The organism is Sphingobium chlorophenolicum (assembly GCF_000722875.1).
GTDB classification, from domain to species: domain Bacteria; phylum Pseudomonadota; class Alphaproteobacteria; order Sphingomonadales; family Sphingomonadaceae; genus Sphingobium; species Sphingobium chlorophenolicum.
In genome coordinates this window covers 1-49717 of the sequence record NZ_JFHR01000040.1, presented here as the reverse complement: position 1 = coordinate 49717, position 49717 = coordinate 1, and the positions used below count along the sequence as shown (strand labels likewise).

Below are 49717 nucleotides of genomic sequence, written 5' to 3'. Positions count from 1 at the left end.
CCCATCAAATCTTTGACGGCCGCTATCGATGGTCTATTCTCATTCCTGGTCATGGTGGGGCTCCATTGGGGTTGGCGACTTTGAACATCACCAGCCTGCCATGGCCGCTCAAATCCTCAATGGATTTTGCAGAACATCCCGCACACTACCCTCGGCCAAGCCGGGCAGGCTCCACATATCCCATCCCCTGGCCAGCCGGAACGGGTTGCGGCGGCCATAGGCCCAGATCTCCACCCTGGTGGCCGGGACGCTGGCCGGACTGCGGGCATGAAAGCCGAACGTGTCGGCGATCAGCAAGGTGTTGGCGGGCACCGAAAAGACGCTGGGCTGGGGCAGGTCCATCGCCTCCAGTTCGCTCACATCGATCCGCAGCGATCCACGCGCCGAAAGGCGGCAATCGCCGTCCCGCGCAGCCAGGCTGCGCTGTTTTTCCCATGCCAGCCGCTGCGGCGTCAGCCGGTGGGAACCCTTCACATAGGCGAAGGGGCCGGTTTCGACCGGCACATCCTCCAGAAACAGCCATGCCTTCATCGCCGGATAAAAAGTGTCGGCATGGAAGGCGAGCTGGGGATCGGGCGGAGCGTCATGCCGCTGCGGCAGGATCGACTGGAGGTAGAGCAGCGGCTCTATGTCGAAACCGGCGACATAGCGGGCCAGCGCCTGCCAGCGCGGATCGCGGCGGAAAGTCTCGAACGCCGGGATGGCGCGACGGGCGGCAGGGTCCAACGCCAGCCGCCGGGTGATCGTATCGCCCTGGACCATTTCCCGCGCCGGACCGCGATAGGCGAAAATCTGCTCCTGCAAATCCCGAAAGGCGGCAGCGGGCAGGAAGTCGCGAATCTCGACCACGCCGTCGCGGTCGAAGGTGGCGCGGTGGACCGGATCGACGGCGGCGGCCAGCCCCTTGCGCCGCCGCGCCGTCATCGCCTGCGCCATCCGCACGCGTCCGGCATGCAGGCCCAGCGCATTCAGCCGGGGCGAACCGATCAGTGGATTGTCGACGAAGGATTTGGCCCCGGTGAAAAGCTGGGCGAACCAGAAGGGAGCGAGCAAGGGCGCCAGGACATGCATCAGTCGCGCCTTGCCACCGCCCGCCGGGGCGGTCGAGCATTATGTGCGACATATAAATAAAAATAACCTGTTTCCAGCGTTCTGGAATGTTTCGCGGCTCGCGCCGGAGAACGCTGTCAGGGTATCAGCAGCGTGCTGCCCGTGGTCTGCCGCGCTTCCAGCGCCCAATGCGCCTCGGCCGCGTCGGACAAGGCGAAGCGCTGTCCGACCACAGCCTTCACCACGCCCCGCGCCATGCGGTCGAACAGCCTTTCGGCGGTCCAGGCCAGTTCCTCCGGCGTGGCGACATAATCGAACAGGGTAGGGCGGGTCACGTAAAGCGATCCGCCCCGGCTAAGGTCGAGCAGGCTGACCGGCGGCACGGGACCCGATGCGTTGCCATAGCTGACCATCAACCCGCGCCGCTTGAGCGAGGCCAGAGACGCGCTCCAGCTATCCTTGCCGACCCCGTCATAAACGACATCCACGCCACGGCCCCCGGTAATCCCGCGCACTGTCGCGGCCAGGCTGTCGAACGGGCCATGCAGGCGATGGTCCGCATCCACCTGCGCCGCCTTTTCCGCCGAGCCGCAATGGGCGATCACGACCACGCCCTTGTCCCGCAGCCACGGCACCAGCGCCGACCCGACGCCGCCCGCCGCCGAGTGAACCAGCGCGAACTGCCCGGCCTGCAGGCTGACGATATCCTCCGCCAGATAGCAGGCGGTCATGCCCTTCAGCATCATGGCGGCGGCATCCTGTGTGCTGACGCTGTCGGGAATTCTCACCACCTGCTCCGCCCGGACGATGCGATGCGTGGCATAGGCGCCCAGCCCGGCGGCGCACCCCACCTTGTCGCCGACGGCAAAGCCGCTCACGCCGGGACCGACGGCGGCCACATGTCCCGCGCCTTCCGCCCCAAGCGGGGTCGGCAGCGGCGCGGGATAAAGGCCGGTACGGTAATAGGTGTCGATGAAGTTGAGGCCGACGGCATCCTGCGCGATCAGCAATTCGCCTTCGCCCGGCAGGCCCGGATCGAAATCCTCCCGCGCGATCACCTCAGGCCCGCCATAGGCCCGCGCCACCATCCGCCATGCCTGCGCCATTGCCGCCGTCCCCCTTGATCAGAGATGCGCGGCGAAGAAATCGGCGGTGCGGCCGTCCGCCAACTGCGCTGCCGCTTCGTTGCGCCGCGCCCCCATCTCGGCGGCAAAGCCGTGATCCAGCCCCTCATAGTCATGCAGCACGACATGGCGGTTGTCCTTCAACCCCTCATGCATCTTCTGCTGAACCTCAGCCGGAACGAAGCCGTCAGCGGTCGGAATATGCAGCAGCACCGGCTTGCCGATGGCATGCTGTTCGTTCAGCAGCCCGTCGATGCCGACTCCATAATAAGCGACGAACGCGTCCCCATCGGTGCGGCAGGCCGACATGAAGGCCAACCGCCCGCCCAGGCAGTAACCGACCAGACCGACCTTCCCGCCGTCGCCCAACTCGGCGCGGGCCATCTTGATCGTGGCTTCGATATCGCGAATGCCCTGGTCCTGGTTGAACTTCTGCATATGGCCGAAGGCGGCCTGTAACTCTTCAGGGACGTCCGCGTCCAGTTCGACATGCGGCTTTTCCCGCCAGAACAGGTCGGGCGCCACCGCCAGATAGCCCTTGGCCGCCCAATCGTCGCATTTGCGGCGAATGCCCTCATTCACGCCGAAGATTTCCTGGATCACCACGATGGCGGCCTTCGGCGTTCCCTCCGGCCGGGCGACATAGACGTCGAACTGGGCGTCGCCCTCCAGCGTGGAGATGGATGTGAATGCTGCCATGGAATATCCTTTCCGTCCTTATGGGAATATGGTTCGTCGACGGCATAATGACGCTTGCCGGGCCAAGCGCAACCGTCCTTGCCGTCAAAAAATTTGCGTTGACCGCACTTGTTGCGGCATGAGGCGTTGTAAAGGGAGCCCACGGCAAAAGGTAGCGAGATATGAAGGTAAGCGTGGACGTCGACTGCACTCCTGCGGAGGCGCGGGCTTTCCTTGGCCTGCCGGATGTCACCCCCATTCACGACAAATATGTGAAGACGATGCTCGACAGTTTCGACGGCGTCGCCAATGTCGAGCAGATGGAGACGCTGTTCAAAAGCTTCTCTCCGATGGGCGATGCGGGCATGCGGTTGTTCAAGCAGATGATGGACATCGGCCTTGCCGGAATGCCGGGCAAGAATGGCGACAAGACTTCCGGCTGACCCTTTCGCAAAGCCAGCCCCGTGACGGATAGCATCTTCGCGCTGTCGAGCGGCGCGCCGCCCGCCGGGATCGGCGTGATCCGCATCAGCGGTCCATCGGCGGGTTCAGCCCTTATCGCGCTCGCGGGCGCTTTGCCGCAGCCCCGCCACGCCCGCCTGTCCTCCCTGACCGATCCGCGAGACGGCGCATTGCTGGATCGTGCCCTGATCCTGTGGTTTCCCGGCCCCTCCACAGTGACCGGCGAGGATCTGGCCGAATTGCACTGCCATGGCGGGCGGGCAGTGATCGCCGCCATAGAAGAGGCCTTGTCCACGCTCCCCGGCCTACGCCGCGCCGAAGCAGGGGAATTCACCCGCCGCGCCTTCGCCAATGGCCGCATGGATCTGAACGCGGTGGAGGGATTGTCCGACCTCCTCGCCGCCGAAACCCAGCAACAGCGCCGCGCCGCGCTGCTGATGGCGGAGGGCCATTTCTCCCGCCGGGTGGAGGACTGGCGCCAAACCTTGCTCGACCTGTCCGCCATGACCGAGGCCGCGCTGGATTTCTCCGACGAGGATGACGTACCCGACGAAGGAATAGAGGCGCGCATCGGCCAAAGCATCCGGACCCTGGCCCATGATGTCGAAGCCATCCTGGCGGCCCCATCGGCGGAGCGGCTGCGCGACGGCGTCCGGGTGGTGCTGGCCGGCCCGCCCAATGCGGGCAAATCCACTTTGCTCAACCGGCTGGTCGGGCGGGAAGCCGCCATCGTCTCCGACATCGCGGGGACGACCAGGGACCGGATAGAGGCGCCCGCAGCGCTCGGCGGCGTGGCGTTCCTGTTCACCGACACGGCGGGCCTGCGCGACGAGACCGGCGACGCCATCGAGGCGATCGGCATGGAGCGGGCGAGGGGGGCGCTGGATGCCGCCGACATCATCCTCTGGCTGGGCCCGGCGGACGAAACGCCCCGCGCCGACGCCATCCTGCTTGCCCCGCAATGCGACCGAAGGACGGACAGCCGCCCCGGCCTGCGCCTTTCCGCCATCACGGGGGAGGGGATGCCGGAACTCATCGCCCTCCTGCTCGACCGGGCGGCCCACCTTCTTCCCGGCGAAGGCGACTATGCCCTGCACCGGCGGCAACGCGATGCGGCAAGCCTTTTGCACGCGCATCTGGCATCGGCTTCTGCGAGCGACGACCTGCTGATCGTGGCGGAATTATTGCGCCAGGCCCGCAACGCCATCGATCAACTCACGGGCCGGGCAAGCACGGAAGACATGCTCGACCATCTTTTCTCCGGTTTTTGCATCGGCAAATAGGGCTGTTCCACGTGGAACGCTTTTGACCGGAGCGTCCCACTTCTGTTAAGGGGCGCCCATGCGAACAAGCTATGATGTGATCGTGGTCGGCGGCGGCCATGCGGGCTGCGAGGCGGCAGTCGCTGCGGCGCGCAAGGGCGCGTCGGTCGCGCTGCTGACCTTCGAAAAGGCCACCGTCGGCGCCATGTCCTGCAACCCCGCCATCGGCGGCTTGGGCAAGGGCCATCTGGTGCGGGAAGTCGACGCGCTGGACGGATTGATCGGCCGCGCCGCCGATGCCGCCGCGATCCACTACCGCATGCTCAACAGCAGCAAGGGCGCGGCGGTGCAGGGGCCACGCATACAGGCCGACCGCAAACGCTACCGCGCAGAAATTCACCGCCTGCTGGACGCCCAGACCGGGCTGGACATCATAGAGGGCGAGGCCGCGCAACTGCTGCTCTCGCAAGACAAAATCGCCGGACTGGCCCTGGCCGACGGAAGGACGCTCAGCGCCCCGACCGTGGTGCTGGCGACCGGTACTTTCTTGGGGGGCAAGCTCTTCCGGGGCGAGGAAACCACCATCGGTGGCCGCACCGGCGAACGGGCGGCCACCACGCTGGGTGTCCAGCTTCGCGCCCTCGACCTGCCGATTGGGCGGCTCAAGACCGGCACCCCGCCGCGCATCGACGGCCGCACCATCGATTGGGCACGGCTGGAGGAGCAGCCCTCCGACGGGGGAAGCTGGACCATGTCCGCTCTCTCCCCCGCCCGCATCCTGCCCCAGCTAAGCTGCGCGATCACCCGCACCAATGACTGGACCCATGCTATCATCCGCGAGGGGCTGGGCCGCTCACCCCTGTTCAGCGGCGCGATAGAGGGACGCGGCCCGCGCTATTGCCCGTCCATCGAGGATAAGGTGATCCGCTTCGGCGACCGCGACGGGCACCAGATTTTCCTGGAGCCGGAGGGGCTGGAAACCAACCTCGTCTATCCCAACGGCATCAGCACATCGCTGCCCGCCGACGTTCAACGGGAGATGATCCGGTCGATGGCAGGACTGGAGGCGGCCGAGATCGTCGTCCCCGGCTATGCAGTGGAATATGACCATATCGACCCGCGAGCGCTCGACGCGACATTGGAGGTGCGGGCCATCCCCGGCCTCTTCTGCGCCGGCCAGATCAACGGCACCACCGGTTATGAGGAGGCGGCGGCCCAGGGCCTGGTCGCGGGCGTCAATGCCGCAGCCCATGCGCGGGGCGAAGAGCCGCTCATCCTTGATCGCGCCAGCAGCTATATCGGCGTGATGATCGACGATCTGGTCCTGCAAGGCGTGACCGAGCCCTATCGCATGCTCACCGCCCGCGCCGAATATCGGCTGCGGCTCCGTGCCGACAATGCGGGAACCAGACTGGCCCCGGTCGGCCATCGCCACGGAATCCTGAGCGCCGAACGCGCCGCCCATTATGCGGCGCGGGATGCCGAGCGGGAGAGGGCGGAAGAGGAACTGAACCGCTCCCTATCCGCCACGGAAATGGCCAGAGCGGGTGCAGCGGTACGACAGGATGGCGCGCGCCGTTCGCTGTTCGAATGGGCACGCTTCCCCGAAGTCGGCCGCGAGCTTCTTTTCACCCTTGCGCCAGCCCTGTCGCAAATCTCTCAAGATGTCCGCGACGAAATTCTGGAGGACGCGCATTACGCCCCCTATCTGGATCGACAGGATGCGGAGATCGCAGAAATGCGGCGCAACGAACGGGTCGTCATTCCCCCCGATTTCGATTTCGCTTCGGTCGGCGGCTTGTCCACCGAAATGATCGAACGGTTGAACATGGCTCGTCCCGACACGCTGGCGGCGGCGGGACGCATCAGGGGCATCACCCCGGCCGCACTGGCGGCGGTGCTGGTTCATATCAGGCGGCGCGCCGCGTGACCGAAGATGAAGCGCGGCAATGGCTGGAGCAGCAATTCGATGTTCCACGTGAAACATGGAACAGGCTGGAGCGCTATGTCGCCATCCTTCTGGCGGAAATGGACCGGCAAAATCTGATCGCGGAATCGACCCGGCCCCATGTCTGGGCGCGGCACATAGTCGATTCCGCGCAACTCATTCCCCTGGCCGCGAACGCAGGGGAGGGGCAGTGGATCGACTTGGGGTCGGGCGCAGGCCTGCCCGGCATCGTGGTCGCGATCCTGACGGACCGCCCGGTGCAGATGGTCGAATCGCGCCGCAAGCGGATCGACTTCCTGAACGCGGTTGTCGCCGAACTCCATCTCTCCGGCGCGAGCGTCTTCGGCGGTCGCGTAGAGACCGTTCCCCCCGCCCGTGCCGCGATCATCAGCGCCCGCGCCTATGCGCCTTTGCCCAAGTTGCTGGAATCGGCAGTGCATCTGTCCGACGAAAAGACGATTTGGGTGCTGCCAAAAGGACGAAATGCGCAGAATGAACTGGAGGAGGCGAGTCGATCATGGCAAGGTGCGTTCCACGTGGAACGCAGTGCGACTGACGCGGACAGCGCCATCATCGTCGCACAGGCGGTCCGGTCCGTCAGGAGGAAGGCCTAGGATGATCCGCATTGCCATCGCCAATCAGAAGGGCGGCGTCGGAAAAACCACCACCGCCATCAATCTGGCCACGGGTCTGGCGGCCACGGGACTGCGCGTCCTGCTGGTCGATCTCGATCCGCAGGGCAACGCCTCGACCGGCCTCGGCGTCAACCAGTCCGACCGCGAACAGTCCAGCTATGACCTGCTCATGGGCAATTGCGCGCTGGAAGACGCGATCATCACCACCCGCGTCCCGAAGCTCGATATCGTCCCCGCCACCCAGGATCTGTCGGGCGCGGAAATCGAACTGATCGAATATGAGGAACGCACCCACCGCCTCGAACGCGTGCTGTCCGAAGCACAACCGGGCCGCTGGGACATCTGCCTGATCGATTGCCCGCCCTCGCTTGGCCTGCTGACCATCAACGCCATGGTCGCCGCGCAATCGCTGCTGGTGCCGCTGCAATGCGAATTTTTCGCGCTGGAGGGGCTGTCGCAATTGCTCCAGACGGTCGAGCGCATTCGGGGCCGCTTCAATCCCGGCCTTTCGATCATGGGCGTTGCGCTCACCATGTATGACCGGCGCAACCGCCTGACCGATCAGGTGGCCGACGATGTGCGCGCCTGCCTGGGCGATCTGGTCTTCTCCACCGTCATTCCCCGCAATGTGCGCCTGTCGGAAGCGCCCAGCCATGGCGTCCCGGCGTTGATCTACGATTTCCGCTGTCCGGGGTCGGAAGCCTATATGCGTCTGGCCCGCGAACTGATCGCGCGCCTGCCCCGTCAGGAGGTCGCTGCTTGAGTAACGAAAATATGATGAAGTCGGCCAAGCGCCCCCACGGGCTTGGTCGGGGCCTGTCGGCGCTGCTGGGCGATGTGGCGCGGGAAGAGCCGGTTACGCCGACCGCCGCCACTCCGCCGTCGACTAAGACGATCCAGAGCATCGAAGTCGCTCTGATCCAGCCTCATCCGGAACAACCCCGCCGCCATTTCGACGATGGCGCGTTGCAGGAACTGGCCGACAGCATCGCCAAGCGCGGCGTGATCCAGCCGATCATCGTCCGTCCCCATGGCGGCGGGTTCCAGATCGTCGCGGGCGAACGCCGCTGGCGCGCCGCCCAGCGCGCCCAGCTTCACCGCATTCCCGCCATCGTGCGGGATTTCGACGAAGCGGAAACGCTGGAAATCGCGCTGATCGAAAATATCCAGCGCGAAGACCTGAACCCCATCGAAGAGGCGGAGGCCTATCGCAAGCTGATCGCCGAATTCCACCACAGCCAGGAAGCGCTCGGCCGCCTTGTCGGCAAGTCACGCAGCCATGTCGCCAACCTCATGCGCCTGCTCGACCTTCCCGGGCCGGTGCAGCAGCAGGTGATCGAACGGAAGCTCAGCATGGGCCACGCCCGCGCCCTGATCGGCGCGCCCGACTGCGAGAATCTGGCCCGCACGGTCGAAGCCAGGGGCCTGTCCGTCCGCGACACCGAACAACTGGTCCGCCGCACCCGGAAAGGGGACGACGCCCCCAGCCGAAGGCAAGCCGCTCCCAGGGAAAACGACCCGGACATCGCCGCTCTCGAACAGCATCTCGCAGACATATTGGGCGTAAAGGTCGCCATCGATTATGGCCAGGGTGGGGGTGGCGCCCTGACGCTGCATTATTCGACGCTGGATCAACTCGACATGCTCTGCCAACGCCTGTCGGGCGAACGAATCTAACGGCTTAAAAGACGAAAAAGGCCAGCGGCCGCCCTCATTTCCGGAGGGTGGCCACTGGCCTTTTCCGCCCCGACGGCCTAGCCTGCCCGCATGGCAGATCATCCCTCCTTCCCCGCCGCGCCCCACATCGTCCGCCGCGAAGACTATCGCGCGCCCGACTGGCTCGTCCCCGATATCGCCCTCGATTTCGACTTGGACGCCGCCGTCACGCGAGTGCACGCGACATTGTCCGTCACCCGCAACGGCGACCATGACCGCCCGCTCAAGCTCGACGGTGACGGCCTGCTCCCGCTGGAAATCCACGTCGACGGCCAGCTCCTCACCCCCGACCAATGGTCGCTCGACGGCGGCACGCTAACCATCCCGCTTTCCGGGGCCTCTCACCTCGTCAAGTCATTCGTGGAGATCTCCCCCCAGAGCAACAGCAAGCTGATGGGCCTCTACGCCAGCGGCGGCCTGCTCTGCACCCAATGCGAGGCGGAGGGTTTCCGCCGCATCACCTTCTTCCCCGACCGCCCGGATGTCCTGTCGCGCTATTCGGTGCGGCTGGCCGCTGACAAGGCGCTCTATCCCGTGCTGCTGGCGAACGGCGATCCGGTCGAGCAGGGCGATTTGCCCGACGGCCGCCATTGGGCGCGCTGGAACGATCCCTTTCCCAAGCCCTGCTACCTCTTCGCCCTGGTCGCGGGCGACCTCGCCTGCAACGCCGACCGCTTCGTCACGGCCAGCGGGCGCGAAGTGCAACTCGGCATCTGGGTCAAGGAAGCCGATCTCCCCCGCACCGCCCACGCCATGCAGGCGCTCAAGAACAGCATGGCCTGGGACGAGCGGGTCTATGGCCGCGAATATGATCTGGACGTGTTCAACATCGTGGCAGTTGCTGATTTCAACTTCGGCGCGATGGAGAATAAGGGTCTCAACATCTTCAATTCCCGCTACATATTGGCCGATCCGGAAACCGCGACCGACATCGACTATGACGGCGTCGAAGGCGTAGTTGCGCATGAATATTTCCATAACTGGTCGGGCAACCGCGTCACCTGCCGCGACTGGTTCCAACTCAGCCTGAAGGAAGGCTTCACCGTCTTCCGCGACCAGAATTTCTCCGCCGACATGGGATCGCACGCCGTCAAGCGGATCGAGGATGTCCGCATCCTGCGCGCCGCCCAGTTCCAGGAGGATAGCGGCCCGCTCGCCCATCCCGTGCGGCCCGAATCCTATATGGAAATCAGCAACTTCTACACCGCCACCATCTACAATAAGGGCGCAGAACTGATCCGCATGATGGCGTTGATGCTCGGCCCGGAGCGCTTTCGCGCCGGAACCGACCTCTATTTCGACCGGCATGACGGCGAAGCGGCAACCTGCGAGGATTTCGTCCGGGCCATGGAAGAGGGCGGAGAGATCGACCTCGCCCAGTTCCGCCGCTGGTACGAACAGGCCGGCACCCCCCATGTCCGGGCGCTGCTGAGCCACGATCCCGCCACCCAGAGCGTGACCCTGCTGCTGGAGCAGTCCGTCCCGCCGACGCCCGGCCAGCCTGAAAAGCGGCCCATGGCCATCCCGCTGCGCACCGCCCTGTTCGACCCGGAAAGCGGCCAGCATCGCGGCGACGAACTGCTGATGCTGACGGAAGCGCGCCAAAGCTTCACCTTCGCGGGCTGGCCGGCCGCGCCGATCCTGTCGATCAACCGCGGCTTTTCCGCGCCTGTGATCGTCGAAACCAACCGCAGCCAGGCCGATCTAGCCTTCCTGTCCGCCCATGACGACGATCCCTTCGCCCGTTATGAGGCGATGCAGCAACTCATGGTCAATGTCCTCGTCGGCCGCATCGGCGGGCAGGCAGTGGATGAAGATGCGGTCGTCACCGCGATCCGCGACACGGCCACCAATCCGCTGCTCGACCCCGCCTTCATCGCCGAAGCGATCCGCCTGCCGAGCGAAGCCTATCTGGGCGACCAGATGGCGGTGGTCGATCCCGACGCGATCCACGCCGTCCGAGACGCGCTGCAACGGCGGATCGGCGCGGAACTGGAACCGCTGTGGCGCGACATTCACGGCAAGACGAAGGCCAACGCCTTCGCCCTGTCGCCCGCCGCCAAGGGCGCGCGCAAGCTGCGCAACACCGCCTTGCTCTATCTCGCCGCGTCAGGCGCCGCCGATGGCGCGACCGTCGCCTTCGGCCAGTTCAGCGAGGCGGACAATATGACCGAACGTCAGGCGGCGCTCGCGACCCTGGCCAACGGCACCAGCGCGGAGCGGGAGGCTGCACTCGACATCTTCTACAACCGCTATCGCGACGACGCGCTGACGCTGGACAAATGGTTCCAGACCCAGGCCTTCGCCTTCCATCCCGATACGGTCGATCTGGTCGAGGAACTGGCCAGGCACAAGGATTTCACCTTGGCCAATCCCAACCGGGTGCGGTCGCTCTACGGGGCGTTCGCGGGCAACCAATGGGCGTTCCACCACAAGTCGGGCAAGGGCTATCGCCTCGTGGCCGACTGCATCATCGCCCTCGACAAGCTCAATCCCCAGACCGCCGCCCGGCTGGTCCCACCATTGGGACGCTGGAAACGCTTCGATGAAGCGCGAGCAGCCCTGATGCGGGCGGAGTTGCAGCGCATCCTCGCGGTGCCGGGACTGTCGAAGGACGTAACGGAACAGGCGAGCAAGAGTTTGGAATGACTGACTCCGTGCTCCTGCCTTCGCAGGAGCACGGGGGGCAAGATTTCTACCGCCCCGAAGCCGCCACCCAGGCCGCTACATCCGCCGCAACCTTGTTCGCCGCGGCATTCAGCGGCGCGCCCACGCTGTCCGCCGCGATCTTCCCGCCAACCGGCACGCTGGCGGTGAAGCGCTGCTTGGCAATGGCCGTGCCGCCCGGCCCGGCGAGCATCGCATCATAGGTCACGACCGCGCTGTTGCTCGCTTCATCCAGCCCGAAATCGACCAGTTCGCCCATCAACCGCTGCCCGGCGTCCGCCGAATATTGCCCCGGATCGAGCACGATGCGATTGCTGGTGGCGGCGATGGTCTCAGCCAGCAGCTTCTGGAACAGATGACGCGGCGTATCGGCCCACTGCACCTTCGTCACATAGGCGACCGAAGTGGGCGATGTGATCACCGGCACCCGCACCGTGTCCAGCATCTTGGGCGCCTCCGGATCGGCCACCGTGATGGCCGTGCCCGATGAGGCGCTGCGCAACGTCCCCGGCGCGACCTTCTGCGCGGCGTTCAGCGACAAGAGCCGCTCCGGCGGCTTGCCGCCGAAGGACACGCAGCCCGCCAGCATCAATGCTCCGACGGCCGCCAGACCCAGTTTCCCGTGAAACATCATCATGTCCCTCTTATCGCTTGTAATCGGGCAGCTTGGGCGATCCGACGATCGACCCCGCGCCCTGCTGGTCGAGTTTTTCCGCCACGCCCCGGAAGGATCGCGACATTTCGCGCAGGTCGCGGACCAACTGGTTGACCTCCGGCATGGTCTGGTTGCTGAAGGCGCGAACGCCCGGTTGCGCTTCCCCGATGGTCTTGTCGAGCGTGTCGATGCTGCGCGTCGCCGACTGGATGCTCTTGCGCAGGTCGGCCAGCAGCGGGCGGCCCTCATCATTCACCATGGCGTCGGTGGAGGCGGCCAGCTTGCCGATCTGCTCGGCGGCGATGCCGGTGCGCTGCACGGCGATGCGCGCTTCGGCCAAAGTCGCCGCGATTTCCGGGCTGCGGTCGGCCAGCGAACCGGAAATCCGTTCCACATTGGCGAGTATGCCGGCAATCGACTGCTGATTCTTGTCGTTCAGCAATTCGGTCAACCGCTCCGTCAGCGTCGACAGCCGCTCCAGCAATTGCGGCGCATTGTTCAGCAATTCGCCCAATGCCCCCGGCTTGGTCGGGATCACCGGCACGCCGTCGGGGCAGGAGGCGAGGGGGTTTTCCGCCGGACAGGTGATCGGCGGCGCGCCCTTGACCGCGCCGTCCAGCACGATTTCCGAAACGCCGGTAAAGCCCACCCCCGCGATGGTCGCCGTAGTCCCTTGCAGAACCGGCGTGCCCTCCTTCACAGAAATGCGCACCTTCACGAAGCTGGGATCGCGCTTCCAAAGCTCGATCTTCTCCACCTGACCGGAGGGGACGCCGGAATAGTTGACGCTGGACCCCTTGGCCAGGCCGTTGACCGACTGTTTGAAGAAGATGTCATATTCCATATTGTCGCCTTGGGAGAGGCGCGAGAACCAGAAAGCCGCGATCATGATCGCCGCCAGCAACAGCAGCGTGACCGTGCCCACCAGCACATGGTTGGAGCGGGTTTCCATAGTCTATCGCCTCTTGTCCTTCTCGCGAGCCACCGCCGCCGTCGCGGCGCGCCCGCGCGGGCCGTTGAAATATTCCTGAATCCAGGGGTGGTCGGTCGCCAGCAGCTCATCGATGGTGCCGACCGCCGTCACCTTCCTGTCCGCCAGCACCGCCACCCGGTCGCAGATCGAATAAAGCGTGTCGAGATCATGGGTGATGAGGAAGACGGTCAGGCCCAGCGTCTGCTGCAACCGGCGCGTCTGATCGTCGAACGCCGCCGCGCCGATGGGGTCCAGCCCCGCCGTCGGCTCATCCAGGAACAGCAGGTCCGGATCGAGCGCCAGCGCCCGCGCCAGCCCGGCGCGCTTCTTCATCCCCCCCGACAGTTCGGCGGGATATTTCGGCCCAGCCTCTGCAGGCAGGCCGGTCATGCGGATCTTGTAGGCCGCAATCTCGTCGCGCAGCTTCGGCCCGATATTGGGATAATATTCGCGGATCGGCACTTCGATATTTTCCGCCACCGTCAGCGTCGAAAACAGCGCGCCGCCCTGGAACAGCACGCCCCACCGCTTGCGGATCGCCAGCGCTTCATCGTCCAGCCGGCCGATCATCGATTCCCCGAAGACGTGGACTTCGCCCTCATCCGGCGTCTGGAGGCCGATGATGGATCGCATCAGCACCGACTTGCCCGTGCCCGATCCGCCGACCACGCCCAATATCTCGCCCTTGCGCACGTCGAGGTTCAGCCCCTCATGCACCACCTGCTCGCCGAAGCTGTTGCGCAGGTTGCGGACGGATATGGCGATGCCGTTATGCTCGACCGCCTCCTCGATCCGCGCCTCCTCGGCGCTGATTTCCTCCTCCTGCGCCATCAGTTCCAGCCTACCCAGGTGAAGAAGACGGCGAAAAAGGCATCCAGCACGATCACCAGGAAGATCGCCTGCACCACCGCCGCCGTGGTGCGCAGGCCGACCTCCTCGGCATTGGCCTTGACCTGCATGCCCTGGAAGCAACCCGCCAGCGCGATGATCACGCCAAAGACGGGCGCCTTGATCAGCCCCACCCACAGGTCATGGATGGGCACCACTTCCCGCAACCGCTGGACGAAGGTGATCGGCGGAATGTCGAGCGACACCGCGCACAGGAACCCGCCGCCGATGATCGCGACGATGGAGGAATAAAAGCCCAGCAGCGGCATCATCACCACCACCGCCAGCGTGCGCGGCAACACCAGCGCCTCCATCGGCGACACGCCGATGGTGCGCATGGCGTCGACCTCCTCGGTCAGCTTCATCGTGCCCAGTTGCGCGGCGAAGGCGGAACCGGAGCGGCCCGCGACCATGATCGCGGTCATCAGCACGCCCAGTTCGCGGAAAGTGAGGCGGCCGACCAGGTTGATGGTCAGCATCTCCATGCCGAACTGGCGAAGCTGCACCGAACCCTGCTGCGCGATGACGATGCCGATCAGGAAGCTCATCAGGCCGATAATGCCCAGCGCCGACACGCCCACCACTTCGAAACGCTGCACCACGGCGTTGATGCGGAAGCGCCCCGGATGGCGGATGACGTTCCACGTCGCGACCAGCGTGCCGCCGAAGAAGCCGAGCAGGCCCAGCAGGGTCGTGCCCGAATTGACCACCGCTTCGCCGATCTGCCCGACCACCCGCTGCCAGGGCGGTTCATGGTCCGGACGGATATTGACCGGCTCGTCCACGCTGCCGACCGTCGCGATCAGCCGCTCCGCGTCGCATTTGTCGCCTGTGATCTTGCAGTCCAGCCGCTTGATCGTGCGATGCAGCACCCAGGCGCCGATCGTGTCCATATGGTCCACGCCTGAAAGGTCGATGGTATCGACCGGTCCCTCTATCGCATCCAGCCGGTTGGGCAGATCGTGAAGGCAGGCGATGGACAGATTGCCCGAAAGCCGAATGACCGTCCTGCCCTCGCGGACTTCCTGAGCAAGATCAGCGGCTTTGTTCATCAAGGCGGAGATGTGGTCCATTATCGGTTGCACGGCAAGCCGAAACGGCCCATCCGCACGATCAAACGAAGGGGCGACCCAAAAAGTTTCGGACATGGCATGACGCACAGGCTCGCAATCTACGACATGGACCGCACGGTGACGTTCACCGGCACCTATACCGGCTTTCTGATCCACGTCGCGAAGGGCATGGCGCCGTGGCGTCTGGCTCTGTTTCCCGGTGTGATCCTGCTGATGCTGGCCTATGTGCTGAAGCTGATCAGCCGTCAGCGGCTGAAGGAACTGAACCAGGCGCTGATGATCGGCTTCAACGTGGAACGCGCCCGGCTGATGCCCCATGTGGAAAGCTATGCGGCGAAGGTGGTCGCGGGCAATGTCCGCTCCGGCGCATTGGCCCAAATTGCGAAGGACAGGGCGGACGGCTACCGGCTGGTCCTCGCCACCGCCTCCTACCGCCTCTATGTCGAGCCGATTGCCCGGCGGCTGGGTTTCGACGCGGTGATCGCCACCGATCATCTCTCGCAGGATCTGCGCTATGTCCGCGCCAAAATCGCGGGCGAAAATTGCTACGACACCGGCAAGCTGCGCATGATCAAGGCGTGGATGGCCGCCGAAGCCATCGACCGGACGCAGGCGCATATCCGCGCCTATTCCGACCATGTGTCGGACGCGCCGATGCTGGAGTTCGCGGACCTGCCTTTCGCCTCCAACCCGCACAAGCCGCTGGCGAAACTGGCGATGGAACGGGGCTGGACGCGGGTGGACTGGAACTGAGCGACGGCATTCCCGCAACCCTCTGCTTCCCGAACGGACCGGGGTCAAATGACCGGCGAAACCAACGCCTCCCCCGCCGAATAAGCCTCAAGGTTCGCCAACAGCATATCCCGCATCCTCCCGACCGCCTCATAGGTCGCGCCGCCCGTATGCGGCGTCAGCACGACATTCGGCACGTCGGCCCAGCGCACCGCAGGCGTAGGCTCGCTCTCGAACACGTCCAGCGCCGCCCCGCCAAGCTTTCCCTCGCGCAAGGCCGCGATCAGCGCATCTTCATCCACCAACTGCCCCCGCGCGACATTCACCAGCAGCCCCCGCGACCCCAACGCATCCATCACCGAAGCGTCGATCATCCCGCGATTTTCCTCGGTCGCCTTGGCCGCGACCACCATGACGTCACTGTCCCGCGCCAGCGCTTCCAGACTGTCCGCCCGAGCCCAGCCCAGTCCCGGCTTCTCCCTCGGCCCCCACCAGCCGACCCGCATGCGCATCAGTTCGGCCCGTTGCGCCAGCGCGATCCCGATGCTGCCCATGCCGACGATCCCGATCCGCGCCCCCGCCATCGACCGGCTGAGCATCTTCGATCCCGCCGTCCATTCGCCCGACCGCACCTGCCGGTCGCCCAACAGAATTTGCCGCCGATGGGCGAGGATGAGGCCCAGCGCATGGTCCGCCACATCTTCGGCATTGGCGTCCCCCGCATGGGTCACGGCCACGCCCCGCGCCCGCGCCCAGTCAAGGTCCACCCCATCATAACCCACGGTGAAGCAGGCGATCAGCCGCAGCTTCTCCATCCGTTCCAGCATCGCCGGATCGAGCCGGAACTCGCCCGCCGTCACCAGAATTTCAGCCTCCGCAAGCCGCGCCTTCCCGCTTTCCTCCCACAGGGGCATGACGTCATATCGGGAGGAAAGCACATCCTTCAACGGCGCCAGATGCGGCTGCGCAATCAGGATCAGTGGGCGATTTCCCGTCATCCGTCGATGCCCTCCACCGCGCGCAGGGCCTGTGCGAAGTCCGCGATCAGATCCGCCGCATCCTCGCAACCGATGGAGATGCGCACCATATTGTCGCTGATCGCCAGCGCCTTCTTGCGCTCAGCAGGCACGGAAAGATGCGTCATCGCCGCCGGATGGCTGGCCAAAGTCTCGGTCCCGCCCAGACTGACGGCCAGCTTCGCGATCTTCAACGCATCCAGAAAGGCGAAGGCTTCCGCCTCCCCGCCCTTCAGATAAAGCGAGAAGGTCGATCCCGCCCCGGTGCAATGGCGCGCATAAATATCCGCCTGCCGCTCCGTCTCCGGAAAGCCGAGATAGACGACCTTCTCGACCTGCGGCTGGTCCTTCAGCCAGGCGCAGACCTTGGCCGCATTCTCGCCCGCCCGGCTCATCCGCAGTTCCAGCGTCTCCAGCGACCGCAACAGCATCCACGCCGAATGCGGGTCCAGGATCGTGCCGATGGTGTTGCGCATCAGCCGGATCGTGTTGATCAGCGCATTCGACCCCAGTACGCCGCCCGCGACCAGATCGCTATGCCCGCCCGCATATTTGGTCAGGCTGTAGATCACCAGATCCGCCCCATGGCTCAGCGGATGAAGCCAGAGCGGGCCGAGGAAGGTGTTGTCGATGGCGACGGGCGGGTGATATTCTTCGCCTGCGAACGAAAAGTCGCGCCGCGCAACTACCGCCTCCAGATCGACCAGCACATTGGTCGGATTGGCCGGGCTTTCCAGATAGATCAGCGCGACGCGGCCCAGCCCCTTGGCCTTCTCGATCACCGCGCCAATCTCTTCCTCGGTCGCGCCTGCCGGGAAATCCAGCCATTTCACGCCGAACTTGCCCAATATGCGCCCGATCAGCGATTCGGTCGCGGCATAGAGCGGCGCCGAATGCACGATCACGTCGCCCGGCTGCACCAGCGCCAGCAATGTCGTCGCAATGGCCGACATGCCGCTGGAGAAAAGCAAGGCGTCCTCCGCCTCTTCCCAGACCGACAACCGGTCTTCCGCAATTTCCTGATTCGGACCGTTGAAGCGGGAATAGACCAGCCCCTCCGCACCGCCGGGACGGATGCCCGTCACGCCCTCGAAATGCCGCTTCCCCGCGGCCGCGCTTTCGAAAGCGAAGGTGGATGTCAGGAAGATGGGCGGCTTCAGCGATCCTTCGGACAGGGTCGGATCATAGCCATGGCCCATCATCAACGTCGCGGGCTTCAGCTTGCGGCCCTCAATCTCCATGATCGGCTGCTTGGGGCGGCGGCGGTTGTGGCTGGGCTCCACGCCCGTCAGGTCGGCTTCGGTTTCGCCGGTCATTTCATTCTCCTGCATGTCCCTGCGGCGTCTGTTGCGCCGCTCTGATGGCAGGAGTGTAACGCTTGAAGGAGGCAGGGGGCCAGAGGCGTTCGATAAGATTATTTCATGCAACCAAACTTAAATTACACAGCCAATGTGCTCCTGCGAAGGCAGGAGCCCAGTTCTGCCGTCTGAACCGGGCTCTGCCTTTGCCTGAGCACGGAGCGATTGAAGCCAGCCAGCGTTGAATGGGAATGACGTTTACGCGCTGCCGTCCTACATCCTTCCCATGAGCCAACGCCTACCCGAACCCCTGGAGCAATGGTTCACGTCCCGCGGCTGGACGCCCCGCCGCCACCAGATCGACATGTTGAGCGCCGCCCGATCCGACGATCACGCGCTGCTCGTCGCTCCCACCGGTGCGGGCAAGACGCTGGCCGGTTTCCTGCCGACCCTCGCCGACCTCATCGAAAATCCGGCGGACGGCCTCCACACTCTCTATATCTCGCCCCTCAAGGCGCTCGCCGTCGACGTCCGCCGCAATCTCCTCGCGCCTATCGAGGATATGGACCTGCCGATCCGCGTCGAAACCCGCACCGGCGACACCCCCTCCGATCGCAAGGCCCGCCAGCGCGCCCGCCCGCCGCAAATCCTGCTGACCACGCCCGAATCCCTCTCGCTGCTCCTGAGTTATCCCGACAGCTTCCTGATGTTCTCAGACCTGAAGACCGTCATCATCGACGAAGTCCACGCCTTCGCCACGCAAAAGCGGGGCGACCTGCTCAACCTTTCGCTATCCCGGCTTCAAGCGATCAACCCCGGCCTTCGCCGCGTCGCGCTGTCCGCCACGGTCGCGGATGTAGACGCCTATCGCGCCTGGCTCGCTCCGGACGGCGACATCGACACCGTCACCCCCGTCATGGGTGAGCAGGGCGCCGATCCCCATGTCGCTATCCTGATCCCCGACGGCCGCATCCCCTGGTCCGGCCACAGCGGCAAATATGCGGCGCGCCAAGTGATGGAAGAAATCGAACGCCGCGCCACCACGCTCGTCTTCTGCAACACGCGGGGTTTGGCGGAACTCATCTTCCAGTCGCTCTGGTCGGTGAATGAGGCGAACCTGCCCATCGCCATCCACCATGGCAGCCTGTCGATAGAAGCGCGGCGCAAGGTCGAGGCGGCCATGGCAGCGGGCAAGCTCCGCGCCCTGGTCGCCACCGCCTCGCTCGACCTCGGCGTCGACTGGGGCAATGTCGACTGCGTGATCCAGATGGGCGCGCCCAAGGGCAGTTCCCGCCTGCTCCAGCGCATCGGCCGCGCCAATCACCGGCTGGACACGCCCAGCGAGGCGATCCTCATCCCCGGCAACCGCTTCGAATATCTGGAGGCCCGCGCCGCGCTGGACGCGGTCGAGGCGGGCGAGCGCGACACGGACGATTTCCGTCCCGGCAGCCTCGACGTCCTTGCCCAACATGTCATGGCCCTGGCCTGCGCCGCGCCCTTCCGCGAAGAGTCATTGCTGGCCGAAATCCGCTCCGCCACGCCCTACAGCGCGCTGACGGAGGAGGCGTTCGCCAATGTCCTCCATTTCATTGAGGGCGGCGGCTATGCCCTGCGCGCCTATGACCGGTTCAAGCGGCTGACCCATGATCCCGATGGAACATGGCGCGTCTCCCACCCCCGCTTCATCCAGCAGCACCGCCTGAACGCGGGCATCATCGTCGACCAGCCAGTGCTGGACGTCCGCTTCGCCAACGGCCGCAAACTGGGCACGGTGGAGGAGGGGTTCGCCGCCACGCTTCGGCCCGGCGACAGCTTCTTCTTCTCCGGCATGGCGTTGGAGGCGGTGCGGATGGACACGACCGACTTCGTCGTCCGCGCCACGTCGAAACAGGCGCGCATTCCCACCTGGGGCGGTACGCGCATGGCGATGTCGACTCGCCTCGCTGACCGGGTCCGCCATTTCCTGGCCGAACCCGATCAATGGAGCCGCTTCCCGGACGACGTCCGCGACTGGCTGGAGGTGCAGAAATATCGATCCGCCCTGCCCGAACCGGGGCAACTGCTGATCGAGACCTTTCCCCATGAGGGCCGCCACTATCTCGTCTGCTACAGTTTCGAAGGCTGGAACGCGCACCAGTCGCTTGGCATGCTGCTGACCCGCCGCATGGACGCGCAGGGGTTGATGCCGATGGGCTTCGTCTCCAACGACTATGCGCTCGCCGTCTACTGCCTGAAGCCCGTCACCGATCCCGCAAGCCTCTTTTCCGCCGACATACTCGACCATGAATTCATCCAATGGGTCGAACAGTCGAGCCTGCTCAAGCGCGCCTTCCGCGACGTGGCGGTGATCTCCGGCCTGATCGAGCGCCAGCATCCCGGCAAGCGCAAGACCGGGCGTCAGGTCACTTTCTCCACCGACCTCATCTACGACGTGCTGCGCAAATATCAGCCGGATCATCTGCTGCTGAAAGCCGCCTGGGCCGACGCCCGCGCCCGAATGACCGATGTCGGCCGCCTGGGCGACCTGATCGACCGGGCTTCCTCGACGATGCTGCACGTCGATCTGGACCGGGTAAGCCCGCTGGCGGTTCCGGTCCTGATCCTCATCGGCCGCGAACAGGTCGCCCAGCATGAGGTGGAGGACGCGCTGCTGATCGAAGCCGAAACGCTGGTGGCGGAAGCAATGCGGACGGATTGAAGCTGCTTTTTGGGTGGGAAGCCGACCTATCCAAATCCTCCCCATCGATAGATGGGGAGGGGGACCGCGCGAAGCGTGGTGGAGGGGAAATACGCAGGTCGTGCCCCATTCCCCTCCACCAGCCTGCGGCCGGTCCCCCTCCCCACGCTTCGCGCAGGGAGGATTAAGACCTTCCCCTATTGCCCATCGCCCCCTTGATCGTCCCGCAATCCCCCGCATCCATTCAGCGTCCCCTCACCGAAAGCCACCGCCACCCGGTTCGACCAGACGGCGTCGCTCATCCCGTCGCTGCACGGGCCTTCGGTCACGGTCATGGAAAAGCCATCACCAAGATAACGGATCGCCCGTCCATCATTCTGGCGCGACACGGCGTAGCGGACCGGCGCTTTATCCGGCCGCTCCAGTGTGGCGGTCGACCCTTTGACCGTCACCGCCCAAAAGGGTTCTGTCCCGATCGCCCGATAGTCATCCTCACCAATCGGCCCTGGTGCACGGGAGGGCATTGGCCCAGCCGCGCCCGTTCCACGCGAAACCGGTTCCGAAACATTTCCAGCAGCCTGGTTCGCCACTTCGTTCTGAGCGACAATCGGCGCCGACGCCTCAAGCTGCGCGACGTTCCCAGCGGGCACGTCCTTATCCCCGCCACACCCCGCCATCATGAACAGGACGGCAAGAAGCGGAAGCCATCTCACGCCAGAACCATATCCCGCCGGAAGCAGGTTACGGCATGATCGTTCACCATTCCCACCGCCTGCATCCAGGCATAGACGATGGTCGGCCCGACGAATTTGAAGCCGCGCTTCTTGAGATCCTTGGAAATCGCTTCCGACAGGTCGGTCTTCGCCGGAAAGGTCAAACCGTCATTCCTGATCGGCTCCCCCTTCACGAAGCCCCAGACATAGGCCGAAAAATCCTCGCCCCGGTCGCGCATCTCGCAGAAAATCTGCGCGCCCCGGATGGTCGCCGCGATTTTCGCCCGCGCCCGGATGATGCCGGGATCGCCCATCAGCCGCTCGACGTCAGCCTCATCGAAGGCCGCCACCCTGTCCGGATCGAAACCGGCAAAGGCGGCGCGAAACGTCTCCCGCTTGCGCAATATGGTGATCCAGGCAAGCCCCGCCTGAAACCCCTCCAGCATCAGCGTTTCCCAGAGCATGCGCGAATCCCGCTCCGGCACGCCCCATTCCTCGTCATGATAGGCGCAATAGAGCGGGTCCGTTCCAGCCCAGCTACAACGAACCTGTTCCATCGGATCAGACGTCCAGATTGGCGACGTTCAGCGCATTGTCCTGGATGAATTCGCGGCGCGGCTCGACCACGTCGCCCATCAGGCGGGTGAAGATTTCGTCGGCCACGTCCGCCTGTTCGACCTCGACCCGCAGCATGGACCGATTGTCCGGGTCCAGCGTGGTTTCCCACAACTGCTCGGCATTCATCTCGCCCAGGCCCTTGTAGCGCTGGATCGCCAGCCCCTTGCGCCCGGACGCCAGGATTGCCTCCAGCAATTCGCTCGGCCGGGTCACGGCCACCGCGCCCTTGGACGCGACCGGCAGGTCGTCGTCCCCGGCTTCCTCGGCTGCGGCGGCGGCCTTGGCCGTCACCAGACGGCTGGCGGTGCGATAGCTGTCCGCTTCCTCGGCGGCGATGGCGTGCAGCTTGCGCGCCTCGGCCGAACCGATGAAGCCCGCCTCGATCATGTGATGATCGGTGACGCCGCGCCACAGCCGCTCGAAATGGAAGCCGCCCTCTTCGGCGATGCGGCCGCTCCAGCTTCCCTCATCATCCTGCGCGTCCATCCATTTGACCGTGTTGGCCAGACGTTCGGCCTGCGCCGCATGACTGAGTTCGGGATCGAGCGCGGCGTTGATCGCCAGCGCCTCGATGATCGCGGGATTGTAGCGGCGCGGCACATAGCGCATCACCGCCCGCATCCGCCGCCCATGCTCGATCAGGCTGCGCAGGTCGTCGCCCGACCGCATCCCGCCGGTCGTCTCCAGCGCCATGGACTCGACGCCATTGTCGACCAGATATTGCTCCAGCGCGGCTTCGTTCTTCAGATAGACCTCCGACCGGCCCCGCGTCGCCTTGTAGAGCGGCGGCTGGGCGATATAGAGATGCCCCGCCTCGATGATCTGCGGCATCTGCCGGTAGAAGAAGGTCAGCAGCAGCGTGCGGATATGCGCGCCGTCGACGTCGGCGTCGGTCATGATGACGATCTTGTGGTAGCGCAGCTTTTCCAGATTGAAATCGTCGCGAATGCCGGTGCCCATCGCCTGGATCAGCGTGCCCACTTCCTTGGACGACAGCATCCGGTCGAACCGGGCGCGCTCCACGTTCAAAATCTTGCCCTTCAACGGCAGGATCGCCTGATTATGCCGGTTGCGCCCCTGCTTGGCCGAACCGCCTGCCGAGTCACCCTCGACCAGGAAGAGTTCGGACTTGGCGGGGTCGCGTTCCTGACAGTCGGCCAGCTTGCCGGGCAGGGATGCGATGTCCATCACCCCCTTGCGCCGGGTCAGCTCCCGCGCCTTCTTCGCGGCTTCGCGGGCGGCGGCGGCGTCGATCACCTTCTGCACGATCATCTTGCCGTGCTGGGGATTTTCCTCCAGCCACTCCGCCATCTTGTCGGCCATCAGGCTTTCCAGCGGCTGGCGCACTTCCGACGAGACCAGCTTGTCCTTGGTCTGCGACGAGAATTTCGGATCAGGCAGCTTCACCGACACGATGGCGGTCAGCCCCTCGCGCATATCCTCGCCGGTCAGCGACACCTTCTCCTTCTTCAACATGCCGGACTTGTCGGCATAATTGTTGAGGGTGCGGGTCAGCGCGGCGCGGAACGCCGCCAGATGGGTGCCGCCATCCCGCTGCGGAATGTTGTTCGTAAAGCACAGCACATTTTCATAATAGCTGTCATTCCACTCCAGCGCGACGTCGATGGTCACATCGTCGCGGCTGCCCGAAATCGCGATCGGATCGGGCATCAGCGGAGTCTTGTTGCGGTCCAGATATTTCACGAAGGCCGCGATGCCGCCCTCATAGAACAGCTCGACTTCCTTCTTTTCCTCATGCCGGGCATCGGCCAGGAACAGCCGCACGCCCGAATTCAGGAACGCCAGCTCGCGATAGCGATGCTCCAGCTTCTCGAAATCGAACTCGGTATGGTTCTTGAACGTGCCGCCGTCGCCGGGAACCTTCTCGGTCGAGGGGAGGAAGGTAACCTTCGTTCCTTTCTTGCCCGCAGGCGCGTCGCCGATGACCTTCAGCGGCGCCACGGCGTCGCCATAGGCAAAGCGCATATAATGCTCCTTGCCGTCCCGCCAGATATTGAGGTCCAGATATTCGCTGAGCGCGTTCACCACGGAAACGCCCACGCCGTGCAGGCCGCCCGACACCTTATAGGCATTGTCATCGCTGGTATTTTCGAACTTACCCCCGGCATGGAGCTGGGTCATGATGACCTCGGCCGCCGACACGCCTTCTTCCTTGTGGATGCCCGTGGGGATGCCGCGGCCATTATCCTCGACGCTGACCGATCCATCGGGATTGAGCGTGATCAGGATGCGATCGCAATGCCCCGCCAGCGCTTCGTCGATCGCATTGTCGCTGACCTCGAACACCATATGGTGCAGGCCCGAACCATCGTCGGTGTCGCCGATATACATGCCGGGCCGCTTCCGCACGGCATCCAGACCTTTCAGGACCTTGATGCTGTCGGCGCCGTAGCTGTTGCTGTTGTTCTGACTTTCCTCGCTCATGCACCAGCATATAGGGAAAGCGGCCACGAAACTAAAGCGAAACATGCCGTCTTTCGCCCGCGGGGAGCACGGTCTATCAGGCAGCTATGCGCATTGTCCTAGCCTTGGCCCTGATGCTCGCCGCCTGCTCGAAAAGCAGCGATGTGCTGGAAGAGTTGCCCAACAGTTCACTCGCCGGCGCTGCGCGGGAGGATGTGCCGGAAACCCGCCTGGAATCGACGCTGACCCGCCCCGTGACCATCGGGGAAGACGGCCCCCGCCTCGACGCCTGCGGCGCGATGGGACAGGCGGCGCGGGTCGGGGCCAAGGGGCTGGCGGTCCGCGCCGCCCCGTTCGCCGATGCCCGCGAAATCGCCCGCATGGGGGATGGCGACCGCGCCTGGGTCTGCACCCGCAGCCTCGACCAGAAATGGCTGGGCGTGGTGATCGCGCCGCCGCCTCCCGCCGACAACGCAGCCGAACCGGCCGATTGCGGCGTCGCCGAACCGGTGGACCGCAAGCAACCCTATGACGGCCCCTGCCTCAGCGGCTGGGTGTCGAGCGCCGCGATCAGGCTGATCGCGGGTTAGGATGTCCTAAAATATTCCCCTCCCGCAGGCGGGAGGGGTTAGGGGTGGGCGCGAGCGAAGCGAGCTTCCGCCTCCTCGCCTAGGGAAGAACGCCGCTGGCGCGGCGACCCACCCCCGACCCCTCCCGCCTGCGGGAGGGGAGAAGGGCGTCCGTTCGCGCCGTCGGCGCCTGCTAAATCCCGCCCAGATAATCCATCTTGCCCAGCGGCACCCCCGCCTGCCGCAGCAGCGCATAGGCGGTCGTCACATGGAAATAGAAATTGGGCATGGCAAAGCCCAGCACATGGCTGCGGCTGGTGAAGGTGAAATCCCCACGCGGGGTCTTCAGCGTCACCACGGCATCATCCCGCCCGTCGATCCGCTCGCGCGGCACGGATTCAAGGAAGGCAATGGTCTTCTCGATCCGTTCCTGCAGATCGGCGAAGCTCTGTTCGGTGTCGGCCATCGGCACCGGGTCCAGCCCGCCGATGCGGATCATCGAGCCCTTGGCGGTGTCGCTGGCATATTGGATCTGCGCGGTCAGCGGCGCCATGTCCGCGATCAGCCGCGCTTGCGTCAGCGTCAGCGGATCGATCCCCTTCTCGGCGGCATAGGCGGCGCCCCTGTGCAGGATAGCCGACAGATTGCGCAGGCCGCGCAGAAAGACGGGAACGGTCAGGTCGTACAGGTCGGTCGCCACCGGGTTCTCCTCATGGTTGGGTGAACCCATATTCATGGCTCCTTTGCCTCTGTCGATACCCGGCCGAAATAAAAGGACCGGCCGGCGGGGCTCCATGCCGGCCGGTCAGGGGGCAACGGGTTCAGGCGGGAACGGGACGCTCGCGAGGCGCGAGGGTGAAGAAGGGCAGGGCATGATGCACGATCCAGCCGATCGTCGCCGCATAAAGCACAGTGCCCAACCCAACCGTGCCGCCCAGCAGCCAGCCAATGGCCAGCACGCCAATCTCTATCCCGGTCCGCACCCATTTGACCGGCAATCCGGTGCGGCGGCAGAATCCGGTCATCAGCCCATCGCGCGGCCCCGGCCCCAGACCCGCGCCGATATAAGCGCCGCCCGCTATGCCATTGAGCACGATCCCCGCCGCCAGCCAGACGAAGCGCAGGACATACCCTTCCGGCACCGGCAGGACCATCAGGCTCAAGTCCACCGCAGTGCCAATCACCACTATATTGCAGACCGTGCCGATGCCGGGCTTCTGGCGCAGCGGCAACCAGAGCAGCAGCACCACCGCCCCGATCAGATTGACGGTCATGCCGAAACTCAGCCCCAGTCGCGGCGCCAACCCCTGATGCAGCACGTCCCACGGGTCCAGCCCCAGATTGGCGCGCAGCATCAGCGCCATGGAAAAACCATAGAGGCCAAGGCCCCAGAAAAGCTGAAAAAGGCGACGGTGCATCATCATGGCGCTGGAGATCGCCCAAAATGGCCTTTTACAAAACAGCCATTATTCGATAAGTGGCCTCTCCATTCTCTGGATTGGAAGATATCGCCATGTCCACTTCCCTGTTGCGGCCTCCTTCCCTGCTTCGCCTGCTGGGCGCCTGGCGCGCCGAGGACAGCGCCGAACCCGCCTATCGCCAATTGGCGCAGGCGCTGCGGATGCTGGTGCTGGACGGACGCATCGGCCTCAACGTCCGCCTGCCGGGGGAAAGGGAACTGGCCGCCGCGCTGGGCCTCAGCCGCACGACCATCGCCGCCGCCTTCGACAGGCTGCGCGATGAGGGCTTCCTGGAAAGCCGCCAGGGGTCGGGCAGCGTCACCCGCCTGCCCCCCGGCCGGATGGAACAGGACTTGCCGGACATCGATATGGTCAGCCAGGGCAATATCCTGAACTGGACCCATGCCGCGCTGCCCGCCGCGCCGGGCGTCGGCCGCGCCTATCAGGCGGCGGTGCAGACGCTGCCCGCCTTTCTGGGCGAACTGGGCTATGATCCGCTGGGCCTGCCGCCGCTGCGCCGGGCCATCGCGGCCTATTATGAGCGGCGGGGCTGTCCGACCAGCCCGGACCAGATCATCGTCACCAACGGCGCGCAGCAGGGATTTTCGCTGCTGATCCATTGGCTGGCGGGGCCGGGCGACCGGGCGGTGATCGACCATCCCACCTATCATAACGCGATCCAGGCGTTGCAGCGGGCCCATGTCGTGCCGGTGCCGGTGGGCCTGCCCGCCCAGGGGTGGGACATCGATGCGATGGAGGCGGCCTTCCGCCAGACCAGCCCGCGCTTCGCCTATATCATCGCCGATTTCCACAATCCCACCGGGCGCAGCATGGACCCTGCGACCCGCCGCGCATTGGTGGCCGCCGCCGCCCGCACCCACACGCCGCTGATCATCGATGAGACGATGGCGGCGATGGGGCTGGACAATATGCCGCCGCCGCCCGTCGCCGTGCACGATCCGTCGGGGCGGCAGGTCATCACTTTGGGTTCGGCCAGCAAGATCTTCTGGGGCGGACTGCGCGTCGGCTGGATTCGCGCCGATCCGCAGACTGTCGCGGCGCTGGGCCGCCTGCGCACGACGATGGACATGGCCAGCCCGGTGGTGGAGCAGCTTGCCGTCGCCCATCTGATCGACAGCGAAGAGGGGCTGGGCACGCGGGCGGAGATGCTGCGCGGACGCCGCGATCACCTGCTGGGGTTGATCGAACGGCATCTGCCGCACTGGCGCGTGGAATCGCCCGCCGGTGGCCTGTCGCTCTGGGCGGAACTGCCGCGTGGGGAAGCCACGGCGCTGGCCGCCATCGCCGAAAGCCATGGCGTGCGCGTGGCGCCCGGCCCGCGCTTCGGCGTCAGCGGGGCCTTCGAACGCTTTCTGCGCCTGCCCTTCACCTTGCCGGAGGAGCAATTGACGGCTGGCGTAGAGCGGCTGGCCGATGCCGATGCGCGGCTGCACGCCCGCTTGCCCCGCGGCCGCGATTCACTCGCCGCGGCGCTGGATGCCGACCGCCTGATCTAATCGCGGCGAAGGGGATCGAGGGCGCTGGACCTGCGCGCCCTCGGCTCAGCCGGGGCGACGGCCCCCGTGCCACGCGCCATATCCTCCAGCGCGGCGATCCGCTTTTCCGTTGCCGGATGGGTGGAGAAGAGTTCGCTCACATGCACCGGCACGATGTAAAGCTGGGCGGCGGCGGGATTGCGCTCCGCCACCGGATTGGGGATCATTTCCGCCCGCCCGGAAATCTTGGCAAGGGCGGAGGCGAGGGCGCGGGGATTGCCGCTGATCTCCGCACCCGCCCTGTCCGCGCCATATTCGCGGGTGCGGCTGATCGCCATCTGCACGATCATCGCCGCGAAGGGCGCGACGATCACCGCCAGCAAGGTGGCGAGGATATTGCCATGGCCATTTTCCTGATTGCCCCCGCGAAAGAACAACCCGAAATTGGCCAGCATCGAAATCGCGCCCGCAATGGTGGCGACCATCGTCATGATCAGCGTATCGCGGTTGCGCACATGGCCCAGTTCATGCGCCATCACGCCCGCCACTTCGTCCCGGCTCAGCATCGACAGCAGGCCGGTGGTGGCGGCGACGGCGGCATGGTCCGGATCGCGGCCGGTGGCGAAGGCGTTGGGATGCGGCTCATCGATCAGATAGACGCGCGGCATGGGCAGCCCGGCGCGCCGGGCCAGTTCCGCGACCAGATTATAATATTCTGGCGCGCTGGTCGCGTCGACCTCCCGCGCATTGTGCATCGACAGCACGATCCTGTCGGCGTTCCAGAAGGTGAAGAGGTTCATGCCAGCCGCCACCAGCAGCGCGATCACCGCGCCGCCGCCGCCGCCCAGCGTATAGCCCAATGCCATGAACAGCGCCGTCAGCGCCGACAACAGCATCATCGTCTTCATCCCACTCACTTGCGTAAATCTCCTTCACGGCCCAGATAGCGACCTGATTCCGAATATGGGGTCGCGATGACGCCCCCGCAATCGAAAGGATGGATCGATGGGAACCTTCAACGGCAAGCGCCCCGCGCATGTAAAGCCGCCCGCGCATCTTTCGAAGAGCCCGCCGGTGCCGCAGCCCGACCCGATCGACAGCCCCTCGCGCCATGACGAGGAATTGAGCCCGGTTCGCTATGGCGACTGGGAACGCAAGGGAATCGCTATCGATTTCTAATGTAGCCCGGAAAGACTCCCACAGTTCACCGCTGTTTGGGCACAGTTGACGATGGCCTGTGCCGCTGCTGCGAGCGGTCCCCTCCCGCACCTCTAGCCTTTTGCGCTGCAAAACGGGCAGGTTCTGTCCGAGAGGAAAAGCATGAATATGCCGGGGCGCGGACGAAGTGAACGTGGTTTCTGAAATCAATCCAAGGCCAGTGTCGGATTACGCGCCGGAGGATGCGGCGCTTCTGTGTGCAGTCGGTCGTCTGGTCTGTGCCTGGACGATGCTGGAACAGAGCCTGGAAGCAAAAGTCGCAATGATGCGGGAATCCATGGGGGATGTGCGGACCGTGGGCGCCCGGACCCGGCCGGGCATGACGAAACTGATGACCGAATTGCGGACCATGGTGTCCATGCGCGACCGTCGCAATGCCGGCGCGTTGATGGAAATATCGAATATCGAGCGCGACATGCAGAGGATCGACCGGTTCCGGTCGCTCATCATCGGCGGCTTTCAGCAGCCCGCGCCCGGCGGCTTCACATGCCGCGATGCGCGGAATAATCAGACGCATGTCTCGCTTGAGCAACTCGAAGCGGAGATCGGCTCCCTCGAAGGGGTGGCGCAGCGCTTGCTGGCCGTCTGAACGGGGTAAGCCATCTTCCATGCTTGATCTTTGCGCGGCGGAGAGCGAAGCCTTTCCGCGTGCCTAGCGAAAAAAACAGGAGCCTCATGTCCTACAAAGCGATTCGCAAAGCCGTCTTCCCTGTCGCGGGTCTCGGCACGCGCTTCCTTCCGGCGACCAAATCGGTTCCCAAGGAACTGCTGCCGGTCGTCGACCGTCCGCTGATCCAATATGCGGTGGACGAAGCGCGGGAGGCGGGGATCGAACAGATGATCTTCGTCACCGGCCGCGGCAAGGGCGCTATCGAGGATTATTTCGACATGGCGTTCGAGGCGGAGGCCACCCAGCGCGAACGGGGCAAGGATTTGTCGGCGCTGGACGGCACCCGCCTGTCACCGGGCAATGCGGTGTTCCTGCGCCAGCAGGAGCCGTTGGGCTTGGGCCACGCCATCTGGTGCGCCCGCGACATCGTGGGCGACGAACCGTTCGCGATCCTGCTGCCGGACGAATTCATGAAGGGCAAGCCCGGACGCGGCTGCCTGAAGCAGATGGTCGAGGCTTATGAAAAGGTCGGCGGCAATCTGGTCTGCGCGCTGGAAGTGCCGATGGCGGAGACGCCCAGCTACGGCGTGATCGATCCGGGCGCACGAGACGGCGCGCTGACCGAGGTGAAGGGACTGGTGGAAAAGCCTGCTGCGGGCACCGCACCCTCGAACCTGATCCTGCCCGGCCGCTACATCCTCCAGCCGGAGGTGATGAAGATACTAGAAACGCAGGAAAAGGGCGCAGGCGGGGAAATCCAGCTTACCGACGCCATGGCGTCCATGATCGGCACGCAGCCCTTCCACGGCGTCACCTTCGACGGACGCCGCTTCGACTGCGGGTCCAAGGCGGGTTATATCGAAGCGAATCTGGCCCTGGCCCTGGACCGCGAGGATATGGGCGAACATATCCGCAAGTTCGCGCTGGCGGAGCTGGGCGTCAGCGACATCGCCGCCGCGGCCTGAGGACCGCCTTTAGTCCTCCCTACGCGAAGCGTGGGGAGGGGGACCGCTCGCGCAGCGAGTGGTGGAGGGGAAATTCGGAGGTCGTGCCCCATCCCCTCCACCACGCTTCGCGCGGTCCCCCTCCCCATCTATCGATGGGGAGGAATAGGATGGGTCCGTTCTTCACCCAAACCCGCCCTTCAACCAACCTTCCTGAACAACCACCCAATCGTCGACCCGCCAGGCAGCGCTTCGGTCGTGACGACCAACTGCCGCGTGCCATGGGGTCGTCCTTCGGCGTCGGTCCAGAGGCTCTCCTCTATCGCCAGCTTCCCCGCATTGGCGCGGAATTGCCAGGTCGCGCCCGTATCGATGCGCAGCAAAGCGCCCATCCCGTCCGCCGTGGGCGTCGGCTCCACGCCGGGCGCCAGATGGAAGCGGAGATGGACCGGCAGCTTCACCGGCTTCCTCCGGCGGGCGGCGGGGGTCAGCATGTCTTCGCCCCGCACTTCCTTGCCGTCGCCGCTCATCAGCAGCAGGCGACGATGGACATAGCCCATGCGCCGGACATAGCCGTCATGCGACAGGTCCAGGCGGCTGCCGCCCTCGCTTTCCTGTCGGTTGATCTCGACCTCGGTCACGCCCTTGCCCAACGTCCCGTCGGGCAGCAGAGCCGTGGAATTGCTATCGTCCAGCACCAGCGTGCTGTGCGCGGCGGTGGTGCGCAGGCCCTGCGCCAGATCGCGGGGCATCCAGGCGCCTGCCAGCGCCGCGCCGCCGCAATTGACGATCAGCCGTTGCTGGCCGTCACTAATCTCGACCGCCCCGGTGGAGGCGCAGCCCGCATCCGCCAGTTGCGCGACCGGCGGCGGAGCGGCATCGACCTGCACCACCGTTCCCCCGGCGGCCAGCCGCTGATAGCCCCAGCCATTGGCCTGTCGCAGCGGACGGGCCCGCACCCGGCTGGCGCGGACGACCGCTTCGACGGCGGCCGGATCGATCGCGCCCGCGCCCTGCCAATTGCCAAGGCCGCCGTCGCCATGGGTCAGCCCCAGCAACGCCGGAACCGCCTTGGCCAGCGCCTCTTTCAGAAAAGGCGGCGCCTGTTCGCGCCGAACCTCATAGACCGCCGCGACCATGGTCAGCAGCATGATCGCTTCCATCTGGTCGAGCGGGGACCGGGAGATGATGCCGCCATCGACATGCAGGCCGCTGTCGAGCGCGCGTTTCAGGCCCGCTTCGCCGAACAGCTTGCGCGCCGCGCCGCCGGGCAGCAGCATCGACGCCGCGACGATCCCGCCCCAGGCGACCAGACGGGGCAGGCCGATATGCGCCTTGTCCGCGCCGCGGTCGAGATGGCGGGCGGTGCGGGCGATGCAGTTCAGCACCAGCGACCGGTAGACGAGATCGCTGGACGACAGGATCAGCGGCGCATGGGCCGACCAGAAGAGCAGCCGCCAGCCCGCATTGTCGGCGCGCCAGGCGGGTTCGCTGGGCGTGTCGGCATGGACGTCCAGCCATTTGCGCATTACCCCCTCGGCCAGCGGCGCGGCCTGTTCGCGGGTGGCGACGGTGGCCAGATCGCGCAGCCAATGAAAGCTGTGCAGATAGTCGGCAAAGCCCGGCATCAGGCCCAAATTGGCGAAATCCAGCTTGCCCAACGGCTGTTTCAGGCCCCGAAACAGGAAATATCCGGCGCGGATTGCCTGTCCCGCATGGGCATTGCCCGGAATCTCGTCGTCCGGCACCGCGAGCAGCTTGAGCGGATATTTCCCCTTCAGGCGGCGGCCGTGGATCGGCGTCTTCCAGCTTAGCAGGTAAAATCGGTTGGCGATCCGCTGGGCCAGCGAAAGCCCCTTGTCATCCGCGATGCGGATGAGCCGCTTGCCCTGTTCGATTCCGTCTTCCGGACCGGGTCCGGCCTCTTCCGGGACGGAATGGGGGGAAAGGCGGCGGCGGTCGCTCACCCGCCGCGCAGCGTCCGGATATTGTCGGCATAGGCGGCCGCGCCGCCGCGGAAGGTCGCGGTCCCCGCCACCAGCACGTCCGCGCCCGCCTCGATGGCGAGCGGGGCGGTCGTGAAATCGATGCCGCCGTCGACCTGCAAACGGATGTCGCGGCCTGACTTCTCGATCATCTTGCGGATCGCCTCGATCTTGCGAAGCTGGTTGGTGATGAAGCTCTGCCCGCCGAACCCGGGGTTGACGCTCATCACCAGGATCAGGTCGACGTCATCGATCAGATAATCCAGCATCTTCGCTGGAGTGCCGGGGTTCAGCACCACGCCCGCCTGCACGCCCAGCGACTTGATATGCTGGATCGACCGGTGGATGTGCGGACCGGCTTCGGGATGGACGGTCAATATGTCCGCGCCTGCTTCGGCAAAGGCGTTCAGATACTGGTCCACCGGGGATATCATCAGATGGACGTCGAAGGGCTTCTTCGTGTGCGGCCGCAACGCCTTCACCACGCCGGGGCCGATGGTGATGTTGGGCACGAAATGGCCGTCCATCACGTCGATGTGAATCCAGTCCGCGCCCGCTTCGTCGATGGCGCGAACCTCCTCGCCCAGACGGGCGAAATCGGCGGACAGGATGGAGGGCGAGATCAGGATCGGGCTGGTCATTTGACCTTCGGCCTTAGCCTTGGCCGCCGGGCAGGGCAACGTCCTATTAACGTTATTCACAGGCTTTTGCAGGCTGTGGACAGCGGCGGTCAGGACAGGATGAACAGCGTGGGATCGAGTCCCTTGGACGGCCCCGCGTCCTTGGGCAGGAACTGCTTGACGCCATGCAGGGCAACCACCTGATTTTGCTGTACAATGGGAGCGGCGATCAGGCGCATGGCGCATTCGCCGCCGCCCGCCGGGCGGATGTCCACGTCCAGCGTGAAGCCGCGCCGGTGGCGGATGGCGTAGGCGCGCAACTGCTCCATCGCGGCACAGCTTTCCGGCGCATAGAGAGACACGGCCAGCAGGCGGGGCACGACGCTGCCCCGCTCCAGCCCGAATATGTCATAGACCCCGTCGGTCCAGTTCAGACTGTCGTCGGCCAGATTGCAGTGCCACAGGCCGAGGCCCCGCTCCGCCAGCGCCTCGTCGTCCCGCGCCAGCCGGTCATCCAGCATCACCGGCGCCAGATGCTCGCGCAAGGCGTAGAGCGGCCAGCTATGATGCAGGGGCAGAGGCTCGGTAGGTCGCAAGGCGAGTCTTTCCTGGGTGCGCCATCGCACCATAAAGCAGGGTGGTTAAGCCTTAGTGGATAGCACGAGCCGCGCAACGAAAAAGCCGTCTGTGCCGCCCTGTTCCGCCAGCGTTTCGGGCAGGGTGCGGACCCAGCCCTGCGCCGTCGGGGCGATGCCTTCGGGCAGTTCGGCGGCATTGGCGGGGAGCGGCGCGAAATCGGGATGGGCGCTCAGGAACCGGGCGACCTGCTCCTCACCCTCCGCCTGTTCCAGCGAGCAGGTCGCGTAGATCAACGTGCCGCCGGGCGTCAGCCATTGGGCGGCGCGACCCAGAAGTTCGGCCTGCAATTCCGCCAGTTCCGCGATCTGGCGCGGGCCGATGCGGTGGAGCACGTCCGGGTGGCGGCGATAGATGCCGGTGGCGGAGCAGGGCGCGTCCAGCAGGATGGCGTCGACGGGACCATCCGGTGCCCATGCGCGAAGATCGGCCTGGACGACCTCTGCGGAAAGGCCGGTTCGGCCGAGATTTTCGCCAAGCCGTTCAAGCCGCTTTTTCGACTGGTCGACCGCCGTGACGCGCCAGCCGGCGGCGGCGAGTTGCATCGTCTTACCGCCGGGCGCGGCGCACAGGTCCAGGACGCGACGACCCTCCCCCGTGCCGAGCAGGTGGGCGGGGATGGAGGCGGCCAGATCCTGCACCCACCATGCGCCCTCGCCGAAACCGGGCAGATCAGGGATATTGGCCCCTTCCGGCAGGCGGACATGACCCGGCGCGAAACTCCTGCCGCCAAGTCGTTCGGCCCAATGGGCGGTCTCGCCGGCGTCGCGCAGGCTGAGGTCGACGGGCGGGCGCAGCGCATAGGCCGTCGCGGCGGCCAACGGCATGGCCTCGCCCCACTGGCCGCCCCAGCGCGCAGCAACTTCGGGCGGCAGCGTCGGGGGAGAGGGAAGCGTCGGATTCGCGCGGGTCAGCGTGCCGAACACGCCATGCACCAGCTTGCGCGGCCCGCCATCCACCAGCGGCAGGGCGGTGGCGATGGCGGCATGGGGCGCGGTGCCGAGCGCGATGGTCTGGATCAGCGCGATGCGCAGCACCATCCGGGCCTTGGCATCATGGGGCAGCGGCTGGCGCGTGGCGCTGTCGATCAGCGCATCCAGATCGGGCAGGTGACGCAGCGTTTCGGCGGCGATGGCATGGACCAGCGCGCGGTCGGCGGGTGGCAGACCCTGGCCGGCACCATGTAACGCAAGCTCGAGCGGATCGCCCCGACGCAGCACCGCATCCAGCAGGCGGAGCGCTGCACGGCGGGCGGGAAGGCCGGGGACGTCTTCGGGGCGGGATGGGCGAGGCATGGGGTGCGCCTACGGCAAAATGGGGCGAAAGTAACCACGGGTAGCAGAGAAACTTCCAATTCCTCCCTACGCGCAGCGTGGGGAGGGGGACCGTTCGCGCAGCGAATGGTGGAGGGGAAATTCGAAGGTCGTGCCCCTTCCCCTCCACCAGCCTTCGGCCGGTCCCCCTCCCCATCTACCGATGGGGAGGAACAGGATAGGTCCGCTCTCCACCTGTTCGACCCATGCCCATGCTCTCAACAACCTCACCCCAACCCCACCTCACCCTTCCGAAACGGCGTCCTCTCCGCCAACCAGAGCCGATCCCGCTGCACGCCCTGCCGCTCCGCCTCCAGAAAGTCGGACACAGCCCGGCGAAATCCGGCATTGGGAATGAAATGCGCGGAAAAGGTCGGTTCCGGCACATAACCCCGCGCCAGTTTGTGCCCGCCCTGCGCGCCCGCCTCCACCCGTTTCAGCCCATGGGCGATGGCGATATCGATCGCCTGATAATAGCATAGCTCGAAATGCAGATTGGGCACATCCTCGGTACAGCCCCAATAGCGCCCATAAAGCGTATCCGCGCCGATCAGGTTCAGCGCCCCCGCAATCGGCCGCCCATGGCGCAGCGCCAGCACCAGCATCACCCGCTCGGCCATGCTCTCCCCCAACAGGGAAAAGAAGGCGCGGGTCAGATAGGGCCTTCCCCATTTGCGCGCCCCGGTATCCTGATAGAAGGTCCAGAAAATATCCCAATGCGCCTCGGTCAGCGCCGCGCCGGTCAGATGGACGATTTCCAGCCCCTCGACCGCCCGTTCGCGTTCCTTGCGGATATTCTTGCGCTTGGCGCTCGACAGATCGGCCAGAAAGTCGCTGAAATCGCCATAACCGCGATTGGTCCAGTGGAACTGGCTGTCCTCCCGGATCAGCCATCCCGCCGCCTCGAACAGCGGCACCTGCTCCGGCGCGACGAAGGTCGCATGGGCGGAGGAGAGCCGGTTCTGCTCCACCACCGCCTCGATCCCCGCGATCAGCGCCGGAGCCAGGAGCTCGTCGCGCAGCAGCAATCGCGGCCCCGGCACCGGCGAAAAGGGGGAGGCGATCTGGATCTTCGGATAATATTGCCCGCCCGCCCGTTCCCAGGCGTCGGCCCAGCCATGGTCGAACACATATTCGCCCTGGCTGTGGCTCTTGCCGTAAAGCGGCGCGGCGGCGGCGATCCGCCCGTCCGGCCCGTCGATCACCAGCGGCAGCGGTTGCCATCCGCTATCGCCGCCGACGCTGCCGGACCGTTCCAGCGCGGCCAGGAAATCCCAGCTCATGAAGGGATTGGCGTCCCCCGCGCAGGCGTCCCACTCCTCACGCGGCAATTCCGTCACGCCCTGCGCCAGACGCGCCACGCACTCAGTCATGCGACCGCTCGAAGATGATCTGATCGGCATGCAGCGCGGCGCGGGCGCGCTCCTCCTCGCTCCGCACGGTCCATGTCAGCACGGGCACGCCCCTCCGGCGGGCGCGGCTGGACAGGGAGGAGGGCAGGTCGCGAATATCACAGGCGATGAAATCGGGTCTCGCAGCCCAAAGTGCAAGGGCGCGCCCGATGGCGCCGCGCCAGCCGCGCCTGCCCTGGTGCGTGACCACCAGTCCCCGCGCCACGGCGGGACGGTGGCTCCTGAACCAGCGCATCGCCACCGGATTGAAGGACATGACCGCCGCCAGCGTCTTGGGCCGCCGGGCCAGATCGTCGGCAACCGCCGCGCAGGTCGGCGCGACATTCCGCCCGTCCACCTTGATCTCGATGAGCAGCGGAACATCCGTCCCGCACAGGTCCAGCAGCGCCCGCAGGCGCGGAACGCCGCCGCCATCGGGCAGCATCAGCCGGTCTATCGCCCCGGCATCATGATCCTGTACGGCCCCATTCTCACCGGTCATGCGCCGCAGCGCCGCGTCGTGGAAGACGATGGCGACCCCGTCGCGACTGACCCGCACATCGCATTCGATGCCGAAACCGGCGGCGACGGCGGCCGTGAAGGCCGCCATGCCGTTTTCGCTGACCCGCCCCCCATGCAGCCCGCGATGGGCGAAGGGGCGGGCGGTCAGGAAGGGAAAGGCGTCAGGCCGGGCGGACAAGGACGACAGCGTCGATCTCGACCGCCGCGCCCAGCGGCAGCACTGGCACGCCCACCGCGCTGCGGGCATGCTTGCCCGCCTCGCCGAAGACCTCGACCATCAGTTCGGACGCGCCATTGGCGACCTTGGGCTGGTCGGTGAATTCGGGCGTGCTGCTGATGAAGGCGCCCAGCTTCACGATCCGCTCGACCCGGTCCAGACTGCCCAGCGCGGCCTTCATCTGGGCGATCAGGTTCAGGCCGCAGGCCCGCGCCGCCTTGACGCCATAATCCAGGTCGCGATCCTCGCCCAGCCGGCCGGTCATCAACTGGCCGTCGGACAGGGATATCTGCCCGGAAATATGCAGCAGGCCGTTCGCCTCCACCGCCGCGACATAGGCGGCGACGGGCGCGGCGGCGGCGGGCAGGGCGATGCCCAGTTCGGCAAGACGGGCTTCGATGCTCATGCGGACGCTCCTTGGGTGTTTTGGGGTGCTGAAATTTCGGGAGCCGGTCCTTCGGCCAGCCGCGCCGCGATCCAGGCTTCGGCGGCGGCCCAGTCGTCGATCCGCGCATGGGCGTGCGAGGCTGCCGGAATCTTGTCGGCGATCTCCGGCTCGCCCACCATATGCAGGCGCCAGACGTTCGGCGCATGCTCCGCGACGGAGGCATGATGCTGTCCCAGATCGTCGATGAACAGAGCGACGTCGGGCTGGCGCTCCGCCAATATGGCGGCCAGCGGCGGGCCCTTGCCCCCCTGGTTCCAATGCACCGGCATATGCAGGCCATGGGCGGCCAGTTGCTGTTCGCGCGGCCGGTGATGCCGTTCGGTGATGTTGGTCAGGACCACGATGTCCGCGATCCGGCTCAGGCGGCCCATCGCCTCCACCGCCCCGGTTATCGGCTTCTGGCGATGCATCTGCGTTTCGAAAAAGCCCAGCAGCAATTCCCAGACCAGCGCCCGCTCCACCGGCTTTCCGCTGTCCTTGTGGCGCAGCGCCTCGGCAAAGCCGCGGTCGCGCATGTCGAAATGGATATCATGGCTTTCCTCCAGCCACTCCCGGAACGGGACGACCATGTGCAGCAGCACTTCGTCGCAATCGGTGATGATCAACGGGCGTTTCATGCGATGAGCGACTCCTTCGCGGCAATCAGGTCTTGCGCCGTGCTGCCGATGCTTTGGGCGCAGGCGATCAGGTCCGGCTCATGATCGGCCAGGAAAGCCAGCACCGCGCCCAATATCGCCGGATCGCCCACGCCTGCCCGAAGCGCTTCGGCGTCCAGCCCGGTCAGCGCCAGCAGCCGGTCGGCGCGCCGGTCGTCCGCCAACGTCCATGCAAGCGCCATCAGCGCCAGCACGGATGGCTCTTGCGCCTCGCTTCGACTATGTTGCTTGCCATGGTTAATGTCGGGACGCATGATTGATCTCGGAAAGGGGCGGGCTTAGGAAGCGCGCTTCCATATGGTGGCGGATTTCTCCAAACGCGGGTGACTGGTGGCAAAGCGCGTGCTCGTTGTCGAGGACAACGAACTCAATCTCAAACTTTTTTGCGACCTGCTGCGCGCGCACGGGCGGGAAGTGCTGCCGCTGCGCGACGGGCGCGACCTGCTGCCGCAGGCGCGGGAATTCCATCCGGACCTGGTGATCACCGACATCCACCTGCCGCATGTCAGCGGGCTGGACCTGATCGTTTCCCTAAAGCAGGACGCGCAACTGGCGTCCGTGCCGATCATGGCCGTCACCGCCTACGCCGGACACGGCGACGAGGAACGAATCCGCGAGGCCGGGGCGCAGGCCTATGTGTCCAAGCCGATTTCCGTGCTGCGCTTCGTAGAACAGGTAAACGCCCTGCTATAAAAATCCTCCCTATGCGAAGCATGGGGAGGGGGACCGCCGCCGAAGGCGGTGGTGGAGGGGAAATACGCAGGTCGTGCCCCCTTCCCCTCCACCACGCTTCGCGCGGTCCCCCTCCCCATCTACCGATGGGGAGGAAAAAGGATAAATTTCACCTCAACCGCACAAAAAAAGGGCCACGTGAACTATCACGCGGCCCTTTCCACCATCTCAACCAGCCTTACTTACCGGCCTTGTACCGCTCGATCGCTTCCAGCGTGATGCGCCGCGCATCTTCCGCGCCGCCCCAGGTGCCGACGCGCACCCACTTCTGCTTTTCCAGATCCTTATAATGGGTGAAGAAATGCTCGATCTGCTCCATCACGATGCCGGGCAGGTCGTCCTTCTCGTCCACATTATGATAATAGGGAAAAGTCTTGTTGTCCGGCACGCAGACCAGCTTCTCGTCGCCGCCGGCTTCGTCTTCCAGGTTCAGCACGGCGATGGGACGGGCGCGCACGACCGAACCGGGCACGAAGGGCGAGCGGGCGATGACCAGCGCGTCCAGCGGATCGCCGTCGGGCGACAGCGTGTGCGGCACGAAGCCGTAATTGGCCGGATAACGCATCGGCGTATGCAGGATGCGGTCCACGAACAGAGCGCCCGACGCCTTGTCGAACTCATATTTGACGGGTTCGCCGCCAACCGGCACCTCGATGATGACATTCAGGCTGTTTGGCGGATCGTCGCCGACCGGAATCAGTTCGATATTCATGGACTATAAGCCTTTGTAAACGCGTTGCTCTCTGGGGTGATTATGTTTTCGGTTTCAGCAGCCGGTCCAGGCTGCCTTCACCCTCTCCCATTTTTTCGAGGCGCGGATAGCGCAGGCCGCCGGAATAAGCGAGGCTCAAAGTGCGATAATATTTGTCCTGCTTGAGGATGATCTGGAGCGGCTTTCCGGACCTGATCGCCGCCTTGAACACTTCGCCGGAATATTCGTCGCCGTTGATCGCCACGATCTTCGATCCGATCGCCAGCCCCGCCTTGAAGGCCGCGCTGTCCCAGACGACGTTGGAAATCTCGCCGTCATTCTTGACGATCATGCCGATGCCGAAACTCTGGTCAGTGAACTTGCCCGAACCCTCGGCCGCCTTGGTGATGGCGCCCGGCGTGTCGCCATAGACCAGCCTGTAGCCGCCCAGCGCAAATCCGCCCTTGGGCGTTTCCTTGGTCGTGCTGTCGACATATTTCTGGAAGAATCCCGCCCAGTCATAGGGCGCGATGCCGTTCAGCGTCCTGATCACATCCCCGCGATTATAGACGACCTGCCCCCAATCGCCGGGGTTGATACCGAAGAAAGCCTGCGCGAAATCATCCAGCCCCTTCGCGCCCTTGCTCTGCTGCCGGATGATGGCGTCCGCCTCCAGCCAGATCATCAGCCCTTCATTATAATAATCCTCCGACCGCTGCCAGCTCGACCAGCCCTTGGGCCGCCGGGCGGAGATGATCGGGTCATGGGTTGTATCCTCCATCGGCCGCCATTCGCGCCCCCGCGCCGTGTCCAGCTTGGCCGCGATATGGGCATAGGCATCCAGCGTCTCTTGCTTGGAAAACAACCCCGACCGCGCGCCCAGAACATAGCCCCAGAATTGCGTCTGCCCCTCATAGACCCACAGCAGATTATCCTGCATCGGCACGTTGAAATCGGGCGTCCACAGCAGGTCCGGGCGGCGGAACTTGCCGTCCCAGCTATGGGTAAATTCATGCGGCAACAGGTTGCGGTCCAGCAGCGCGTCGCCATCGCCCCATTTCTTGAAATAGCCCGGCTCCACCTGATTTTCCGAAGACCGGTGATGTTCCAGCCCGATGCCGCCCATCTCGTCGGTAATGGAAAGCAGGAAATCATAATGGTCGAAATGATAGGCGCCGAACAGCGCGCCCGCTTCATCGACCAGCTTCTTGTGCTTGGCGATCTGATCGGGCTTGGCGTCCAGCTCGTCGGCGTCGTCCGCGACGATGTTGAGCGTCACATTATGCCCTAGATCGACCGGCTTGAAATACAGCCCCGCAAAGACCGGCGAATCCTGCAACGCCTCATAATCGATCGTCTCATAGGCGACGGTCGACCCGCTCTTCTTGCCCCGCAAAGCCGTCGCCGCCTGCCACCCATCGGGATAGGTGACGGTCGCCTGGACCGGAATCTGCCGCGTATAATAGCCCGCCGGATAGAGCGACACCGACTCCCACTGGATGTTCAGCATCTTGGGCGTTACCACCACGCGGCCCTGATTGGGCTGGGTGGCGGACAGGAACTGGAAGGACGCGACCACCTGTTTCACCCCCTGCGGCACGTCGATCACGAAGCCATAGACGTTCAGCGGATCGCGCTTCCACGCCAGCGGCTTGCCGTCGGCGGTGAAGGTCAGGCCGGTCAGCTTCTCTATCGCCCCCCGCGGCGCATGATTGCCCGGCAGCCATTGCGGCATCAGCAGCGTCATCGGCCCGGCGGCGGCGACCGGAATGGTCTCCTTCACGCGGAAGATGCGCTGCACCGTATCGGTGGCGTCGACCTCCAGCCTGATCGTGCCGCCGGGATAGGGAACATCATTAGGGGTGGGCGCGGCATTGTCGACCGGCAGTGCGGTCGGCCTGGACCGGATCGCGTCCTGCGCGATCAGCGGTCCCGAAATGGCCGTGGAAAGGAAAAGGGCGGCAGCAAGGCTGCGGATCATGAACATCTCCGAAAATGCTTTGCGGTCGAACGACCGTATAATAACAGAATGGCGAGCCAGAACCGCCGCGTCCACCCCCAACTATTTTACGATGAAAAAGCGCGTTTCCTTGATCCATCTTTATCGTTAAAGGCGCTGCCCCATGGCCAAGATCGAAACGCCGCGTCCAAAGACCCCTAATGCTGTGCGCGGCACGCAGGATATGCTGGGCGGCACCGCCGAAGCGTTCCAGGAACGCTTCGCCCATGTCGTCGCGACCTTCGACCGGGTGCGCAGGCTCTACGGATTCCAGCGGGTGGAGGTGCCCGTCTTCGAATCGACGGCGGTGTTCGCCCGCTCGCTGGGCGAAAGCACCGACGTCGTGTCGAAGGAAATGTACACGTTCGAGGATCGCGGCGGCGACAGCATCACCCTGCGCCCCGAATTCACGGCGGGCATCAGCCGCGCCTATATCACCAACGGCTGGCAGCAATATGCGCCGCTCAAAGTGGCGGCCCACGGCCCGCTTTTCCGCTACGAGCGCCCGCAAAAGGGCCGTTTCCGCCAGTTCCACCAACTCGACGCCGAAATCATCGGCGCGGGCGAGCCGGGCGCGGACGTGGAACTGCTGGTGCTGGCCGACCAGTTGCTGCGCGAACTGGGCGTGTCGGAAGGCGTGACGCTCAACCTCAACACGCTGGGCGACGCGGAGAGCCGCGAAGCCTGGCGCGCCGCGCTGATCGCCCATTTCGAGGCGCATCGCGACCAGCTTTCGGAAGAAAGCATCGACCGCCTGCACCGCAATCCGCTGCGCATCCTCGACAGCAAAGACCCCCGCGACCGCCCGGTGGCCGACAGCGCGCCGGACATCGACGCCTATCTCACCGACGAAGCGCGCAGCTTCTTCGAAAAGGTTACAGCGGGTCTGGACGCGGCGGGCGTGGCATGGGAACGCAATGCCCGTCTGGTGCGCGGCCTTGATTATTATCGCCACACCGCCTTCGAATTCATCACCGACCGGCTCGGCGCGCAGGGCACGGTGCTGGGCGGCGGGCGCTATGACGGGCTGATCGAGAATCTGGGCGGCCCCTCCACCCCGGCGGTCGGCTGGGCGGCGGGGATCGAGCGGCTGGCGATGCTGATCGATACGCCTCCGGCCGACCTGCTGAACGTCATCATGGCGGTGGAGGACGATGCCGCCCTGCCTGCGGCCCAGAAGATCATCGCGACGCTGCGGCGCAAGGGCATTTCCGCCGACATGATCGCGACGGGATCACCCAGAAAGCGCTATGACAAGGCGACCAAGGTCAATGCGCATGTTCTGCTGTCCCTTCGTTCAAAGGACGGACAGATCGCAGCGCGCACCCAGTCTGCGACGATGAACGATGCGCTGGTTGCGGTGAAGGCAACGCTCGCCGATCTGAACTATCAGGCCGATTGATGCACATTTCCGCCGAACGCATCGCGCAGATCGAGGCGCGCCGGGACGAGGTGCAGGCGTCGATGACGCGTGCCGACCTCGCGCCGGAGGAGTTCGTGCGGCTGTCGAAGGAATATGCGGAGATCGAGCCGGTGGCCAAGGCCGCCCATGAAGTCCGCCGTCTCCGCCAGGAACTGAGCGCGCTCGAATATATGGCGGGCGGCGAGGATGCGGATTCCGATCCGCTGATGCGCGAAATGGCGCAGGAGGAAATGCAACTGATCAAGAGTCGGTTGCCCGACGCCGAACGCGCCCTCGCGCTGCAATTGCTGCCGAAGGATGCCGCCGACGCCCGCCCGGCCATGCTGGAAATCCGCGCAGGCACCGGCGGCGACGAAGCCGCCCTGTTCGCAGGCGACCTGTTTCGCATGTACCAACGCTATGCCGACGCGCAGGGCTGGAAGATGGAACTCATCTCCGCCAACGCCTCCGAAGTGGGCGGTTATAAGGAAGTGGTCGCCAGCGTCACCGGGGTTGGCGTTTTCGCCAAGCTGAAGTTCGAAAGCGGCGTCCACCGCGTCCAGCGCGTCCCCGTCACCGAAAGCGGGGGCCGCATCCACACGTCGGCGGCGACCGTCGCGGTGCTGCCGGAACCGGAGGAGGTCGACGTCCAGATCGCCGACAGCGACCTCAAGATCGACATCTACCGGGCATCCGGCGCGGGCGGCCAGCACGTCAACACCACCGATTCCGCCGTGCGCATCACCCACTTGCCCAGCGGCATCGTCGTGACGCAGCAGGACGAACGATCCCAGCACAAGAACAAGGCGAAGGCGATGCAGGTGCTGCGCGCCCGCATCTATGAAGTGGAACGCGAACGCGCCCAGAGCGAACAGGCCGGAGCGCGCAAGGCGATGGTCGGTTCCGGCGACCGTTCCGAACGCATCCGCACCTATAATTTCCCGCAGGGCCGGGTGACGGACCACCGCATCAACCTGACCCTGCATCGCCTGCCCGAAATATTGGAAGGACCGGGCCTGTCCGAAGTCATCGACGCGCTGGTGGCGGAGGACGAAGCCGCCCGCCTCGCCCAACTGGACGGCGTGGCGTGACCCCACCTTTCTCCCCTCCCGCAGGCGGGAGGGGCCGGGGGTGGGTAGCGAGCGAAGCGAGCCAGCGGAACCGGGCAAGATGACCAAAATCCCCGAAACTCTCCGCACCGCCACCGAACGCCTGACTCCCATCAGCGCCACCCCGCGCCTGGACGCCGAACTGCTCCTCGCCCACGCGCTGGACATCGACCGCAACGACCTGCTGCTACGCCAGCGCGACCTCAGCGTCCCGCCCGGCTTCGAAACCCTCCTCCAACGCCGCCTCACCGGCGAACCCATCGCCTATATCACCGGCACCCGCGATTTCTGGACGATCAGCCTGCACGTCACCCCCGACGTCCTTATCCCCCGCCCGGACACGGAAACCCTGATCGAAGCCGCCCTCGACCATTTCGGCGCGCGAAGCCCAGCCCGCATCCTCGATCTCGGCACCGGCTCCGGCGCGCTGCTGCTCGCCGCGCTCAGCCAATGGCCGCAGGCGAGGGGAACGGGGGTCGACATCTCCCCCGCCGCCCTCGCCGTGGCGCAGGGCAATGCCGACCGCCTCGGTCTCGGCGAACGCGCCGCCTTCCGCCTCGGCAACTGGGCGGAGGGGCTTGAAGGCCCCTTCGACCTGATCCTCATCAACCCCCCCTATATCGCCCGCGACATCGCGCTGGCGGGCGACGTCCTGCACGAACCCGAAACCGCCCTTTTCGCGGGAGCGGAGGGGTTGGACGATTATCGCAGCATCGCCCCGGCGCTGCCGCGCCTGCTCGCGCCCGACGGCATGGCCGCGATAGAGATCGGCTATGACCAGCGGCTTTCGGTTTCAGCCCTGCTTGCCGATCAAGGACTTAGCGTTGCATCGCGCCGCGATCTCGCGGGCCACGACCGCTGCCTGATGGCGACGCCGGCCCGGCCAAGCTGACGCGGCGAAGGATTTGCGCTTCCCCAAGCTAAAATTGCTTGGTTTATGGCCTGGAAGCCACTACATGGGGCTTAGGGACGGCACTATCCTGAGGATCTGCCCCGTGGGCGTAGCCGAGAAAAGGCCGTTTTCCCGCTCCTTCAAAGTCACGACGGCGCTGCTGCGCAGGCGCCTCTGGCAGGTCAAGGGCATAGGCCGATTGCTCGGTCCCTGCCCGGCGGAGCCTTATCCGGCCTGATGGTCAGGCCGTGCTGAAGGATGGCGACTGAACAGTGTTTTTCCGTGAATGATGGCAAAGTGAACGCAAGGATCAGCTCTTGATCAACAACAGGCAGGCCGGCCGCCGGAATCGCGGCCGGAACAATAATGGCGGTCGTCCCAATGGTGGCAACCGGGGCGGCGGCGACAATGGCAACCGTATCGACAGCCGCGCACGCGGCAATGCGGCCCAGCTTCTTGAAAAATACAAGAATATGGCCCGCGATGCCCAGATGGCGGGCGACCGGGTGAATGCGGAATATTATCTGCAATTCGCCGACCATTATTTCCGCGTCCTTGCCGACAACCGCGCCCGGCAGGAGGAGCAGCAACAGCGCTTCCGCCCCCGCGACGATAGTTTCGACGAGAATTTCGACGATTTCGACGCCGGCGATGAAGGCGGCGATGACGGGCGCGTCGATCAGTCCTTCGACCGTGGGCAGGATTTCGACCGCCGCCGCGAAGAGCAGCGCGACTATCGCGAGGGCCGCAACGACCGCAACCGTCGCGACCGCAATGAACGCAATGACCGGCGCCGTGAACGTCCGGCGGCGGAGGAAGCGGCGGAACAGCCCCGGCCCCAGATAGCCGCCGAACCGGTCGCCCCCGAACCGCAGGCCGAAGCGGAACCTCGCGCTCGTCGCGGTCGTCCGCGCAAGGCGACCGCGAACGAAGAGGAACAGGGCGGCCTGGACCTCGCCGTGCTTCCGCCGTCGATTGCCCGCGCCGACAATGACGCGGAACCCGCCGCGGAAGCGCCGCGCAAGCGCACCCGCCGCGCCCGTCCGGCGGCCGAAGCAGCCGAATAAGGCTCTTTCCCGCCCGACGGCAGGATGATGACAGGATGAAAAAGGGGGGATGGCGCCGACGCGCTGTCCCCCTTTTCCTATTTTCGATGGATCAGGCTTCGGGCAAGGGACGCGGCCGGTGATTTTCGTCCAGCGCGACGAAGGTGAACAGCCCGCTCGTCAATTCGACCTTCGCGGCCTTCCGCCCCCGCGTCGCGACCACGTCGATCCGAACGGCGACGGACGTCCGCCCCCGCCGTTCCTCATGGGCATAGACCGACACGATATCCCCCAGCAGGATCGGGGCGATGAAGGTCATGCTCTCTATCGCCACCGTCGCGACCGGCCCCTGCGCGATCCGCGCAGCCACGATGCCGCCCGCTATGTCCATCTGGCTCAACACCCAACCGCCGAAGATATGCCCGTTGGTGTTGATGTCCGTCATATGCGGCACGACCCGCAACACCACTTCGCCTCTTTGCTCAGTCATTCATGGAATCCTCGTCTTTCATCCGGTCCAGCACCTGTTCGTCATGCCCGGTTCCGCTGGACAGAAATGCCAGCGCCATCAAACCCGTCCCCAGCATGAAGGTCAACCAGACCCCCAATATGGTCGCGATGATCATATGGATCGGCATCGGTCCCGCCCACCAGCGCAGGAACAGCAGCGCCGCCCCCACGCACAGCGCGCCGGTCAGCGCCATCCACCCCATGATGCGGCGGAATCGCCGCCAGGCGGTCCTTGCAATCTCCGGATCATCAAGGGCTTGTTTGCGCGTCATCCCTTTCCTTTGGAGTGTGAAAGTGGGATCATCAAGGGACTGAGGCATTTAGTCGACAGGCAGGGAGACGGACCATGACGATCGCGGCGATTTTGCAACGCAAGGGACAGGATGTCGTCCAGGCGCAATCGAGCGACACGGTCCTTTCCGTGGTGCGATTGCTGGCCCAGCGGCGGATCGGCTGCGTGCCGGTGGTGGACGACGGCAGGGTGGTCGGCATCTTTTCCGAACGCGACCTGGCCTATCGCGTGGCGCAGGAGGGCGCGGCGGTGCTGGACCGCCCGGTGGGGGAGATCATGACCGCCCCTGCCATCACCACGGACGGGCGGACGCCCGTCAACCATTGCCTGTCGCTGATGACGAAACGGCGCATCCGCCACTTGCCCGTCGTGGTCGACGGCGCGCTGGTGGGGCTGGTTTCGATCGGCGACCTCGTCAAGTTCCGCATCGACAGCATCGAATCCGAAGCCGCCGCCCTGCGCGATTATATCCAGACGGCCTGATCCGTCTCAGGCGGGCGCCTCCACCGGCGGTGCCCGCCGCGCGACCAGCGTCACCAGTTCCATCAGCGTTCCCCTTGCGCACAGCATCAGCGCGGCCAGAAAGGCCAGACCGCCCGCCGGCACCAATATCCCCAGCCGAATCGGCGCGCTCAGGGGCGGCAGCAGCCGGTCGATCCCCATCACCGCCGCCGCCATCAACATCGAACAGCCAAGCCCCGGCGCCGCCGCCCGCATCAGGTCGACCAGCCGCAGCCCCATCGGCCCGCCCGCCAGCCGTGCCGTCACCAACGTGAAAATCGGAAAGGCGCAAAGCCATGCCCAGGCCAGCCCGATGGCCCCGAACCGGATCCCGATGAAGAAAGCCACCGGCATCAGCACTGCCCCCACCGCCGCGACCCGCGCCGTCGTCCCCGGCCGGCCCAGCGCATTGCTGACCGGCGCGAACATCACCTGCAACGTCATGAACGGCATGGCGAGCGCCAGAATCGCGACGAAGGGCGCCATATCCCGCCATTTCGCGCCGAACAGCGTCTCGACCAGCGGCCCGGCCGTCACCGCCATCCCCAGATAGACCGGGCAGCTTATCAGCAGCAGCAACCGCACCGCCTTGCAAAAGGACCATGCGATTCGCGCCGGATCTTTCTGCATTCGGGCATAGGCGGGAAAGGCGACATCGTTCAGCGGCGGAATGAATTTGCTGACGAAAATCTGCGTCAGGAAGAGCGCCTCGGCATAGAGACCCAGTTGATGCGGCTCCAACACGCGCCCGCCGATGAAGATGTCGGCCTGACTCTGCACGATCCAGAATAGCTGCCCGCCCAGCAGCGATGCGCCATAGGCCACCATCGCCCCCGTCCCGCGAAAATCGAAGCTGGGAATGGGCATGAACCCGGTCGCCAGCACATAGCCGATTCCCTTGACCCAGAAGCCCGCGATCGGCGCGAACACCAATGTCCACACGCCCCAGCCCGACAGCGCCCCTGTCAGCGCCACCGCCGCCGAAGCCACGGCCGCGATCAGGTTGACCAGCGCGGGCCGCCGGAAATCCATCGCCCGCCCCATGATCGCTTCGGGAATCGAGATGAAGGGCGTCGACAGATAGAGCAGCGCCTGCACCCGCAGCAGATCCGCAACCATCGGCTGCTCATAATAGCTGGCGGCCAGGGGCGCGACGGCCAGTTGCGCCAAAGCCAGCCCGCCGTTCAGCAACAGCATGATGCCGAAGGCCTGCCGCAATTTATGGGTTTCTATCGTCTCCGACTGCACCAGCGCGCTCACCAGCCCATAGCCGTTGAGGAAGGTCGCGAAATTCAGAATCACCTGCGTCATGGCGAACAGGCCGTAATCGGCGGGATCGAGCAGCCGGATCACCGCCAGAGTCACGACCCAACTCAGCATCTGCGCCAGAATCTGGCTCCCCGACCGCCAGAGAATCGCGCTCCTGATCCTTGTGCCAAAACCCGCGTCGTCCGCGTCGGCGTCCTGCAAACCCATTTTCATTCCCATTTTCCGGGCGTTCATGCCCCGTGCAATCGCTCTATCGGCCAAGTCCCAAGAAATTCTGAAATAAAATTGCAAAAAGGGTTTGACGGTTCGGGAAGCCCTCCATATATGCGCCTTCACCGACGCGGCGCTGCCCCACTGGGACGGCGGAACGACGGTCGCCAACATAGACGGACGCTGGTCCCCCGGAACGCAAGGAACGGGGTGGGATAGCTGTCCGGTTTGGTTGTCGGGTTCTTTGACATTGTTGATTGATGAAGGGACATGTGGGCGGCGGCTCCGGTTATCTACGGCTTTCAGGCGTAGGTGGATCGGTTAAAATAGCCGTTTCTCACAATGTCCTTACGTAACCATGTAAGAAATT

General features: G+C 65.2%; 49 protein-coding genes. 20 read left to right on the top strand and 29 right to left on the bottom strand.

Features of this window, described 5'->3' with window-relative positions:
* Positions 1–108: 108 nt before the first annotated feature.
* From BV95_RS15770 to BV95_RS15760, 3 genes are all read right to left on the bottom strand, one after another.
* Positions 109–1071 carry a phytanoyl-CoA dioxygenase family protein gene (locus tag BV95_RS15770; RefSeq protein WP_051749813.1) on the bottom strand — a complete coding sequence of 321 codons (963 nt, stop codon included), beginning with the start codon at positions 1069–1071 and terminating at the stop codon, positions 109–111.
* A 116-nt stretch (positions 1072–1187) separates the two neighbouring features.
* On the bottom strand, positions 1188–2156 hold the full coding sequence (locus BV95_RS15765; RefSeq protein ID WP_234703207.1) for a quinone oxidoreductase family protein: 969 nt from the start codon (positions 2154–2156) through the stop codon (positions 1188–1190).
* Positions 2157–2174: 18 nt separating this feature from the next.
* A complete protein-coding gene (locus tag BV95_RS15760) occupies positions 2175–2873 on the bottom strand; it encodes a dienelactone hydrolase family protein (protein WP_037453994.1) in 699 nt (232 codons plus the stop codon).
* A gap of 161 nt (positions 2874–3034) precedes the next feature.
* On the opposite strand from BV95_RS15760, the gene BV95_RS15755 reads away from it, so the two are divergent.
* The 7 genes from BV95_RS15755 (at position 3035) to pepN (ending at position 11524) form a co-directional block, all read left to right on the top strand.
* Positions 3035–3295, top strand: a complete 261-nt coding sequence (locus BV95_RS15755; RefSeq protein WP_037453992.1) for a DUF6489 family protein — start codon at positions 3035–3037, stop codon at positions 3293–3295.
* A 21-nt stretch (positions 3296–3316) separates the two neighbouring features.
* Positions 3317–4597 (top strand): tRNA uridine-5-carboxymethylaminomethyl(34) synthesis GTPase MnmE, encoded by a 1281-nt coding sequence (mnmE, locus tag BV95_RS15750; protein WP_037453988.1) that lies wholly within the window; start codon positions 3317–3319, stop codon positions 4595–4597.
* A gap of 58 nt (positions 4598–4655) precedes the next feature.
* Positions 4656–6506, top strand: a complete 1851-nt coding sequence (gene mnmG, locus BV95_RS15745) for a tRNA uridine-5-carboxymethylaminomethyl(34) synthesis enzyme MnmG (RefSeq protein WP_037453985.1) — start codon at positions 4656–4658, stop codon at positions 6504–6506.
* Positions 6503–7138, top strand: coding sequence for a 16S rRNA (guanine(527)-N(7))-methyltransferase RsmG (rsmG, locus tag BV95_RS15740; RefSeq protein ID WP_037453982.1), 636 nt, complete (start codon positions 6503–6505; stop codon positions 7136–7138). Before mnmG ends, rsmG begins: the two co-directional genes overlap by 4 nt.
* A gap of 1 nt (position 7139) precedes the next feature.
* Positions 7140–7922 (top strand): ParA family protein, encoded by a 783-nt coding sequence (locus BV95_RS15735; RefSeq protein ID WP_037453979.1) that lies wholly within the window; start codon positions 7140–7142, stop codon positions 7920–7922.
* A 14-nt stretch (positions 7923–7936) separates the two neighbouring features.
* Complete coding sequence (locus tag BV95_RS15730; protein ID WP_174544491.1) at positions 7937–8836, top strand: ParB/RepB/Spo0J family partition protein; 900 nt, start codon at positions 7937–7939, stop codon at positions 8834–8836.
* Positions 8837–8926: 90 nt separating this feature from the next.
* Entirely contained in the window at positions 8927–11524 is a 2598-nt protein-coding gene (pepN, locus tag BV95_RS15725) for an aminopeptidase N (RefSeq protein ID WP_037453972.1), read from the top strand.
* A gap of 46 nt (positions 11525–11570) precedes the next feature.
* On the opposite strand, the gene BV95_RS15720 is transcribed toward pepN, so the two are convergent.
* Genes BV95_RS15720 through BV95_RS15705 form a run of 4 tightly spaced genes read right to left on the bottom strand, consistent with a single transcriptional unit; the run spans position 11571 to position 15110 of the window.
* Positions 11571–12179, bottom strand: a complete 609-nt coding sequence (locus tag BV95_RS15720; protein WP_081873405.1) for an ABC-type transport auxiliary lipoprotein family protein — start codon at positions 12177–12179, stop codon at positions 11571–11573.
* Between the two features lie 7 nt (positions 12180–12186).
* Positions 12187–13149 (bottom strand): MlaD family protein, encoded by a 963-nt coding sequence (locus tag BV95_RS15715; RefSeq protein WP_037453970.1) that lies wholly within the window; start codon positions 13147–13149, stop codon positions 12187–12189.
* 3 nt (positions 13150–13152) lie between these two features.
* Positions 13153–14001: an ABC transporter ATP-binding protein gene (locus BV95_RS15710; RefSeq protein WP_037453967.1), complete on the bottom strand. Its 849-nt coding sequence runs from the start codon at positions 13999–14001 to the stop codon at positions 13153–13155.
* A complete protein-coding gene (locus BV95_RS15705; RefSeq protein WP_037454008.1) occupies positions 14001–15110 on the bottom strand; it encodes an MlaE family lipid ABC transporter permease subunit in 1110 nt (369 codons plus the stop codon). The genes BV95_RS15710 and BV95_RS15705 overlap by 1 nt, the downstream gene beginning before the upstream one ends.
* Positions 15111–15209: 99 nt before the next feature.
* Here BV95_RS15705 and BV95_RS15700 point away from each other — a divergent pair, with 99 nt between their 5' ends.
* Positions 15210–15884, top strand: a complete 675-nt coding sequence (locus BV95_RS15700) for an HAD family hydrolase (RefSeq protein ID WP_037454005.1) — start codon at positions 15210–15212, stop codon at positions 15882–15884.
* Between the two features lie 44 nt (positions 15885–15928).
* On the opposite strand, the gene BV95_RS15695 is transcribed toward BV95_RS15700, so the two are convergent.
* Both BV95_RS15695 and BV95_RS15690 read right to left on the bottom strand, forming a co-directional pair.
* Positions 15929–16861, bottom strand: coding sequence for a 2-hydroxyacid dehydrogenase (locus tag BV95_RS15695; RefSeq protein WP_037453965.1), 933 nt, complete (start codon positions 16859–16861; stop codon positions 15929–15931).
* Positions 16858–18195, bottom strand: a complete 1338-nt coding sequence (locus BV95_RS15690; RefSeq protein WP_037453963.1) for a cystathionine gamma-synthase family protein — start codon at positions 18193–18195, stop codon at positions 16858–16860. Before BV95_RS15690 ends, BV95_RS15695 begins: the two co-directional genes overlap by 4 nt.
* A 268-nt stretch (positions 18196–18463) precedes the next feature.
* Between BV95_RS15690 and BV95_RS15685 the strand changes: the two genes are divergently transcribed.
* On the top strand, positions 18464–20875 hold the full coding sequence (locus BV95_RS15685; RefSeq protein WP_037453961.1) for a ligase-associated DNA damage response DEXH box helicase: 2412 nt from the start codon (positions 18464–18466) through the stop codon (positions 20873–20875).
* 176 nt (positions 20876–21051) lie between these two features.
* Here BV95_RS15685 and BV95_RS15680 read toward each other — a convergent pair whose 3' ends face one another.
* The 3 genes from BV95_RS15680 to gyrB are packed head-to-tail and all read right to left on the bottom strand — an operon-like array spanning position 21052 to position 24630.
* Positions 21052–21531 (bottom strand): COG3650 family protein, encoded by a 480-nt coding sequence (locus BV95_RS15680; RefSeq protein ID WP_037454002.1) that lies wholly within the window; start codon positions 21529–21531, stop codon positions 21052–21054.
* A gap of 32 nt (positions 21532–21563) precedes the next feature.
* Complete coding sequence (locus BV95_RS15675; protein WP_037453957.1) at positions 21564–22124, bottom strand: DNA-3-methyladenine glycosylase I; 561 nt, start codon at positions 22122–22124, stop codon at positions 21564–21566.
* A 4-nt stretch (positions 22125–22128) separates the two neighbouring features.
* Entirely contained in the window at positions 22129–24630 is a 2502-nt protein-coding gene (gene gyrB / locus BV95_RS15670; protein ID WP_037454000.1) for a DNA topoisomerase (ATP-hydrolyzing) subunit B, read from the bottom strand.
* A gap of 86 nt (positions 24631–24716) precedes the next feature.
* On the opposite strand from gyrB, the gene BV95_RS15665 reads away from it, so the two are divergent.
* Entirely contained in the window at positions 24717–25199 is a 483-nt protein-coding gene (locus BV95_RS15665) for a hypothetical protein (protein WP_037453954.1), read from the top strand.
* 172 nt (positions 25200–25371) lie between these two features.
* Here BV95_RS15665 and BV95_RS15660 read toward each other — a convergent pair whose 3' ends face one another.
* Together BV95_RS15660 and yczE are read right to left on the bottom strand one after the other, a co-directional pair.
* The gene (locus BV95_RS15660; protein WP_037453997.1) at positions 25372–25878 is read right to left on the bottom strand and encodes a DUF1993 domain-containing protein; all 507 of its coding nucleotides are present in this window, start codon (positions 25876–25878) and stop codon (positions 25372–25374) included.
* 121 nt (positions 25879–25999) lie between these two features.
* A complete protein-coding gene (gene yczE / locus BV95_RS15655) occupies positions 26000–26602 on the bottom strand; it encodes a membrane protein YczE (protein ID WP_037453951.1) in 603 nt (200 codons plus the stop codon).
* 89 nt (positions 26603–26691) lie between these two features.
* Between yczE and yczR the strand changes: the two genes are divergently transcribed.
* The gene (yczR, locus tag BV95_RS15650; RefSeq protein ID WP_037453948.1) at positions 26692–28155 is read left to right on the top strand and encodes a MocR-like transcription factor YczR; all 1464 of its coding nucleotides are present in this window, start codon (positions 26692–26694) and stop codon (positions 28153–28155) included.
* On the opposite strand, the gene htpX is transcribed toward yczR, so the two are convergent.
* Positions 28152–29051, bottom strand: coding sequence for a zinc metalloprotease HtpX (htpX, locus tag BV95_RS15645; protein ID WP_234703206.1), 900 nt, complete (start codon positions 29049–29051; stop codon positions 28152–28154). The genes yczR and htpX overlap by 4 nt on opposite strands.
* Before the next feature lie 88 nt (positions 29052–29139).
* Here htpX and BV95_RS23230 point away from each other — a divergent pair, with 88 nt between their 5' ends.
* The 3 genes from BV95_RS23230 (at position 29140) to BV95_RS15635 (ending at position 30927) form a co-directional block, all read left to right on the top strand.
* On the top strand, positions 29140–29313 hold the full coding sequence (locus BV95_RS23230) for a DUF1674 domain-containing protein (RefSeq protein WP_013847977.1): 174 nt from the start codon (positions 29140–29142) through the stop codon (positions 29311–29313).
* A gap of 199 nt (positions 29314–29512) precedes the next feature.
* Positions 29513–29941 (top strand): hypothetical protein, encoded by a 429-nt coding sequence (locus tag BV95_RS15640; protein WP_037453942.1) that lies wholly within the window; start codon positions 29513–29515, stop codon positions 29939–29941.
* A gap of 86 nt (positions 29942–30027) precedes the next feature.
* Positions 30028–30927, top strand: coding sequence for a UTP--glucose-1-phosphate uridylyltransferase (locus BV95_RS15635; RefSeq protein ID WP_037453939.1), 900 nt, complete (start codon positions 30028–30030; stop codon positions 30925–30927).
* 179 nt (positions 30928–31106) lie between these two features.
* On the opposite strand, the gene BV95_RS15630 is transcribed toward BV95_RS15635, so the two are convergent.
* From BV95_RS15630 to BV95_RS15590, 9 genes are all read right to left on the bottom strand, one after another.
* Positions 31107–32873, bottom strand: coding sequence for a heparinase II/III family protein (locus tag BV95_RS15630; protein WP_037453936.1), 1767 nt, complete (start codon positions 32871–32873; stop codon positions 31107–31109).
* Positions 32870–33532, bottom strand: coding sequence for a ribulose-phosphate 3-epimerase (gene rpe / locus BV95_RS15625; RefSeq protein WP_037453934.1), 663 nt, complete (start codon positions 33530–33532; stop codon positions 32870–32872). The genes BV95_RS15630 and rpe overlap by 4 nt, the downstream gene beginning before the upstream one ends.
* A gap of 89 nt (positions 33533–33621) precedes the next feature.
* Complete coding sequence (locus BV95_RS15620; protein ID WP_037453931.1) at positions 33622–34107, bottom strand: hypothetical protein; 486 nt, start codon at positions 34105–34107, stop codon at positions 33622–33624.
* Between the two features lie 45 nt (positions 34108–34152).
* A complete protein-coding gene (locus BV95_RS15615) occupies positions 34153–35442 on the bottom strand; it encodes an RsmB/NOP family class I SAM-dependent RNA methyltransferase (RefSeq protein WP_037453929.1) in 1290 nt (429 codons plus the stop codon).
* A gap of 245 nt (positions 35443–35687) precedes the next feature.
* Entirely contained in the window at positions 35688–36833 is a 1146-nt protein-coding gene (locus BV95_RS15610; protein WP_037453927.1) for a GNAT family N-acetyltransferase, read from the bottom strand.
* Positions 36826–37551 (bottom strand): glycerophosphodiester phosphodiesterase family protein, encoded by a 726-nt coding sequence (locus BV95_RS15605; protein ID WP_037453925.1) that lies wholly within the window; start codon positions 37549–37551, stop codon positions 36826–36828. The genes BV95_RS15610 and BV95_RS15605 overlap by 8 nt, the downstream gene beginning before the upstream one ends.
* Positions 37535–37996, bottom strand: coding sequence for a RidA family protein (locus BV95_RS15600; protein ID WP_037453923.1), 462 nt, complete (start codon positions 37994–37996; stop codon positions 37535–37537). Before BV95_RS15600 ends, BV95_RS15605 begins: the two co-directional genes overlap by 17 nt.
* Positions 37993–38655, bottom strand: coding sequence for a hypothetical protein (locus BV95_RS15595; protein ID WP_037453921.1), 663 nt, complete (start codon positions 38653–38655; stop codon positions 37993–37995). Before BV95_RS15595 ends, BV95_RS15600 begins: the two co-directional genes overlap by 4 nt.
* Positions 38652–38948, bottom strand: coding sequence for a DUF3572 domain-containing protein (locus tag BV95_RS15590; RefSeq protein WP_037453918.1), 297 nt, complete (start codon positions 38946–38948; stop codon positions 38652–38654). Before BV95_RS15590 ends, BV95_RS15595 begins: the two co-directional genes overlap by 4 nt.
* A 76-nt stretch (positions 38949–39024) precedes the next feature.
* On the opposite strand from BV95_RS15590, the gene BV95_RS15585 reads away from it, so the two are divergent.
* Entirely contained in the window at positions 39025–39387 is a 363-nt protein-coding gene (locus BV95_RS15585) for a response regulator (RefSeq protein ID WP_174269602.1), read from the top strand.
* A 217-nt stretch (positions 39388–39604) separates the two neighbouring features.
* Here BV95_RS15585 and ppa read toward each other — a convergent pair whose 3' ends face one another.
* Entirely contained in the window at positions 39605–40138 is a 534-nt protein-coding gene (gene ppa, locus BV95_RS15580) for an inorganic diphosphatase (protein ID WP_037453916.1), read from the bottom strand.
* Positions 40139–40178: 40 nt separating this feature from the next.
* The gene (locus BV95_RS15575; protein WP_037453913.1) at positions 40179–42098 is read right to left on the bottom strand and encodes a M61 family metallopeptidase; all 1920 of its coding nucleotides are present in this window, start codon (positions 42096–42098) and stop codon (positions 40179–40181) included.
* Positions 42099–42240: 142 nt separating this feature from the next.
* Here BV95_RS15575 and hisS point away from each other — a divergent pair, with 142 nt between their 5' ends.
* From hisS to BV95_RS15555, 4 genes are all read left to right on the top strand, one after another.
* Complete coding sequence (gene hisS / locus BV95_RS15570) at positions 42241–43518, top strand: histidine--tRNA ligase (RefSeq protein ID WP_037453910.1); 1278 nt, start codon at positions 42241–42243, stop codon at positions 43516–43518.
* Complete coding sequence (prfA, locus tag BV95_RS15565) at positions 43518–44609, top strand: peptide chain release factor 1 (RefSeq protein WP_037453907.1); 1092 nt, start codon at positions 43518–43520, stop codon at positions 44607–44609. The genes hisS and prfA overlap by 1 nt, the downstream gene beginning before the upstream one ends.
* A gap of 79 nt (positions 44610–44688) precedes the next feature.
* Positions 44689–45519 carry a peptide chain release factor N(5)-glutamine methyltransferase gene (gene prmC, locus BV95_RS15560; RefSeq protein WP_037453904.1) on the top strand — a complete coding sequence of 277 codons (831 nt, stop codon included), beginning with the start codon at positions 44689–44691 and terminating at the stop codon, positions 45517–45519.
* Positions 45520–45836: 317 nt separating this feature from the next.
* Positions 45837–46586, top strand: coding sequence for a DUF4167 domain-containing protein (locus tag BV95_RS15555; protein WP_037453901.1), 750 nt, complete (start codon positions 45837–45839; stop codon positions 46584–46586).
* A gap of 91 nt (positions 46587–46677) precedes the next feature.
* Here BV95_RS15555 and BV95_RS15550 read toward each other — a convergent pair whose 3' ends face one another.
* Both BV95_RS15550 and BV95_RS15545 read right to left on the bottom strand, forming a co-directional pair.
* Positions 46678–47055, bottom strand: a complete 378-nt coding sequence (locus tag BV95_RS15550; protein ID WP_037453897.1) for an acyl-CoA thioesterase — start codon at positions 47053–47055, stop codon at positions 46678–46680.
* The gene (locus BV95_RS15545; RefSeq protein ID WP_037453894.1) at positions 47048–47347 is read right to left on the bottom strand and encodes a hypothetical protein; all 300 of its coding nucleotides are present in this window, start codon (positions 47345–47347) and stop codon (positions 47048–47050) included. The genes BV95_RS15550 and BV95_RS15545 overlap by 8 nt, the downstream gene beginning before the upstream one ends.
* Positions 47348–47421: 74 nt before the next feature.
* On the opposite strand from BV95_RS15545, the gene BV95_RS15540 reads away from it, so the two are divergent.
* The gene (locus BV95_RS15540) at positions 47422–47850 is read left to right on the top strand and encodes a CBS domain-containing protein (RefSeq protein ID WP_013848196.1); all 429 of its coding nucleotides are present in this window, start codon (positions 47422–47424) and stop codon (positions 47848–47850) included.
* 6 nt (positions 47851–47856) lie between these two features.
* On the opposite strand, the gene BV95_RS15535 is transcribed toward BV95_RS15540, so the two are convergent.
* Entirely contained in the window at positions 47857–49344 is a 1488-nt protein-coding gene (locus BV95_RS15535) for a lipopolysaccharide biosynthesis protein (protein WP_174544489.1), read from the bottom strand.
* Positions 49345–49717: the final 373 nt, after the last annotated feature.

Excerpts from the sequence above, each read along its gene's own strand:
- BV95_RS15685 (WP_037453961.1), top strand. The coding sequence starts at position 18,464 with ATGAGCCAACGCCTACCCGAACCCCTGGAGCAATGGTTCACGTCCCGC.
- BV95_RS15730 (WP_174544491.1), top strand. The coding sequence starts at position 7,937 with ATGAAGTCGGCCAAGCGCCCCCACGGGCTTGGTCGGGGCCTGTCGGCG.
- BV95_RS15535 (WP_174544489.1), bottom strand. The coding sequence starts at position 49,344 with ATGGGTTTGCAGGACGCCGACGCGGACGACGCGGGTTTTGGCACAAGG.
- BV95_RS15665 (WP_037453954.1), top strand. The coding sequence starts at position 24,717 with ATGCGCATTGTCCTAGCCTTGGCCCTGATGCTCGCCGCCTGCTCGAAA.
- yczE (WP_037453951.1), bottom strand. The coding sequence starts at position 26,602 with ATGATGATGCACCGTCGCCTTTTTCAGCTTTTCTGGGGCCTTGGCCTC.
- BV95_RS15760 (WP_037453994.1), bottom strand. The coding sequence starts at position 2,873 with ATGGCAGCATTCACATCCATCTCCACGCTGGAGGGCGACGCCCAGTTC.
- BV95_RS15695 (WP_037453965.1), bottom strand. The coding sequence starts at position 16,861 with ATGACGGGAAATCGCCCACTGATCCTGATTGCGCAGCCGCATCTGGCG.
- rpe (WP_037453934.1), bottom strand. The coding sequence starts at position 33,532 with ATGACCAGCCCGATCCTGATCTCGCCCTCCATCCTGTCCGCCGATTTC.
- ppa (WP_037453916.1), bottom strand. The coding sequence starts at position 40,138 with ATGAATATCGAACTGATTCCGGTCGGCGACGATCCGCCAAACAGCCTG.
- BV95_RS23230 (WP_013847977.1), top strand. The coding sequence starts at position 29,140 with ATGGGAACCTTCAACGGCAAGCGCCCCGCGCATGTAAAGCCGCCCGCG.
- BV95_RS15540 (WP_013848196.1), top strand. The coding sequence starts at position 47,422 with ATGACGATCGCGGCGATTTTGCAACGCAAGGGACAGGATGTCGTCCAG.
- prmC (WP_037453904.1), top strand. The coding sequence starts at position 44,689 with ATGACCAAAATCCCCGAAACTCTCCGCACCGCCACCGAACGCCTGACT.
- BV95_RS15545 (WP_037453894.1), bottom strand. The coding sequence starts at position 47,347 with ATGACGCGCAAACAAGCCCTTGATGATCCGGAGATTGCAAGGACCGCC.
- BV95_RS15700 (WP_037454005.1), top strand. The coding sequence starts at position 15,210 with ATGACGCACAGGCTCGCAATCTACGACATGGACCGCACGGTGACGTTC.
- BV95_RS15590 (WP_037453918.1), bottom strand. The coding sequence starts at position 38,948 with ATGCGTCCCGACATTAACCATGGCAAGCAACATAGTCGAAGCGAGGCG.
- BV95_RS15595 (WP_037453921.1), bottom strand. The coding sequence starts at position 38,655 with ATGAAACGCCCGTTGATCATCACCGATTGCGACGAAGTGCTGCTGCAC.
- BV95_RS15710 (WP_037453967.1), bottom strand. The coding sequence starts at position 14,001 with ATGGCGCAGGAGGAGGAAATCAGCGCCGAGGAGGCGCGGATCGAGGAG.
- BV95_RS15690 (WP_037453963.1), bottom strand. The coding sequence starts at position 18,195 with ATGACCGGCGAAACCGAAGCCGACCTGACGGGCGTGGAGCCCAGCCAC.
- BV95_RS15720 (WP_081873405.1), bottom strand. The coding sequence starts at position 12,179 with ATGATGATGTTTCACGGGAAACTGGGTCTGGCGGCCGTCGGAGCATTG.
- BV95_RS15635 (WP_037453939.1), top strand. The coding sequence starts at position 30,028 with ATGTCCTACAAAGCGATTCGCAAAGCCGTCTTCCCTGTCGCGGGTCTC.
- BV95_RS15675 (WP_037453957.1), bottom strand. The coding sequence starts at position 22,124 with ATGGAACAGGTTCGTTGTAGCTGGGCTGGAACGGACCCGCTCTATTGC.
- gyrB (WP_037454000.1), bottom strand. The coding sequence starts at position 24,630 with ATGAGCGAGGAAAGTCAGAACAACAGCAACAGCTACGGCGCCGACAGC.
- BV95_RS15600 (WP_037453923.1), bottom strand. The coding sequence starts at position 37,996 with ATGAGCATCGAAGCCCGTCTTGCCGAACTGGGCATCGCCCTGCCCGCC.
- hisS (WP_037453910.1), top strand. The coding sequence starts at position 42,241 with ATGGCCAAGATCGAAACGCCGCGTCCAAAGACCCCTAATGCTGTGCGC.
- BV95_RS15615 (WP_037453929.1), bottom strand. The coding sequence starts at position 35,442 with ATGCCTCGCCCATCCCGCCCCGAAGACGTCCCCGGCCTTCCCGCCCGC.
- BV95_RS15770 (WP_051749813.1), bottom strand. The coding sequence starts at position 1,071 with ATGCATGTCCTGGCGCCCTTGCTCGCTCCCTTCTGGTTCGCCCAGCTT.
- BV95_RS15705 (WP_037454008.1), bottom strand. The coding sequence starts at position 15,110 with ATGAACAAAGCCGCTGATCTTGCTCAGGAAGTCCGCGAGGGCAGGACG.
- mnmG (WP_037453985.1), top strand. The coding sequence starts at position 4,656 with ATGCGAACAAGCTATGATGTGATCGTGGTCGGCGGCGGCCATGCGGGC.
- BV95_RS15715 (WP_037453970.1), bottom strand. The coding sequence starts at position 13,149 with ATGGAAACCCGCTCCAACCATGTGCTGGTGGGCACGGTCACGCTGCTG.
- BV95_RS15610 (WP_037453927.1), bottom strand. The coding sequence starts at position 36,833 with ATGACTGAGTGCGTGGCGCGTCTGGCGCAGGGCGTGACGGAATTGCCG.
- yczR (WP_037453948.1), top strand. The coding sequence starts at position 26,692 with ATGTCCACTTCCCTGTTGCGGCCTCCTTCCCTGCTTCGCCTGCTGGGC.
- BV95_RS15550 (WP_037453897.1), bottom strand. The coding sequence starts at position 47,055 with ATGACTGAGCAAAGAGGCGAAGTGGTGTTGCGGGTCGTGCCGCATATG.
- BV95_RS15575 (WP_037453913.1), bottom strand. The coding sequence starts at position 42,098 with ATGATCCGCAGCCTTGCTGCCGCCCTTTTCCTTTCCACGGCCATTTCG.
- pepN (WP_037453972.1), top strand. The coding sequence starts at position 8,927 with ATGGCAGATCATCCCTCCTTCCCCGCCGCGCCCCACATCGTCCGCCGC.
- BV95_RS15680 (WP_037454002.1), bottom strand. The coding sequence starts at position 21,531 with ATGGCGGGGTGTGGCGGGGATAAGGACGTGCCCGCTGGGAACGTCGCG.
- BV95_RS15765 (WP_234703207.1), bottom strand. The coding sequence starts at position 2,156 with ATGGCGCAGGCATGGCGGATGGTGGCGCGGGCCTATGGCGGGCCTGAG.
- BV95_RS15755 (WP_037453992.1), top strand. The coding sequence starts at position 3,035 with ATGAAGGTAAGCGTGGACGTCGACTGCACTCCTGCGGAGGCGCGGGCT.
- BV95_RS15735 (WP_037453979.1), top strand. The coding sequence starts at position 7,140 with ATGATCCGCATTGCCATCGCCAATCAGAAGGGCGGCGTCGGAAAAACC.
- prfA (WP_037453907.1), top strand. The coding sequence starts at position 43,518 with ATGCACATTTCCGCCGAACGCATCGCGCAGATCGAGGCGCGCCGGGAC.